We start from the raw sequence: 56,021 nt of genomic DNA, 5'->3' as shown, positions 1-56,021 counted from the left end.
ATCGATGCGGTGTGGCTCGAACCGGCCGCGAGCGAGGCTGGCGGCAGGCTGGTGTCACCCATCGCGACGTCGACTTTCCCGACCTCGACGCCGAGCCGGTCCGCAACCGTCATCGCCGCGACCGTGTAGGCGCCGGTGCCGATGTCGTGCCCGGCGATCTCCACTCGCGCATGGCCGTCCGCCCGAAGATGCACTCGCGCCGCGGTCGCCGCGATGTTGGACGGATAGGCGGCGCTGGCGCAGCCGAGGCCGACCCGCCAGTCGCCGTCCCAACGGGTACCGGGGGCCGGACGTGGCGACGGCCAGCCGAAGCGCTTCGCGCCTTCCTCGAAGCAGGCCATCAGGTTGCGGCTCGACCAAGCGTTGCCGTTCACCGGGTCGCGGCCCGGCTCGTTCAAGCGTCGAAGCTCGATCGGATCGATCTCCAGCTTCCAGGCAAGCTCGTCCATCGCCGATTCCAGCGGAAACATGTAGGGCGTGTCGGGCGGCGCCCGCATAAAACCCGGCGTGTTGCGGTCGGCATGGACGATGTTGACGCGTGTCAGGATGTTCGGGCAGGCGTAGACGCGCGCCGTCGTCTCGGTGCCGGAGACATTGTACTGGCTCGGCCGGCTCGTCAGTTCCCAGCCCTCGTGCCGAAGGGCGACGAGCCTGCCCTCGCGCGTCGCGCCGAGCTGAAGATGGTGGCGCGTTTCGGCGCGATACGTGACAATGGTGAAGCCCTGGTCGCGCGTCGCGACAAGCTTCACCGGACGGTTGATCCGGCGGGCGGCGATCGCGATCCAGGCCGTGCGGGCGGTGAGTCCGCCCTTCGATCCGAAGGCGCCACCGACATATTTCGAAACGCCCCGAACCTTCCCGGGATCGAGGCCGAACTGCCCGGCGATGTTGCCGCGCATGCCATAGACGAACTGGCTGGGCTCCAGCACCGTCAGGCGATCGTTCTCCCAGATGCAGGTCGTGGTGAAAAGCTCGATCGGGTTGTGGTGCTGCGTCGGCGTCTCATACCACTCGTCGACGGTCGCCTCGGCCTCACCCAGAGCGCCTTCCGCGTTGCCGACCTCGTAATCCTCGTGCTCGCCAGGTTCGCGCCGCTCCTCCTCGACGCCGGGAGAGTCGAAGGTGGCTGAGGGCGCTTCCGACTCGTAATGGACGAAGATGCGATAGGCCGCATCGCGCGCGATCTCGTAGGTTTCGGCGACGACGACGCCGATGATCTGGCCGTCGTGCCAGATCCGGTCGTTTTCCATCGTCGTGGTCGTCTCGCCGCCGGCCTGCTGCTCGGGCGGGCGCGCCTCGCCGCCGACATTCTCGTGAGTCAGGATATCGATGACGCCATCCAGCGACCGCGCTTCGTCCAAATCGAAGCCGGCGATCCGCCCGCGCGCGATCGCGCTGGTGACGAGAAAGGCATAGGCCGGGGCGGCGACGGGCTCGTCGGACGGATAAAGCGCGCGGCCCGTCACCTTGGCGCGGCCGTCGATGCGCGGGTGCGATGTGCCGAAGACGCGGTGGGCGGAGTCGAGCGGCAGGAGATCGTCCATCTAAATCTCCATCGCCTGCGCGGCGAGCAGAGCGCGGACCAGCGTGCGGCGGCCGAGATCGAGCTTGAAGGCCGCATCACCATGCGGCACGGCGGAAGCGAAGGCAGCCTCCGCGGCCTCCTGCGCCGACGTCTCGTCGAGGCTCCGGCCTGCGAGCGCGTCTTCCGCCTCGTGCGATCGCCAGGGCTTCGCCGCAAGGCCGCCGAGTCCGATGCGGGCGGATCGAACCGTGCCGTCGGGGCCGAGGTCGAGCGCGACGGCGGCTGAAGCCAGCGCGAAGTCGTAGGACTCGCGGTCGCGGATTTTTAGGTAGAGCGAGCGGCGGGTCCAGTCGCCGATCGGTACGCGGAAGCCGGTGATCAGTTCGCCCGGTTCCAGCTCCGTTTCGATATGCGGCGTGTCGCCGGGCAGGCGGTGCAGTGCCTCGAACGGCAGGCTGCGCCGTCCGCCGTCATTGCCGAGGATGTCGACTTCGGCGCCGAGCCCCGCGAGGGCGACAGCGAAGTCGCCGGGATAGTTGGCGATGCATTGCTCGCTCGTGCCGAGAACGGCGAGGCGCCGGTTGACGCCGTCCTTCGCCGCGCAGCCGGAGCCGGGATCGCGCTTGTTGCAGCCGGCCCACTGCCTGCCGCGGAAGTAATTGCAGCGAGTGCGCTGGAGGACGTTGCCGGCAAGCGTCGCCATGTTGCGAAGCTGCGGGCTCGCGGCCTTCCATAAAGCCTCCGACAGGATGGGAAAGTCGCGCCGGACCACGGGGTGATCCGCGACCGCCGCCATGCGCGCGAGGCCGCCGAGATGCAGCATGCCGTCCCGGATCGCGATGCCGCCATGCTCCGCTTCGAGGTCGTTGATGTCGACCAGGACGCTCGCGCGCATCACGTCGAGCTTCATCAGGTCGAGAAGGTTCGTGCCGCCGGCGAGGAAACGCGGCACCGCGGCGAGGTCGTCTTGGGCTCCCGCCTCGATCCGCCCGAGCCGGAGCGCCTCGGCCGTGCCGGCAGCCCGTTCGATTGCGAAGGCACGCATCAGGCGCGTGCCTCAATCGCGGGCTTCGCCTTCAGGACCGCCTCGACGATCTTCGGATAGGCGGCGCAGCGGCAGAGATTGCCGCTCATGTATTCTCGAACCTCCGTCTCGTCGCCCGCATGGCCTTCGCGGATGCAGGCAATGGCGCTCATGATCTGCCCCGGCGTGCAGTAGCCGCACTGGAAGGCGTCGCATTCGATGAAGGCCGCCTGCATCGGGTGCAGTGGGTCACCTTCGCTAGCCAGACCCTCGACGGTCTCGACTTTCCCGCGCACGGTTGCGGCGAGGACGAAGCATGACAGGACGCGCTGGCCGTCGACGAGCACCGTGCAGGCACCGCACTGGCCCTGGTCACACCCCTTCTTCGTGCCCGTCAGGCCGAGCCGCTCGCGGAGCGCGTCGAGCAGCGTGACGCGCGGATCGAGATCGAGCCGGTGGCTCGTGCCGTTCACCGTCAGCCGGACATCCATGGCCGCGGCCTCCCTTCCGTTCCGACGTCGTCAGGCGGGTTCGGCGACCGGCTTCAGCTCGACCTTGATCCAGCCGGGCTCGCGCCGGTCGAAGGCCTCGTAGGCCTCGATCGCGCCGTGCATGGGCTCGACCTCGGTCAGGACCTTCAACGGGTCGATTGCGCCGGACACGACGAGGTCGATCAGGGCTGAATAGTAGCGGCGGTGATTGCAGTTCCCCATCTTTACGGTGAGGTTCTTGTTCATCGCCTTGCCGATCGGGAAGACGCGGTCGGTCGGCGGATAGACGCCGATGATCGAGAGTTGCCCGGCCTTGGCGAGCGCCTCGACCGCCCAGTCGAGAGCCTGCGTTGGGGCGTCGCCCGCGACCCATTGGTCGCCGGTCTTCCGCGCGTCCGGCTCGATCTCCGCCTGTTCCTTTCCGAATTGGTCGAACTGCTCCTGCGCGGTCTCGCCCGCCGGCCCATGGTCGGCGTGCTGGGCGTCGACGCCTACCGCATCGATCGCCCGATCTACGCCGATCCCGCCCGTGAGCTGGACGATCGTCTCGACCGGATCCTCCTTGTCGAAGTTCACGATTTCCGCGCCTTGGCGCCGCGCCATGGCGAGCCGGTCCTCGTGGCGATCGACGGCGATCACCCGTGCGCCCATGACAAGGGCTGCGGCGATGGCGAACTGGCCGACCGGCCCGCAACCGAAGACCGCGACCGTATGCCCTTCCTCGATGTCGGCGATATCGGCGCCGAACCAGCCGGTCGGCAAGATGTCGCTCATCAGGATCGCCTGGTCGTCGGAGATCGCGTCCGGAAGCTTCACAAGATTGATGTGGGCGCAGGGGACGCGGGCCTTCTCCGCTTGCAGCCCGTCGAGCCCGCCCGCCGCCTCCGGCCCGCCGAAGAACACGGTGCCGGCGCGCTTGCCGCCGGGGTTCATGTTGTCGCACTGTGCGTAGTAGCCCTTGCGGCAGTAGGAGCAGGAGCCGCAGCCGACGGTGGATGGGATGATGACCCGATCGCCCGGCTGGAAGTTGCGCACCATCGGCCCGACGCTCTCGACGACGCCGACGCCCTCGTGGCCGAGGATCGTTCCGGGTTTCATCCCCGAAAAGGTGCCGCGCACGAAGTGCAGGTCCGTGCCGCAGATGGCAGAAGCGGTCAGTCGAACGATCGCGTCGGTCGGCTCTTGGATGGTCGGTTCCGAAACGTCTTCGAGACGGATGTCGCCGATCGCGTGAAAGACGATGGCTTTCATGAAACAGCTCCGATCCGCGACAGCAGGACCTGTCAGATGCATCGGCGGCAGGTGGCGGCAAGCCGAAACATGAATAGGCGCACAAGCGCCACGCATGGCGGCTCGGGACATTCGCCATCGGCAAGCCATGCCGTTCGCGTCGCAGCCGATCATCCGATCGAACGGTTCGGGTCGCATGGCTGCAGCGGATAATAGGAAGCAACGCTCAGTGCCGCCCGTTGTTGCCCGCCGCCTCAGTCGTCATGCGGCGTAGTTGCGCGCTTTCGTTCCGCAGCGTTTCGAGTTGCGAAGTCAACTGCTTGCTGCGCCTCGGATGAAGACAAGGCGGTCTAAATTCGGCGTCGGCCTGCCGGCAGTACCCCGCCACAGCGCGCAATGCGTCCGCCAAGTCGGCAGGCACACCGCCACTCTCGATCGCGTCGGCCAGATCCTCGCCGAACAGGATCGTCATTGGCCCGATCCGCGTCGCCTTCCGGCGCCAGCGCTCGGCTTTGCTCAGGAGCCGGCGGCGGTTCAGAAGTCCGCGGATCGTCCAGCGCGCGACCCCTTCCGCGAAGTCGATCGCTTCCGTCAGGCCGCCGCCTTGGCGCCGTACCGCTTCTCCACCGGCGCGCAAAGGGCGGACGTCGCCGCTGCGGACGGCCTCCGCGCCCGCTTCGAGGGACAGGGCGACTGTGTCGAGGAGGCGGTCGGCCGCCTTCGCGATGATTCGGACAGGATCGGGCGGAAACAACACCTGCGATACGAAGAGCCCGACGATGCCGCCGATCGCGGCATCGAAGATACGCTGGAAGCCTGCGCCCGATTGGGCGCTGCCGACGACGATGATCGCCGACGCACCGGCCTGGATGATCACGGTGGCGTTGAAGCCGAAGCTCGCCGCCACCAGCATCGCGGCGAGCGTGACCGCCCCGACCCGCAGAACCGGATACGCGTCGCCGAACGCCAAGCCGGCGGTTCCGACGAGGATCCCGAGGGCGACGCCGGCAAGCATGCGAATCGCCTGCCGGCCGCGGTCGGATACGCCTGGCGACAAGCACGTCACGGCGGCGATGCCGGCGAAGGTCGGTTGCGTGCTTCCCGGCAGGTACGAGGCGAGCCACCACGCGAGCGACGCCGCGGCGGCCGACAGGAGAACGCCTCGCAAGGCTCGCCGCCAGTTGCGCACCGCATGGCGGACGAAACTGCTGAACGTCACTGCGTTGTCGATCTCGCGGAGCGTTCGGCCTCCGTCGTGTCCGGCACCCGACCCTTCGCCTCGACGTGGCGGGCGAAGTCGTCGGCCCATGCGTCGAACGCGGCGAGCGCGTCGGGCTCGCTCGTCATGTCTCCGGCCTGGTCGTCGGCGTAGAGCCGGCCGACGCCGATGTCGGCGTGCCGCCACAGCCGATCCGGCACCTCGATGCCGGAATAGCGGCACTGCCAGACGAGGCCCTGATAGGCGTCGCGCTCGTTGCGGAACGGTTCGTCCGCCGGATCGAACCAGTCCTTGTGCCGGAGGATCTTCGGGCGGCCGGTCTCGTCGAGATCGGCCCCGCCCTGGTCGCCGTAGCAGAAGAAGGCGGCCGTGCGCCCTTCGAGATGGTTGCGCGTCAGATCCTGCCACTGCGGCGAGCGCTCCAGCGCCTGCGCGAGCAGCGTCGACTTCTTCTCGATGAGGTCGGGACGCGGGTTGCCGCCGTTCATGCAGACGAGGCGGTCGAACAGGAGCTTCAAGGTGGAGGACGGACCGTACCAGTTGATCGGACCGATGAACGCCCAGGCGTCCGCCCGAGCCAAGCGCTCGTAGAGGTGCAGGTCCCAGAATAGGTCCGGCTGGTGGTCGCTGCCGGGACCGTAACAGTTGCAGGGCCAGACGCAGAGCGCCATTGACGACGAGACGCAGGCGTTGCAGGGCTGGATCTTCGGCTTGCCATGCTCGTTGCCGATGTCCTCGTGATCGATCTGCCAGCCCATTGGCAGGCGGCCGAGCATCCGATGCATCAGCGCCCGCGCCTTCGAGTTGAGACCGGGGCACGAGTTCAGCCGCCGCTGCGAGCCGGCGATCACCAGGACCTTGAACGGCCGCTCCTCGGCGGGAACGGGCTTGGCAATCTCAGGAGCTTCCGCTTCAGTCACGACGCGAGGCGATACCGAAACCGATCGAGCGGCGCGGCTCCTGTTGCTTCAGCGTCTGCAGCATGCGCTCGTAGTCCCCTTCCATTTCCGGCGTGACGGAGGGCCGGGTTTCCTTCAGCGCCTTCTCGAAGCAGGCCGCCGAGACTTCGCCCGCTTCCGGGTCGGAGCGCAGCGCCAGAAGGCCGGCGCGGCGCACGAGGTCGGAAAGGTCGGCGCCCGTGTAGCGCTCCGTCCGGCCCGCCAGATCGTCGAGGTCGACGTCGCCCGCCAGCGGCATGGCCTTGGTCTGGATGCCGAGAATGTGCCGGCGCGAGGTCTGGTCGGGGACGGGCACGTAGACGAGCTCGTCGAAGCGGCCGGGCCTGAGCAGCGCCGGGTCCACGAGGTTCGGGCGGTTGGTGGCGCCGATCACCACGACGCCCTGCAACTCCTCCAGCCCGTCCATCTCCGACAGGATCGTGTTAACGACGCGCTCCGTCACGGCCGGCTCGCCGAGGCCTCCACCGCGCGCCGGCACCAAGCTGTCGATCTCGTCGATGAAGATCACTGACGGGGCGACCTGACGGGCTCGGGCAAACAGGCGCGATACCTGCTGCTCGGACTCGCCGTACCATTTCGACAGGAGATCGGAGGACTTGGTGGCGAGGAAGTTCGCTTCCGCCTCGCGAGCGACCGCTTTCGCCATCAGCGTCTTGCCGGTGCCCGGCGGGCCGAACAGGAGGAAGCCCTTCGCCGGCCAGATGCCGAGGCGCGCGAACGCTGCCGGGTTGCGCAGCGGCAGCTCGATCCCCTCCCGCAGGGTGGTGCGCACCGCCTCCAGGCCGCCGACGTCGTCCCAGGTTACGTCCGGCACCTGGATCATGATCTCGCGTAGCGCCGAGGGCTGGACGCGCTTCAGGGCGTTCAGGAAGTCGCCGCGCTCGACGCGCAGGCGGTCCACCACTTCGGTCGGGATTCCTTCGCGTAAGTTTATCTCCGGCAGCATGCGCCGCACCGCGTCCATCGCCGCCTCGCGGGCGAGGGCCGCGACATCGGCGCCGACGAAGCCGTAGGTGGTGCGGGCGAGCTCGTCGAGGTCGACGTCCTCGCCGAGCGGCATGCCGCGCGTGTGAATGCCGAGCGTCTCGCGCCGCCCCGCCTGGTCGGGCACGCCGATGACGATCTCGCGGTCGAACCGGCCCGGCCGGCGCAGCGCCTCGTCGATCGCGTCGCGCCGGTTGGTGGCGCCGATCACCACGACATTCTGGCGCGGCTCGAGGCCGTCCATCAGGGTGAGGAGCTGCGCGACGAGCCGCCGCTCCACCTCGCCCGTCACCTGCTCGCGCTTCGGCGCGATCGAATCGATCTCGTCGATGAAGACGATCGACGGCGCGTTCTGGCGCGCCTCGCCGAACACCTCGCGCAGGCGCTCCTCGCTTTCGCCGTAGCGGCTGCCCATGATCTCCGGGCCGTTGACGAGGAAGAAGTTCGCCTCCGCCTCGTTGGCGACTGCGCGCGCGAGCAAGGTCTTGCCGGTGCCGGGCGGGCCGTAGAGCAGGACGCCCTTCGGCGGGTCGATGCCGAGTCGCTGGAAGAGCTCGGGATGGCGCAGCGGCAGTTCCACCATCTCGCGCACCTGGTCGACGGTGTTCCCGAGGCCGCCGATGTCGTCGTAGGTGACGTCGGCGCGCCGCTCGCCTTTCGGCTCCTCGTATTGCGGCCGAAGTTCGATCTCGGTCGCCTCCGTCACCTGAACGAGGCCGCGCGGGCTCGTGGCGACCACCACGAGCCGGATTTCCTGCAGACCGTAGGCCGGTCCCTGGAACATGCGCTGGAGCTCGGGCGGCATCCGCGGGTCGAGCGCGGCCGGGCGCTGGGCGGCGGGGGTCGAGATCACGTCGCCCCCGACGAGCGGGCGGCGGAAGAGGGTGCGCTTCAAGGCGTCGCCCGAGCCCTGTAGGCGCAGGTTCTTCTGCGCCGGCGCCAGCACGATGCGCGCGGCAGGCCGCACCTCGGCGCGCCGGATCTCGACGGCGTCGCCGCTCGTCGCCCCGGCGTTCGCCCGCTGCAGGCCGTCGAGCCGGACGAGACTCAGCCCTTCGTCCTCCGAGTAAGGCGGAACGGCAAGCGCCACGGTGTGGCGCTTGCCGACGATTTCGATCGGATCGCCGGGCTGAAGGCCGAGCTCGGCGAAAGCGTTCATGCCGAGCCTGGCGATGCCGCGGCCGGCGTCCTCGGGGCGGCTGTTGGCGACCTGCAGCTTGACGACCGACGTTTCTGGGGAAGCCATGAACCGTTCCGTTCGAACCTTCGGGTCGGACTGAACGGCACCTTGTTCCGACCGTTCCGGACTGGTGGGCCCTGCTTTCGATAGGGGGCTGATGAGCGATCGGAGCACAGCTCCTGAGCGTGCTTACCGCGGCACGTTGCGGTGCTGATCCGTCGGCAGCCCGTCGACGACGGCCGTGTCGCGCTTCACGTGCGCGGCGACAGGCCGCCGCGGTGCCAACGCCAGCCATCGGTCAAGCGAGACCTTCCGGCAGGTGGGCTGCGGAACAGCTCAAGATAGCGCAGCTTCGTCGACTCACCGCGACGAGGGGCGGATTGGGGCGCGAGGCTGTGCGTCTGCGGAGGCGCCCTTCTCGCTCGAAGTTGCGTTCTGCCATCTCGGCGGCTCGGCGAGTCGGATCACGCTCGAATTGGCCCGCGAGCCGTTCGAACGATTGAAACGTCGAGATTGCCGACGCCAAACGATGGCTCTCCGGTTGCTGTCCAGCGGCACCGCCGTCTCCAGCGGTGTTTCCGGTTGCGGCGATCGGCTTAGCCAGTTGATGAATTGAGGGAAACCGGCTCGGAACGGAGGTTGATGTCGAGAGCTTACGATCGGGCAGCTTGCGAAAGGCGGCGTGATGGCTCTCCACGAAAACCGCATCGAGCGGGCCGAGCGGCGGGTGCGCGAAGCCGAAGCGAACGTCGAGCGCCAGCAGGCGAAACTCCGCGCAATCCACGCGGCCGGCGATCAGCCCAGCATGCGGAGCGGCCGACAAGTGCTTCAGTCGTTCAAGGATGTCGTCATTGCCATGAAACTCCGGCTGCGCGAGGCGCGCCGCAGCCGGTCGACCTGAGAAAGCACAGTTCGACGCGAACTGGTGCCAGCGCTTTCTTTCACCTGGAGGTTGGAAATCGACTTGCCGTCGGTCTCATCCTCGTCGCCGTCGCTGAGCTCATTGTCCGGGGCGTCCGCGACAGCGGCGGGGAGCCGGGGCCCTGCCGACCCGCAAGCCAACAAGGAGATCGACAATGTCGGTGAGGCTGCTCGTTCCGGAGGATCGGCGCAATGAACTTTGAGGTTGGGCAGCATGTCGTATGCATCGACGACAAAACGCCGACGAACTCGCGCACGCGGTCGCTCTTCTTCGGTCTTTTCGAGCGCTGTTCCAGCGCCGGGACCGACTTGGCGGAAGGGCGCGTCTACACGGTCCTGGAAGTATGCATCGGCGTCAGCCGACTGACGCGAAAGGAGGAGCCGTGCCTTGTCGTGGCCGAAGTCGATGCTCGCCATCCGGGCGGCTGCTGGCCGGCGAGGCTGTTTCGTCCGCTTTCGGAACGCCGGCTGGATCAGTTCCGCGCGCATCTCGCGCCCGAGCCGAAGCCGCAAATCAAGACCGACGCATGACTCCGGCAGCTACAGCCTCCTGCGTTGGATCGAGCTGGAAGCAGCGCCGCCGCGGACGGCAGGCAGAGCCTCTATGATCGATGCTGGTAGCGCCGGAAGAGGATTTGAGCCGACCTTCACGATCGCAATCAGCCTGCGGCCGCTTGCTTGCGGCCGAGGGCGCTGCTCGCCGTCGAGGGACCCTTGGGGTCAACGTGAAGATCGGCTGTTGCCTGGCAGCCGAGCGCTACGACAGTTGAGGGGCGCGAAGCGTCCGTACTGATGGGAGGCCCGAACTAATTCAGAAACTTCGTCGTCGCAGACAGCGGCTCCGTGTCGCGAGGCACATCGCCTGCACTGTCCAACGCGCTCTCGGCAAGCAGTCGCCACGCTCGTTCCGATCGCAAGAACAAGTCTCGAACATTTGGCAAAAGCGCGAATTGCGCGTTCCTGCGAGCTTCGTTTGCAAGTCTGTCGCACAGACTTCTTGGCGGCGATCGCAGGGACATCGATATGCTCCGCAAGCAGGTTCCCGCAGGGGAGATGCAGCGGCTCGCGGAACTGTCCATAAGCTCAAATCATTGATAGCTAACGATCTTTTAGCTATGACTGATGAAGCTATTGGTCGCTTCCAGACGATGACCTGTTTGCGACGTTCGTCTGTTCAAACCGTCAGCGCGTCGATGACTGTCTCCGCCGATGCGGGTTTCAAAATGGTTCGGATATTCGCAAAGCGAACTGGTAGGACGCGTCGATCGTAACCGGTGACGAACACCAGCGGCACGCCGCGGCGCAGCAGTTCGTCGGCGACCGGGAAGATCATCCTGCCGTCGAGGTTGACGTCGAGAACGGCGACAGCCAATTCCGGAGTGCAGTCGATCAAGGCGAAGGCATCTCCGATGCTCGCCACCGGCCCGGCAACCACGGCGCCGCGTCGAAGCAGTTCCAGTCGGAGTTCGTCCGCCTGCAAGTACTCGTCCTCCACGACCAGCACATATCGACGCAAGAGGGAGATGGGCAGAGCGGGCACTGTATTCGTTTCAGGTGGCAGCCGAGGCCAGCGCTGAAAACAGCGCGTCAGCAAGCAGGATCAGCGGCGGCCGCCGGGGTGTGAGCCGAGAAAGAGCGTCCGGCAGCACGTGCCTTCAGCCGATCGACAGCGGCGGTCGCGCTCATGCCAATCCGGCCGTACCGTTCAGGTCGGCCGCTCCGATCGCTGCGATCCTGCCGAATGGGGACGGCGTCCGGCTGTCGGTTTCGACAGCGGCGTCGAGATCCTTAAGATCGACGCTGAAAACATGTCGAAATCCGGAAGTGCCGATTGCCGGCACATGGAACAGCGTTGCAACCTGATTGAAGGAGAGAAAGGAGACGCCGCGGATCTCGTTCTCCTCGACGACGACGCGATAAGTGCCAGCTGGCCTGATCCCGGTCGACCGGTCGATCGCAAAGGCGTTCGCGAAGGTGACGGTAGTCTCGATGGCGCGGTCCGACATAGCCCTCAGCCTTCATTCGTATCGTAAGTTGAACGGAGCCGTCCTGCGGAGGCATGAGATTTCCAACGCCGTTCGCGAAAGCAAAGGTTCGCTAAGGTTGAAGCGTTCCGGAAGCGCCAAGGCGTATTGATTTGCTCGGCAATCAACGCCAATGACGGGCAGTGGATACGTCAGACCTGTCGCGAGCCGACAGCGCGCCGCACGTCAACCCACCGCTGTTCGTTCAAACTCATGCTTCGGCTAAGGCTGCTTCTTCGCCAACCTCGGCCGGACACTTGGCGCATCGCCGTTCATGATTTCCATGCTGGCGGCGCGGTAACCAGCGTGGATGCCGAAAGCTGAAGTCGTTCGGGTGGCGAGAGCGCGGCGACCAGCGGTCGTGATGCTCCATGCGGCCGGTAGGCGCTGTGGCGACCGGTTGGCCAAAACCTTCGACGTCGCCTGCTCGAGGGCACGCCTGATGCGCGGTGTATAGGGACCGGGGTACTCGAAACCGAGGCCGAGAACGATGCTTCGGATGTCCGCAAATTCGGGCGACAGTCCGCTGAGGGCCAGCTGTTCGACGGCGCCGTTCGTCAGCCATTCCATCGGCGTCGCGACCGTCCTTCCACGGCCCCCGTTCAGCCGCCGCGGTGCGCCGCAACGAGCGCGACATCCAGCACTCGCCGCGGCGTCGATTGGAAGTTTCGCTCCTCAACCGACCTTGATTTCACCGGCAGACGTCTTTCCGGAACGGCGATCGGTGACGAGCTCGTAGGAAATCTTCTGACCGTCGCTGAGACTGTTGAGCCCGGCGCGCTGAACGGCGGAAACATGGACGAAAACGTCCTGACCGCCAGCGTCGGGTTGGATGAAGCCGTAACCCTTGTCGGCGTTGAACCACTTCACTGTTCCGGTCGGCATCGATGCACTTCCGCATGGCTTTGAGGGTGCCGCTCGCTGCGCGGCGACCGGACGTTAGTTGACCTGGCCGTTGTTGGCGAGATCGTCGCCGGCTTATTCCATAAGCCAAACACCAGCTCCTCCCCCGTTCGCCGCGATGAACCCGATGTCGTTGGGAACGAGGTTTCCCAGCGCCTCCGCGCGGCCCAGTTGCGCGCTCATTTCGGCACGTCTGGATAGTTCTCCGCCGGCAGGGCGTCGATGACCGACCGGTCGACCTTCAGGTGGGCCGCGACGAGCGGGTGCGGGGTCAGCGCCAGCCATTGGTTGAGCGAGACGTCCGAGTAGAGCGGGCTGCGGAACATCTCGAGGTAGCGCAGCTTCGTCGAGCCGGTGTTCTCGATGTAGTGGCCCATGGCGAAGGGCACGTAGCCCACATCCCCGCCCTGATAGTCGAAGGTGCGGGCCTTGCCCTCCGAGCCGAACACCGTCATCCGCCCCTGGCCCTCGATCCAGTACTGCCATTCGTCGCCGCTCGGATGCCAGTGCAGTTCCCGCAAGGCTCCGGGCTCGAGCTCGACGAGCGAGGCGGCGAGCGTCTTCGACGCCTTGAACACGGTCGAGTCGGTGATGCGGATCGTGCCGCCTTTCGTTTGGATCGGCGCCTGCGCGGTCATCCGATGGCTGAAGGGTTCGGGCACCGGGCCTTCGCCGCGCAACCGGTCGCCCTCGAGCGGCCCCGGCTTCGGGGCGGGAAAGATGTAGAGCTCGCTCTTCGGCAGGTTCGCGAGCGCGCTCGGCTCGACACCAAGGTTCTTGGCGAGGACATCCGGCGGCGTGTGCGCCAGCCAGTCGGTGAGGAGGAAGGTCGAGTCTTCCGAGAACGCGCCGTCGTCGAAGACCAAGAGGAACTCGCAGCCGTCGGCATCCTCGTTCTCCAGCGCCTGGATCGAGTGCGGGATGCCGGACGGAAAGTACCAGAGGTCGCCCTCGGAGATGTCGTCGGCGAAGGTGCGACCCTCACCGTCGACAGCCGTGACGCGTGCCCGGCCTTTCAGCATGTAGGACCACTCAGCCTCTTTATGCCAGTGCATCTCCCGCGCCGCGTTTGCCTTCAGCCGCATGTTGACGCCGGCCATGGCGGTGGAGATCGGCAGCTCGCGGATCGTCGTCTGGCGCGCCCAGCCGCCCTCCTCGAGCCGCATGTGGCTGTCGGCGAAGGACCATTTGAGGTTCGGCATCGTGCCGTGATCGGTGGCCGGCGGCGACAGCGTGAACGGATCCTCGGCCTCGCGGGCAGGGTTGCGCGGCCCGATGATGTCGGCGCCCTCGTTCCCGCGCATCGGGATCGGTCCGTCGGCTGCGCTGGCGGCTTCCGCCATGAGCATGGCTCCTGTTGTTCCGGCGACGAAGCCGCGACGAGTCATGCGGGTCATGGGCGTTCCTCCCGAACGGCTGCCGCTTCAAGTCGCTTCGACATCGAATCTGCGTCTATCCGCAGCCGGTGTTCGAGCCACATGTGCGGGACGGTGAGAGCGCTGAGCAGCAGGAAGACGGCGCGCAGCACGGCGGGCGTCGCGGCGCCGGCGGGCTGGAACAGGAACAGGATGGCGCCGATCGCGATCGCGGCGATCGACAGGGGAACCGCATCCCGCATCGCGCGCCCGATCGCCGTGCGCGGGTCCGTCCCTTCGCCCGCCGTCGCCTGCAAGAGCGCCCGGGAAGCATGGAACAGCGAGAAGTAGAGCGCGAAGGCGAGAAGCGGCGGCACGGTCGCGAACAGCAGCGCCAGAGCACCGGCGACACTGAGCGCCGTCAGCGCGTCGCCCGGTCGGCGACGCTGCGGCTCCAGAAGCGCCTGCGCCACTTCCACGGCGACCGCTGCAAGCCAGACCACCGCCACCGGGCCGACGAGAAGGGCGAGGACTACCGCGGCGTTCCTTTCCCCGGCAAGCCAAGCGAACAGGCGCCCGACCTCGTCTGGAAAGGCCAGCGTCGGCAGGACGATCGGGATGCCACCCCGCGCGAGAACGGAGGCTCGAGGGAAGCTGCTCGCCGTCTCACGATCGCACTGACCAAAATGAACCAGCGAGATCAGCAGGAAGCCGGAGAGAGCAAGGAAGGGTGAGAACCACCACAGCAGCAGGGTGGCCATGGACAGCGCTGCGTAGCTCCCGAGAAACGGCACGAACCACAACCGGCCGTGCTGTGGGACGAACAGCCGCTTGCCGTCTCGTCCGTCGAGAGCACCGTGCGGCAGCGCGACCGCGACGGCGGGAACCAGCAAGGCGAGCTGGGTTCCGGCATTCGGCGGTCCGGCCACCGCGACAGCGCCGCAAACCGCCCGGAACGCGAGCGAGGCGAGAAGCGCTTGGCCGCTTCGCAGGTCGTGAAGGCTGCGCGGCCGCAGGGATCGCGCCGCCTCGACCGGCTCCCGTTCGGAAATGCTCACGTTCGGCGCCGAGTCCCGAAGGGTCGCTCGTTCGTCTCGATCGCCTCATCGCCGACCGCTTCGTTGCGGGCCGGCGCGCGGATCTCGTGGAAGGCGGCCGGCGCCGGCCGAAGGTCCGGGTCGGGGATCAGGCCGGCGGCGAGTTCGCGGGCCGCCTTACGCTTGGTCTCGATCAGCGAGAAGGTGCCGTAGCCGACCTTCGCGACGATATCGAGGAGCGTGTAGGCGGCGGCCGTCGGCACGTCGCCCATGAACAGGGTGCCCTCGGTGCCGAGGAGAAACACGACCGGATAGAGGAACCAGACGGCGGAGAGGATCGTGGCGTTCGTCCGGAAGAGGCTGGCGGCCTCTTCGCTGGTCTTCTTCGCCTCGCTTCGGAAGATGCCCCAGATGCCGATGTAGACGAAGGCGAACGCGGCGCAGCTGACGATGTACCAGAGCCATTTCTGGCCGGAGCCGACCGGGCTGAGTCCCGCGAACAGGCCGGTGATGATCATGTAGCTGTCGGCGAAGAGGACGCCGAGCAGCGCCGCCCAGCGGCGGAACGGGGAGTGCATCGCCGTCAGCCCGAGCCCGAGGAGGAGCATTGGCGTGGTGATCGACCAGTCGACGTAGCGGGCGAAGTAGAAGTCGCGGCCTACCGGTCCGCCGTCCGCCAGATGGATCGCGCCGTCGCCGGTCGCCATCACCAAGTAGGATGCCATCGCCGCCAGGCAGACGAAGAGATGCAGGAGATAGTGGTTCTCGACGTCGCGGGTTCGCGGCCCCCAGCCGATCACGAGTTGAACCGCGGCGCCGATCGCCATCGCGATCGCGCCAATCCAAAGCCAGGCGTTGACGGTCATGTTTGTTCTTCGCTGCGGATGACCGCAAGCCAACATGTAGGATAAAGCGGGCGTTCCATGCGATCGTCTGAATGAACTGAGCCGACTATACGTAGCCGGCGGCGCATAAATGCTTCGAAAAATGCTTGCCGAGCTGCCGAATATTGAACTGTGCTGGCTAACCATTTCGCATTGGCGGCTCCACGGTCATTGCCGATATTGCGCCTGAAGAACGGTTTGCGGCGATCGAGTCGTGGCGGCGTCGGCGGCGGATGTCGCACTTGGCGGAAAAGGCCCAGACGTTCCGGGTATCCGCCTCGGCAGTCCGGCGCAGCGGAATAAGCAAAAGGTTTGGAGGCGCCCGTCACGCTCGCGCGACAAGGGATGGCAGAACGCATGGAGAGCAGGCCGAACGTGGAGCAATCCGAAGCGCTCGCCGGTCGAAGCCAGCGGCCCCCGAACCTTTTCGTCCGTCTCGTCGGTCTTCTTCTCGCGATCGTCGGACTCGGGCTTCTCGTCGCCGGCGGCTGGCTCGCGGCGCTCGGCGGCAACTGGTACTACGTGCTGGCCGGGGTCGGAATGCTGGCCACCGGCGTGCTTCTCTTCCGCGGCTCGCCGCTGGCGCTCTGGGTCTACGCCGCCGTGGTGCTCGGAACGGTCGGCTGGGCGGTCGCCGAGATCGGCTTCGATTGGTGGCAGCTCGTGCCACGCGGCGATATCGTGTTCCTCGTTGGCCTCCTACTGCTTACCCCGTGGATCACGCGCTCGCTTTCCCGCCACCCCGGCGAGCGGGCCCCGCTGCCCTGGCGCGGGGCCGGCGTGCCGCTCGCGCTTTCGCTCGTTGTCGCGGCCGGCGTCGGCGCCGCGGCGCTGCTTTCGGACTATCATACCCAACCCGGCACCTTGCCGGATAAGCGCGCCTCGGTCGCGGCGAACTACGGCGGCGTCCCGGACGGCGACTGGAGCGCCTACGGCCGTTCCTGGCACGGCAACAAATGGTCGCCGCTCGATCAGGTCAACCCGGAGAACGTCAGTAGCCTAGAGGTTGCATGGTCGATCCGCACCGGCGATATGATGCGGCCCGGCGACCCGCACGAGACGACCTACGAGGTGACGCCGCTGAAGGTCGGCGACACCGTCTATCTTTGCACCCCGCACGACATCGTCCTGGCGCTGGAGGCCGAGACCGGGCAGGAGCGCTGGCGGTTCGATCCGAAGATCACGGTCTCGCCGCACCTCCAGCACCTGACCTGCCGTGGCGTGTCCTACCACGACTCCCGCGTCCCCGGCGCGGTCAAGGCCCCCAACGGCGAATGCGCCGAGCGTCTGTTCCTCGGCACCAACGACACGCGGCTCTTCGCGCTGGACGCGCGCACCGGCCAGCCGTGCCCGACGTTCGGGGAGGGCGGCCAAGTGAACATGTGGCGCGGCATGCCGAGCCGGCAGGACGGCTGGTACCAGTTCACCTCCGCGCCGCTGGTGATGAAGGGGCTCGTGATCCTCGCCGGCGCCGTCTACGACAACGCGGCGGTGAAGATGCCCTCCGGCGTGATCCGCGCCTTCGACGTCGCCACGGGAAGGCTGGTCTGGAACTTCGATCCCGGCAACCCGGACCAGACGGCGCCGATCGGTCCTGACCAACACTACGCCTGGTCCTCGCCGAATAGTTGGAGCACCTCGTCGGCCGACGAGGATCTCGGCCTCCTCTACGTGCCGATGGGCATGGGGGCCGTAGACCAGTGGGGTGGCGAGCGGCCGGAGACCACCGAGCGCTTCGCGACCTCGGTGCTGGCGCTGGAGATCGCGACAGGCCGGGTGCGCTGGGTGCACCAGACCGTCCACCACGATCTCTGGGACATGGACGTGCCCTCGCAGCCGGTGCTGGTCGACCTCGACATCGAGGGGAAGGGCAGGGTGCCGGCGCTCGCCCAGTCCACCAAGACCGGCGACATCTTCGTGCTCGACCGGCGCACCGGGGAACCCGTGCATCCCATCGAGGAGCGCCCCGTGCCGGGCGGCGCCGCGCCCGGCGACCACACGTCTCCGACGCAGCCCTTCTCGTCGGTCTCGCTCCGGCCGGAGCCGATGATGCGCGAAGCCGACATGTGGGGTGCGACCCTGTTCGACCAGCTCGCCTGCCGCATCCGCTTCCGCCAGCTCCGCTACGAGGGGCCGTTCACGCCGCCGTCTACGCAGGGCACGATCGTCTATCCCGGCAACTTCGGCGTCACCGACTGGGGCGGGATCGCCGTCGACCCGGAACGCCAGGTCGCCTTCGTCAACCCGGACTACTTCGCCTTCGTCGATCGGCTCGTGCCGCAGCGGGTGGAGCCGCAGGGCAACGACAGCCCGGCTGGCACGTCCGGCCAGACGGGTCCCGCCGGCGGCTCCGACCTCCAGGCCTCGGACGAGCACGGGCTGAACCCCAACAAGGGCGCGCCCTTCGCGGTGGAGCTGAACCCGTTCCTGTCGCCGCTGGGGCTCCCCTGCCAAGCGCCGCCCTGGGGCTACGTCGCGGGCGTCGATCTCGCCTCCGGCAAGATCGTCTACAAGCACCGAAACGGCACGATCCGCGACGAGAGCCCGATCCCGGTTCCCTTCAAGCTCGGTGTGCCCTCGCTCGGCGGCCCGATCGTGACGGCCGGCAACCTCGCCTTCCTCACCTCGACGCTCGACTACTACATCCGCGGCTACGAGCTGACGAGCGGGCGCGAGCTCTGGCAGGCGCGCCTGCCGGCCGGGGCGCAGGCGACGCCGATGACCTACTGGTCGGAGGCATCGGAGCGGCAGTTCGTGGTGGCGGTCGCCGGCGGCCACGGCTCGCTCGGCACGGAACTCGGCGACCACGTCGTCGCCTACGCCCTGCCGAGGGAGGAAACCGGGCGGAGCGCACCGTCCGGTCGCTGACGAATCACAAACGTGCGAAAGGATCAGCAATGTCCATCGAGAAGATGATCGGCCTTCATCCCGACGTGGCTGGCGACCTCAACGAAGCGCTGGCGACGGCGGCGCGTCACGCGATGCTGTGCTCGCTGTTCTGCACGTCCTGCGCCGACGCCGCTTCAGCCGCTGGTGCCATGCTGGCGTCTGGGAACGGGTCTTCGAAACGCTGGCTGCCGACCGGGCCAACCAGTACCTGATGATCGACAGCACGATCGTGCGGGCGCACCAGCAGGCGGCGAGCGGAAAAGGGGGGCCAAGGATCAGGCGCTGGGGCGTTCCCGAGGCGGACTGACCACAAAGGTCCACATGCTGGCCGACGCACTCGGCCGCCCGCTTCGCTTCATCATCACGCCCGGACAAACCGGCGACATCACCCAGGCGCCCGCCTTGCTTCAGGGGCAGAGCGGTGAGGCCGTGCTCGCCGACAAAGCCTATGACAGCAATGCTCTACGGGCCACCATCGCCGATATGGGCGCCACGATCGTCATCCCTTCGAACCGATCCCGCAAGGTTGCCATCCCCCATGACGCGACCGCTTATAAACAGCGCAACCGCATCGAACGATGCTTCGGACGCCTCAAGCACTTCCGCCGCTTCGCGACCCGTTATGATCGCCGAACCATCCACTTCGCCGGCTTCGTCCATCTCGCCGCCACTATGATCTGGCTCCGCTGAATGTCGATCCGCGCTAGGCTGGGGCGTCTCTTCGAACAGCGTTGCGCCGACGACGCTCGGCCGGATCGGCTTCTCGTACATCGTGACGTCGCTGAACTTGGCGGGGACGTGGGAACGATCGTAGCCGGTGGCGAACACGAACGGCACGCCACGCTCCTTGAGGGCGTCCACGACGGGGTAGACCGTGTCGCCCTGGAGGTTGACGTCGAGCACCGCGCCGTCGATCGGCTCCGCGGCCTCGATCAGGTCGAGCGCGTCGTCGGGGTCGGCGACCGGACCGACGATCGTCGCGCCGAAGGCTTCGAACGCCTGCTTCATCTCCTGGGCGATGAAGTACTCGTCCTCGACGAGGAGAACCCGTTTGCCCGCCAGCGATGTCGTCGTGTCGCTCATGCTCGGCTCCTTCGGGGCTTGGTGAGCGGCAGGTCGATCATGCAGGCGAGGCCGTCCGGTCCGAGTTCGTAGGTCGTCTTCGCCTTCAACGAGTAGGGCAGCGACTCCTCGATGAGCCTGCGGCCGTAGCCGCCGCCCTGCGTGACGGCGGCGCCGTCCGCGAACTTCACTGCCACACCGCGCTCGATCCATTCGAAGAAGAGGTGGCGGTCGTTCTCTTCCGCCGGGCTCGTCGTCCAGCGCACGGCCAGCTCGCCCGAACCGTTCGACAACGCGCCGTACTTCCGGGCGTTGGTCGCCAGCTCGTGGATCGCCAGCGCCATGGTCTGTACGATCGACTTGCGCAGCGGCACGTCCGGCCCCTCGACCCTGACGCGCTCGCCGAACGACAGCGCGCCGAGCGCCTTCAGCTCCATCGCGACGACCTCGCCGATCGTGATGCGGTCCTCGCCCGCCTGCGACAGGAGTCCCTGCACCCGCGACAGCGCCTCCAGGCGGTCTTTGAACTCCGCCTGGAAGGTCGTTGTCGGTCCGGTCTGCGCCATTGTCTGTCGGGCGATCGAGCCGACGACGGCGATCAGGTTGCGCGTCCGGTGTTGGAGTTCGGCGACCATCACGGCCTGGCTCTCCTGCATGGCGCGCATGTCGTCGACGTCGGTGGATGTCCCGAGCCATTCGAGGATCCGACCGGTGTCCTCGTCGCGAACGGGGAGCGCCCGCGTCTGGAACCAGCGGTAACCTTCACCACCGGCCTGTCGGATGCGGTACTCGACCTCGAGCGGCTCCTCCGTCGCCTCGGCCTGTTGCCACGCGTCCATCGCCCGCTCCCGGTCGTCCGGATGCACCGCGGCCAGCCAGCCGCGGCCGGTGCTGGCCGCTTCCGACAGTCCGGTGAAGCTCGTCCATTGCGGGCTCGACCACGTCCACTCGCCGCCTTCGACGCCGCGCCACACGAGTTGCGGCACGCCCTCGATGAGGGTGCGCATCTGCCGGCGGCTGGCCCGGATGATCCGGTCGGCTTCCTTCTTGTGGCTGGCGTCGTGGCCGACGCCGCCGATCGCCGTCACGCGTCCTTCGGCGTTTCGGATCGGGAAGTCGGTGTTCCTCAGCCAGCGGATCTGGCCGTCGCTTGGCCGGCGGATGCGGTACTCGAAGGTGACGGGCTCGCCGAGGCGGACGCGACGGATGGTGTCGACCGCCTGGTCCCGGTCTTCCGGCAGGATGAGTTCGACCCAGTTGCGGAAGTTGTTGCCGCTGAGCGCCTCATCCCGCGGCATGCCGTAGATCGCCTCGAAGGCCGGCGTCAGGTAGGTCCAGTTCAGCGTCTCGGCATCGCGGATCCACAGGACGTCCGTCGACGCCTCGCCGAAGCCCCGCAGTCGTTCCTCGCTGGCCCTCAAGGCGGCTTCCGCCTGCGAGCGCTCCAAGAGATCCGCGACCTGCCGCGCCAGAATGTCGAACAGGCCAAAGTCGCGCTCGGCCAACGCACACGGCTTGTGCCAGTGCGTGGAGATCATGCCGATCGGCCGCCCGGAACGGGACACCAGCGGCGTGGATTGCGCCGCCCGGGTGCCGGACCGGCGGAACGCTTCCAAGTCATCCGTCCCGGCCAGCTCGGCGCTCGTTTCGACATCTTCCACGACCATACGGGTGTTCATGCGAAGCGCCTGCCCGCAAGTGCTGGCGTGGCTTGCGTCCACCCATGTCCAGTACTCGGTCGAGTCGGGATGAAGGTTCCGGGTCGCCAGGCGGCGCAGCCGCTGGCCGCTGTCTTCCAGCAACTGGATGCTGACCGCGTCGGCCTCCATCAGCTCCTGGGCCGCGTCGAGGATCTGCTCGTGCAGCACGTCGGGCGACTGTTCCGGAATGAGACGGGTGCTCAGCCGCTGAAGCAGTTGAGTGCCGGACAATTCCGCCGCCAGCCGCCGCTCGCTCTGGTGCAACGCGTTCTCGGCACGGGCGCGTTCCACCGCCGCCCAGGTGCGCTCGGCCACGTCTTCCACCAACGCGATCTCGGACGGCTGGAAGTCGTGCGCGACCGGATAGTTGACACCGAGGAACGCAACGAGTTGACCGTTCTTCACGAGCGGCACGTTCAGCGACGCGCCGACGTCCGCGGCGGCCAACCCTTGCTTCTGGTGGTCGCTCAGCCGGCCGTCGTTCCGGATGTCCGGCTGGACGCGGTTTTGTCCGGCCTGGAGTTCGGCGAGGATGTCGGGCCCAAAGTCGACATAGTTCTGGCGCCCGACGATCTCCTGCGTGTCGTCGACGTAGTTGCGCGCCACCATGAAGTGGTCGCCGCCGTTCTCGGCATAGGCGACCCGGTTCGCGCCGAGATGCCGGCCCAGCACCTGCGCCGCCGTCAGCCGAATGTCCTCGGCATCGTCGAGCGGCCGCAAGGCATCGCTGAGCTTCAGCAGGAATGCCTGCCGCTCCTCGCTCTCGCGAAGGATAGCTTCGGCACGTTTGCGGCTCGTGACGTCGTCGAAGACAATGGCGATGCGATCGTGGCCGCGAACAGGCGAGGCCTGGACGTTATACCATCGGGAGGTCGGCGCATTGTACATCTCGGCGCGCTCGGCGACGCCCGACGTCGAGACTCGATGGAAGAGCTCCAGCCAGTACGGTTCGACATTCGGCATGAACTCGCTGCCGAGCTTGCCGATGGTGTCTCGTGGCAACCCCGTGGCGCGTTGGTGCGCCGGGTTGGCCTCGAGCAATCGGTAATCGACGACTTGGCCCGACTTGTCTCGGATCATTTCATGGATGAGGAACCCCTCGTCGATCGACTCGAATACGGTGCGGTACTTCTCCTCGCTCTCGCGGAGAGCATCCTCAGCCCGTCGTCGCTCCTCGATGTCCCTGAACGCGACGGACAAGCCGCCCTGCGGCGTCGGGGCGAAGTCGATTTCGATCCAACGGTGAACGACAGGGGAGATCGTCTCCAGGCGCTCCGCCACGCGCGTCTCCATGACGCGGCGATGCGCTTCAAAGGCTGCGCTGCCGGCCGCCTGCGGAAAGGCCTCAAGAAACGGGCGCCCGAGGACCTCGCCCGCATCCTTGCCCCAGAGCCGGAGCGCGGACTGGCTGGCAAACAGAAACCGCCAGTCGCTGTCCAGCGCATAGAAGGGCTCGCTGATGCCGTCGAGCACGGTGCGCAGACGGGCCTCGTTCTCGGCGGCCGCCTCGCGGGCCGAATGTTCCGTCGTCATGTCGCGGCAGATGACCATGACGCCGCCGACACCGTTCGGCTCCATCTCGTCGTTGATCGGGCTGAAGCTGTAGGTCCACCAGACGTCCTCGCGCCGTCCGTGGCGCGTCACCGGGACGAGCTGATCCTCGTGCCAGGTCGCCGGACCACCGGCCATGACCTGCGAGATCTGCGGGCCGATGGTGTCCCAGATCTCCGCCCACGTCTCGCGTCCTGTCCGCCCCAGGGCGTCCGGGTGCTTTTCCGGCCCCATCGTCTCACGATATGCGTCGTTGTAGATCTGGATGTGGTCCGGGCCCCACCAGATGAACATCGGGTGGCGACTGTTCAGAGCCAAGCGAGTGGCGACCTTCAGGCTCGGGGGCCACGCCTCGGTCGGTCCGAGCGGCGTCTGCGACCAGTCGAAGGCGCGAACGCGCTCGGCCATCTCGCCGCTGCCCTGCGGCCATATGGATGCCAGATTGTCCGGCACGAAACCTCCGTTTTCCGACGAAGATGCACGATTGCCGAAACGCCGCGTTCGCGAAGTGCTTAGCTAGCGGATAGATGACTGCCGGCTTCCGGACGCCACGGAAATCGCTCCATACGATCGTGGAAGATCGGGAGCGACCGCGTCGGCGGATGGCATGGTTGGGTGGGGTTAATCGCGGTTTATCGGCAGGGGCAGCAAGCAACGGACATGGCGGTGATCTTGCCGACCGCGCTCGCTCCGGCACCTGCGTCAGACGGCAGAGTCCTTAGGGCAGCTTGGCCCGAACAGCGCCCTCACGACATCGCTGGTCTCGAAGGGTTTGTCGATGTGAGGAACGTCGGCATAGGCCTTCGGGATCTCCCGACGCTCGAAGCCGGTCGCGAACGCGAACGGAACGCCACGTTCGCGGAGGACATCGGCGACCGTGTAGGTGAGTTCGTCGTGCAGCGAGACGTTGAGGATGGCGCCGTCCAGCGGTTCGGCCTTGGCAGCCAGCCCGAGCGCGCCTGCTAGATCGGAAGCGGGAGCGACGACGATCGCTCCGGCCGTCTCCAGATGCTGCACGATCTCCTCGACGATGAACCAATCGTCCTCGACGATGAGGATATGCCGACCGACAAGCGCGTCCGTCTTGCGTTGCATGCGGCGGACCCACCCGTTCCGACGACAACTATTCCAGCAAGGGCACGACGATCTTGTGAAGACCGAAGTCGTTGCGTGGCGATGAAGACAGACGCATCCTCGATTCAGCCGAACAGGGCCTTCGCTGCGTCCCTGACGTCGAACGGTTTTCCAAGGTTGGGGACGTCGGCATAGGCGTTGGGGAACGCCCGCCGACCGAAAGCGCTCGCGAAGACGAAGGGCACCCGGCGCGCCTTCAGGACGTCGGCCACTGGAAACGAGCGCATCTCGTCGAGCCCAACGTCGAGAAGAGCACCGTCGATGCGCTCGGTTCGCACCGTTTCCATCGCCTCCTCGAGATCGGGCGCCGGACCGACGACTGTCGCGCCGGCGTCCTCAAGCTGCTGCGCCATCGCCATCGCGAGGAACCAGTCGTCCTCGACGACCAGGATGCGTTTGCCGGACAGACATCGTTCAGCTGTGTCGATCATGGCAGGCTCCAGCCGTTCGCCGTTACGATATGCGACGCTTTGTCTCGCGGGGAACAGAAGGGGCCTGGAATTACAATTAGTTGGCCATCCTGTCCGGCCGCGAGGTGCACGCGGTCGGAGCGAGCCGGCGCAACGATCCGGACAGAGGCACGCATCTCCTGTCGCACGAGCGCGAGCAGCGCGCATGCGCCGATCCTTCAGCGGTCGAGCGGCATGTCGATGGTGCAGTCGAAACGATCCGTGCCCAGCGCGTAGCTAGTGCTCGCTTTCAGCGTGTAGGGCAGGGCCTCCTCGACGAGCTTGCGCCCGTAGCCGCCCTTGTGCAGCGGCCCTTCGGTTTCCCCGGCGCGGGCGTTGATGCCGGTTTCGGTCCACTCGAAGCGCAGTCGCCGGCCGCCTGCGTCCGTGCGATACTCCTCCCATCGAACGGCCAGCCGCCCATCGCGCCGTCGTCGCGGAGATGCGCGGGCGGGAAGAAGCTGAGAACCAAGTCCGGCAGCTGCAGAAGATGGAAGCGGTCGGTCAGCTCACCGGCGGCATCGCGCACGACTTCAACAACATGCTCTCGATCGTCATCGGCGGGCTGAACGTCACGGCGCGGGGCCTGAAGAAGGGTGACCACGACGTCGGCAAGTTCATCGACGCCGCTATCGAAGGAGCAACCCGCGCCGCGACGTTGATGCAGCGGCTTCTCGCCTTCTCGCGCCAGCAAGCCTTGGCGCCCGAACCGGTGGATGCCAACAAGCCGGTCAGCGGCCTGTCCGACTTGCTGCGCCGGACGCTCGAAGCACCAGCCAGTCCCAGACGAGGTGCTGCCCGGGCGGCAAACGGTCCGTCGCATGCCGCACCGCGTCGCCGGTCAGGAACCTGCCCTCGCTCGCCTAGCGGCGCTTCGTCCGGATGAGCTTCGAGGGCTCGAAAGGTGTTTCGTCCGTCATGCCGATCTCTGGTGCTTCCAATGCAGGCGCCGAGCCAGGGCGCTCGTCGCCGGGTACGGCACCGTGGCGTCGATGTCGCTGAAGCAGCGCGCCGCCGTCTCAGCACCGTTCACCTCCGTAACCATTCGTCAAGCTTCGTCCATCGTTTGCCGGCGTTCGAGGTTCTGACGGCGATTGCAAGCGCCCGTCGCTGGCCGACGATGACGACGAGGCGTTTGCCGCGGGTGACGGCGGTGTAGAGTAGGTTGCGGGCGAGCATAGTGTAGTGCTGGGTCGCGAGGGTCACGACCACCGCCGGGTACTCCGAGCCCTGCGACTTGTGGATCGTCGTGGCGTAGGCAGGGACGAGCGCGTCGAGGTCGGCGAACGGATACTCGACCTCGCGGCCTTCGAAGCTGGCGGTGAGGACGCCTTCCTCCTCGTCGATCTTCGTGACGATACCGAGGTCGCCGTTGAATACCTCGCGGTCGTAGTCGTTCTCGGTCTGCATGACCTTGTCGCTCGGCTGAAACGTCTGCCCGAACTTCTCGACGCGCGCCGTCGGGTTCGGGTTCAGCACCCGCTGCAGGTCGGCGTTGAGGGCGCGGGCGCCGAGCGCGCCGCGCTGCATCGGGCAGAGCACCTGCACGTCGCGCACCGGGTCGAGCCCGAAGCGCTCCGGCAGGCGGCGCCCGACGATCTCGGCGACCTTGGCAGCGCCGTTTTCGGGATCATGGCATTCCACGAAGAAGAAATCCGACGCCTCGCCCCGCTTCGGCCAGTCCGGCATCTCGCCGCTGTTAATCCGGTGCGCGTTGGTGACGATGCGGCTCGTCGCGGCTTGGCGGAACACCTCCGTCAGGCGCGCCACAGGCACCGCCCCGGAGTCGATCACGTCGGCGAGCACCCGGCCGGGACCGACGGACGGCAACTGGTCGACGTCGCCGACGAGAAGCAGCCCCGCGTGCCCCGGCACCGCCTTCAGGATGGCGTTTGTCAGCGGCACGTCGAGCATGCTCGCCTCGTCGAGCACGAGCAGGTCGCAGGCGAGCGCGTCCTCCGCTCCTTTCTTGAAGTCACCGTTCGCCGGATCGATCTCGAGCAGGCGGTGGACGGTCTTCGCTTCCATCCCCGTCTGCTCACTCATCCGCTTCGCGGCCCGCCCGGTCGGGGCGGCGAGCAGGATGCGGACGCCCTTGGCGGCGAGGATGCGCAGCACCGTGTCGAGCAGCGTCGTCTTGCCGACACCGGGGCCGCCGGTGATCACCGCCACCTTGGCGCCGAGAACCTTGGCGACCGCTTCCCGCTGCGAGGGCGACAGCTCCTTGCCCGTCTTGCCCTCGACCCAGCCGACCGCGGCCGCGGCGTCGATCGCCGGCCAGGGCAGGGGACCCGCCGCCAGCAGCAGGAGCCGCTCGGCGATGGCCCGCTCGCTGGCATGCAGGCCGCGCAGGAACAGGCACTCGGTGCCCGCCACCGCGTCGAGCACGACCGCGCCCTCGGCGAGTTCAACCTGCATCGCCTCCCGGATCGGTTCAGCAGGGACCTCGAGGAGCTTGACCGCGAGCGCCACGAGCTCTTCGACCGGCAGGCCGCAGTGCCCCTCGTCGGTGGCGTTCTGCAGCGCGTAGGAGACGCCGGCCCGCAGCCGCTTCTGATGCTCCCTCGTCAGCCCCAGCCGCATGGCGATGGCGTCGGCGCTCTTGAAACCGATGCCGCGGATGTCGCGGGCGAGCCGGTAGGGGTCCTCGGTCATCACCGCGATGGCATCATAGCCGTAGGTGCGGAAGATGCGCACGGCCCGGGACGTCGAGACGCCGTGGCCATGCAGGAACACCATGATGTCGCGCACCGCCTTCTGCTCGGCCCAGCCCGCCGCGATGCGCTTGGCGCGCATCTCGCCGATGCCCGAGACCTCCCGCAGCCGATCGGGCTCGGCCTCGATCAGTTCGAAGGTCTGAAGACCGAACAGGGCGACGATGCGCTCGGCGAGCTTCTCGCCGATGCCGCGCACCATGCCGGAGCCGAGATAGCGCGCCATGCCTTCCGCCGTGGTCGGGGCAGTGGTCTTCAGGACGTCGGCGCGGAACTGTAGGCCGTGCGTGCGGTCCGTCGCCCAGGCGCCGAGCGCGTGCACGAACTCGCCGGCCGAGATCGATGCGGCATGGCCGACGACCGTCGCGAGATCCCGCCGTCCCCGCGCCTTCACCCTGAGCACCGCGAAGCCGTTCGCCTCGTTGTGGTACGTCACGCGCTCCACCGACCCGACCAGCGTCTCGCGGGCGGGAGCGGTGCGATCAGTCGTGGCGACGGCGTGGGACAGGACGGGGCTCGGCGGTGAACGGAAAAGCCATAGGTAGATAGGTTCGCCGGATCGGCATCGCCCGCCGATGGTCCGCGACGGAGGGACGTGAACCGATGGATCGCTGGACGCGGCTCGCCCTGTCGACGCTGGTAACGGGGAGCGTCGCCAGCGTGGTCTCGGCAGCGGCGCTGGCCCTGCTCTCGCGCGCCGAAGGGCGGGGCGCCGCCCGTCCTCTCAACGCCACGAGCCATTGGCTCTACGGCGAGGCCGCCGCGACGCGCGACGAGCCGGACAGGGCCCACACTCTGGTCGGCACCGGGACGCACCACGCGTCCAGCCTGTTCTGGGCCCTGCCGTTCCAGCTCTGGCTGAACCGCCAGCCGCGTCGCCCGTTCGCGGCCCTGCTGCGCGACGCTACCGTGATGTCGGCGATCGCGGCGGCCGTGGACTACGGCGCGACGCCGCGGCGCTTCACGCCCGGCTGGGAACTGGCACTCTCGAAGCGTTCCATGCTCGCCGCCTACGCCGCGCTGGCGATCGGGCTGGCCGTCGGGGTCAACATGTCGGAGACGATGTTTGGAACGGGACGGAGCGGCGAAGCATGAGGCCGGTGCCGCATCCAGCCCTTCCAGGCCAGGAAAGCGTCTGGGACTACCCGCGCCCGGCCGTGGCCGAGCCGACCTCGAAGCGCGTCCGGATCGTGCATCGCGGCGTCGTGCTCGCCGACAGTTCCCAAGCCGTGCGGACGCTCGAGACCAGCCATCCGCCGAGCTACTACATCCCCCGCCAGGACATCGACATGGCGCGGCTGCGACGGACGGAACGCCGCTCGCTTTGTGAATGGGAGGGCAGCGCCGTCTACTTCGACGTCGCGATCGACGGCGATACGCTCTCGGATGTCGGCTGGAGCTACCCGGACCCGACCGCGCCGTTCGCATGCTTGCGCGACCACGTCGCCTTCTACGCCGCGCCGTTCGAAGAGTGCACGGTCGACGGCGAGCGGGTCGTGCCGCAGCCGGGCGACTTCTACGGCGGCTGGATCACGAGCGACCTCGCCGGCCCGTTCAAGGGCATGCCCGGCAGCCGCTTATGGTGACGGCGCGACATCGACGGTCGGGAGGCGAACTGCAGCGGGACACGCATGAGGATTGCCATCGTCGGTGCGGGGATCGCTGGCCTGTCCGGCGCTGATGTTCTCGTGAGATGAGGCCAGGGCGTTGCCTTGTGCGATAGGGGCTGGGGGCCGGGCGGCCGCATGTCGATGCGGAAGTGCACTTCATCTTCGCTATCTACACCGCACCGTCGCCATCCCGGCCAGAACGCTCGATCGACCCTCGAGAAGCTGCGGGGCGAATTGATCCGAACCGCAGGCGGAAACATCGACCCTCGACACCGTGGGCGCGTTCCCGTCTTTGCCTGGAGTAGCGCGGAAGGCACGCCGGGTTCGATCGCGATGGACGGAGCCCATCCTTCGAACTACGCAGCGACCGCGGAGGCGATGGGCAAGCCGCGTCGGACGGGATATTGCATGGCCAATCGGGCAGACAGGCGGGCGTCGGCGAAGATCGCTCGGCAGGCGGTAAAGCGGGCGAAGTCGCCGACGGAAGCGGCGATCCTGCGCGCCGCTTCGTTTGCGGGCGACGGTCCCCCGGGCCAGCTCGGGTCGTGCCTGGCGCGCTCCGACTTCGACGATGCTTGGACCCGGCTGGCCGACGAGCTGCAGGACATCCTTGAGGAGCGGTATCCCGAGTTCCGGGCGCAAGCCTACGCTGCAGCCGGACTCGGGACGTTGCGCGTCGCGGGCGCAGCCGGTGCCGACGTCGAAATGGGCACGCGGCTGTTCTTGTGCCCTGTTGCCGGATCGCCGGGCAGGGTGTCTGCGTTCGCGGACGACACAGAAGAGATCGCGCGGCTGGAGGGTTCGTTGCGTGAGGCCGGTGTCGTTCCCGAGGACGGCCGATGCCTCGTGCTCCCTCTTGTACTGCCGATCGCCGCGTTCGCGCCGGACGCGATCCCGCCCGGGCGGGTGCGTTTGCTCCATGGATACCTCTCCGACCGTCTGGTCGAGAGGCTGGCGGGGAAGAAGTCGCTGTCGCCCGACGACATTCGGGACGCCTTGGCCGAATTCAGTGGGATCGATCCCGGCGCTTCCGGAACCGGCACGACATTCGGGGCGCTGGTCGGGGTCGAGCTGGTGCCGAACACGTCCGCGGAAAGAACGGATGTCTCGGAGGACGAGCTCGATGCCGAGGACATGGCGAGGGTCGCTGCGGTCGACTCTTGGTACGACTGTTATGCCGCCGACGTCGCCGATCTGGCGGTCGGCGCGCCGCTCGACTGGCCGGCCTGCGCCGCGGCGCTCGCCTGGGAGACGATCCGGGTCCCGATGGAGGCGGCGCTGCGTCGCCATGGCGTGCCGGAGGGGCGTCCCGCGACCATCCATTGCGCCGCGACCGACGATGGCGGGCGCGTCGTCGTGTCGGCGGTCGCGGGAGCCGTCGCGGTCGGGCCGTTCTCGGCGCCGGCGGACCTCGTCTGGTTCGACGCCGACGAGTTCTTCGGCCGGGCGGAGGCGAGCGGCGAAACTCTCATGGAGCACGACGACGAAGGGGACGTCGTCGCCCCGCTGCTCGGCGCCGTTTGAACCACCGAACGTTCGCCGGCGCGTTGCCCCGATGGTTCGTCGAATGGATTGTCCGAAGGCACACGCTCGGTCGGCAGCTTGGACCGGGCGCCGTACCTCCACCTCCCGGTTGGGGAACATAATGGTGCCCGCTGGTCTTCGTCGTTCGATTAAGGTCCACGCGTCCAGCACACGGAAGCCACCATGTTCGGAAGCCGCAAGAAGGTCCGCTACGCCGTCGTTGCGGGCGGCCAGATCTCCCAGCAGGCGTTCATGCCGGGCATCGCTCGCACTAACAATTCCGAGTTGGCGGCCCTCGTCACCGGCGACCCGGTGAAGGCGCACAAGCTCGCCAAGCTCTACGGCATCAAGGCATGGACCTACGAACAGTATGGCGACCTCCTCAAGTCGGGCGAGATCGACGCGGCCTACGTCGCGACGCCGAACTTCCTGCATCGGGAATATACCGTCCCAGCGCTGGAGGCAGGGATCCACGTGCTGCTGGAGAAGCCGATGGCATCAAGCGTCGAGGAGGCCGAGGCGATCATCGCGGCGAAGGCGAAGGGCGGCGCCAAACTGATGATCGCCTACCGCCTCCACCACGAGCCTGGCACGGTCGAGATGATCACCCGCGCCCGCAACGGCGATTTCGGCGAGCTGCGGTACTTTTCCTCGACCTTCTCGCAGAACATCAGCGAGAAGAACTCTCGCGGCCACAACGGCTACTGGGGTGGCCCGGTGCCGGACATGGGCGCCTATCCGCTGAACGCCGTGCGCAACCTTTTTGGCCAGGAGCCGACCGAGGTGCACGCGGTCGGCACCAAGACGCCGGGCCGGGGCTTCAACTTCCATGACACGGTGGCGGTGACGCTGCGTTTCGAGGGCGAGCGCGTGGCGCAGTTCACGGTGAGCTACGCCACCGCGCCCTCGGAGTCGTTCGCCCTCGTCGGCGATAAGGCCAGCATCCACGCCTCGCCCTGCTTCGGTTTCGGCCCGAAGGTCGGGATCAGCTATGTCGAGAAGACGGGCGACGCCGAGAAGGAGCACAGCTTCTATCCGGTCGAGCAGTTCGGCGCCGAGACGCAGTACTTCTCCGACTGCATCCTCGACGACCGCGAGCCGGAGGCCGACGGCGAGGAGGGGCTGTTCGACATGCGCGTGCTGGCGGCGGTGGAGCGCTCGCTGGAGACGGGCGAGCGGGTGGCGCTGGAGCCGAGGTCGCGCAAGCGCCGTGTCGAGCCGGACCAGGCGCTGCAGCTGAAGCCGGCCAAGCAGCCGAGCGAGGACGAGATGATCAACATCGTCCCCCAATCGGCATAGGCATAAACCGGGTTCACGACGCTTGAGTTGGCGAAACTGTTAGCGGCTCTGCAGCCCGCGCACCAAACGATCTAAAATGGCGGATTGAACTGCGCGTCCGCGTTCGCGGCAGTGTCGACGAAGAACGAAGAGACCGTCAGCACGAGGAGGCGGACGCCTTTCGGCACCGGCAGGAGCCGTCTGCAGCTCGAATGGGTCAAGACAGGCATCGACACGCGCATCGAGGCGACGGAAGGGCCGATGCATCGCGGCGGCTACGGGCGCACGCTGATCGAGCAGGTGCTGCCCTACACGTTGAAAGCCATGACCTCATACGCGCTCGGCACCGCTCGACTCGACTGCGCTGAAGGCCTTGAAAAATAATAGCCGTCTGCCTTTCCGTCGTGCAGCCGGCAAACTAGTTTCCGCTCTCCCGGCGGGGGACGCCGTCCGCCGGAACGGAGAGCATGGAGACCGCAGGCATGCCCCTTCGCGTCGTGATCGTCGAGGACGAACCCCTGATCGCGCTCGACCTCGAGACGATCCTGGAGGACGAGGGGCACATCGTGGTCGGAACCGCCGCGACCACGGAGGCGGCGCTCGGACTGGCCAGAGCCAACCCGGACATCGACATGGCGTTCGTGAACGTCGAACTCGCCTGCGAGCCCGATGGCGTCGAGGCCGCCCGCCGCCTGCGCGAGGAACACGACGTCGGCTCGCTGTTCGTCAGCGCCAAGCTGACCGACGAAGTCCGCGCCCGCGCTCGCGAATGGAAGCCGGTCGGCTTCGTCTCGAAGCCGTTCGTCCGCCGCGAGATCCTGCGAGCCGTCGACGGCCTCGAGCCGCGTCCCGCCGCCTGACGACACGCGGCGAAACGAAACCTTTTCGCCGCCACGGCCGTCGCTTAGAAGGCTGTGTGCGCCGCGAGGGCCGGGCGCGGAAGATTCCAGCGGACGGGGCGAAGGGTTGATCGCGACGAACGTCGAGGGGCGGACGTGAGCCGCTACGAGCAGATCCTGCAGAGCGCGACGGAGTTCGCGGTGATCGTCACCGACCGGAACGGCACGGTCACCGATTGGAACACCGGGGCCGAGCGCATCCTCGGCTGGACGGCCGCCGAGATGGTCGGCCGGGACGCGTCGCGGATCTTCACGCCCGAGGACCGGGCCGCCGGCCAGATCCGGAAGGAGATGGAGGCGGCGCTCGGCGAGGGCTTCGGCGTCGACGAGCGCTGGCACATGAAGAAGGGCGACGAGCGCTTCTGGGCGTCGGGCGAGATGATGCCGCTGCGCGAGGACGATGGCCGCCAGGTCGGCTTCGTGAAAATCTTGCGCGACCGGACCGACCAGCACTTGGCCGGCGTCCGGCTCGAGGAGTTGCAGGGGCAGCTCGCGCAGGCGCAGGAGGCGGGCGGGGTCGGCCTGTGCACCGTCGAGATCGCCACCGGCACGCTGACCGCGACGCCCGGCTTCTCGCGCCTCTACGGTCTGCCGCATCTCGACACCCGGCCGGCGGACGACTTCGGCGCGCTGGTGATCCCGGAGGACCGGCACCTGGTTTCGAGCGACGCGACACGCCGAACGGGCGAGGCGCCGACCGACGTCACCTACCGCATCCGCCGCGCCGACACCGGCGAGGTCCGCTGGATCGAGCGCAAAGGCGACTTTCAGCGCGGCGGCGACGGCCGTCCCGTCCGGTTCGTCGGCACGGCCCGAGACGTCACCGACCAAGTCGCGTCGCGGCGGCGACAGGACATGCTCCTGGCGACGGGCGACCGGCTGCGGGACCTCACCGAGCCGGCCGAGATCGCCTTCGTCGCCTGCGAGGCGCTGGCGAGCGCCCTCGGCGCCGGGCTCGTCGGCTACGGCGACGTCGATCCGTTGGCCGAGACGATCACGGTGGAACGGGACTGGACCGCTCCCGGGGTCGCCAGCCTCGCCGGGACGCTCCGGTTCCGGGACTTCGGCTCCTACGTCGAAGACCTGCAGCGCGGCGAGACGGTGATCGTCCGCGATTGCGAGACGGACCCGCGCACCCGCGACTTCGCCGAGGCGCTGAAGGAGCGGCACGCCCGCGCCTTCGTCAACATGCCGGTGATCGAGCGCGGCGTGTTCGTCGCCCTTCTCTACGTCAGCACCGACCGGCCGCGGGACTGGACGGCGGAGGAACTGGCGTTCGTCCACGACGTCGCGGACCGCGTCCGCGTCGCGACGGAGAAAGTGCGCGGCGACCGGGCGCTCCGGGAAAGCGACGAGCGACAGCGGTTGGCCCTCTCGATCGGCGAGGTCGGCACCTTCGATCTCGATCTGTCGACCGGCTTCGTCATTCTCGACGAGCGGGCGAGGGCCGCCTTCGGCGTCCTCGATGGTCGTCTCGTGACGCAAGGAGAGAAGCTCGGCGCCGTGCATCCCGACGACCGGGCGGCCTTCGACGCGGTATTCCGGGCGGCGGCCGCCGGCGGCACCTTCGACCTGCAGTTCCGCACGGTCGGCGTCGACGATGCGAAGGTCCGCTGGGTGGCGCTGAAGGGGCGCGTCATCGGCGGCGCCCGGTTCATCGGCGCGGTCCTCGACGTCACCGAGCGGGTCGAGGCGGACGAGCGCCGGGCGGTGCTGAACGCGGAACTCGCGCACCGGCTGAAGAACAACCTCGCCCTCGTTCAGTCGATCGCGACCCAGACGCTGCGCTCGGCGCCCGACATGGCGACGGCGCGCACGGCCCTGACGGAGCGCATCGGTGCCCTCGCCAAGGCTCACGACATCCTCGTCGTCGGCCGACGCGACGCCGGCGACCTCCGGGCGATCGTCGCGTCCGCGGTGGCGCTGCACGACGAAGGCGGCCGGGTGCGTCTCGAGGGTCCGGCCGTCCTCGTCGGGCCGAAGGCGGCGCTGACGCTGTCGCTGATCGTGCACGAGCTGTCGACCAACGCCGTGAAGTACGGCTCTCTGTCGGTGGAGGCCGGGCATGTCGAGGTCGACTGGTCGATCGCCGACGACCTTGCAACGCGCCGCCCGACGCTGACCTTCGAGTGGCGCGAGGTCGGTGGTCCGCCGGTGACGCCGCCGACGAAGACCAGCTTCGGGATGCGGCTGATCGGCATCGGCGTGTCGGGCGCAGCGGAGGGGACGTCGGAAATTACCTACGCGCCCGAGGGGCTCCGGTGCCGGATCGTCGCCTCGCTGACCGAGCTGCAGGCCGACGACGAGGCGCCTGGCGGACGCTGACATGCCGAGACGACGCGACACGATCCGCCGCTTCGTCGCGGTCGACGCGGGGCACGCCGTGGACGAGACGGCCGTCGTCGTCGCCAGGAGGCGCTGCTGGTCCTGCGGGCTTTGAGGGTTCGTCCGCCTAAGCCGGCACCTCGTCGATCGAGACCGGCTCGCGGACCGCAACGCCGTTGGTTTCCCGACGCAGCCGGGCCATCTCGGGATAGGCGCGCAAACGTGCGCGCTGCACGGACCCGAGCGGGCGATGATCCGCGAGGCAGTGCGATACGCTGAACGAGAGATTGTCGACGAATTCCCGCCGCGCCTCGCTGTAGGCCTCCTGCCTGGGCAGGCGCAACCGCGCCACGGTGCGGTAGGGGCTCTGTTCTTCGGGCCATTCGACGCTGGCGTCCTCGACTGGCATCGTGTCGAGATCGGTGCAAAGCTGCACCCGGATCTCGAACTCGGCGTCGTTGTCCCGAAGGTACGAGACCGTCGCTGTCCGCAGCGCATCCGGGTCGTCGTGATCGATCGCCTTGCGGGCAAGCCCTCGCTGCGTCGGTGCTACGGGTACGACCGCGATCTTGGCGACGTAACTGCCGTAGCGCATCGGCGCCTGCGTGAAGTAGGCCTCTGCCATCGGATGCACTCTGGAGTGCCCGAAGAAGTCCAGTGTCGAGCTGTCGGCGCCGACGCGATGTAGCACCTTGTTGCCGGCCCGCGATACCGACGAAACCATCGCCTTGAGTGCGTCCGGGATCTGCGGCGCGTGTTCCAGCATGCGATGGTTCATGAGAAACTGGGCGGCGGTTCCGACCGCGAAGCGGTTGCCGGAATCGAGCACGAAGTCCTGCGTCGCTTCGGTATGCCCCTGAAGCTTCTCGCCCTCGACGTCGAGGACCTTCAGCGCTAGGCCGCGCTGCGTTCCGACCGCATCGCTGTCCAGTTCGCCCGGAACGTTGGCGAGCCGGGCGATCACAGGATAGCGCTTGCCCGGCTTGAACAGTCCCTGCGCCAGCGGCTCCGGCAGGTCGTCCGCGACGGTCAGCTCGCCGACCGCGATGCCATGCGCCTTGGCGTGCGACACCCGCACCGCCTCGCCGTACTTCGCGTGCGTGCGCTCGTGCAGACGGTGCAGCGAGGCGAGGATCGCATCGACCGTCTCGGCTTCGTCCGCCGGGATGCTCTCGACGGTGTCGCTGTATCGGACGAAGGCCCGAGGAGACGGTAGAGGAAGGTAGGTCGACGTCGGCGTGTATTCGGCCTTCTCGGGTCCGAGCGAGCGTTGCGCATAGAGAAGGTCGAGCGCGACCACTGGCGCGACTGCCGCAGCAGCCAGCATGGTGCGATGCCGCTCAGGATTGTCTGTCCGCATCCCCTCCGCCAGGAGAAGGCCGTCGAGGGCATCGCCCGCGACACGCGTCCACAGCCACGCCTCCGGGTTCTCGGCCGCCAGGATGAGAACGCCGGACGCGATCTCGCGCAGCCCGAAGACTTGCAGCAGCGTCTCGCGTCCCTCAAGCCCGGTTGCCCGTGCGACGGAACGGGGCGCCAGCAACTCCGCAACCCCGAGCCCGATGCCGAACCAGGCAAGTCCGCGAGCGACGTCGCGAGAGTTCATCGCTATGGTTCCTCGGGTTCCGGTGATCGTGTCGCTGCGTCGTGAGAACCCTGACCGGGCGGTGCTCGATCCCGCTGTCTTTCGTAGCCGGCAACCGCTGACCAAAGCTAAATCAGGACGTTCGTCGTCGCGGACAGCGGTTCAGCGTCGCGAGACGCATCGCCTGCACCGTCCAATGCGCTATCGGCGAGCAGTCGCCACGCTCGTTCCGATCGCAGGAACCTGTCCCGAACGTTCGGCAGGGGCGCGAATTGCGCCTTCCTGCGGGCTTCGTTGGCGAGCTTGTCACACAGGCCGCGTGGCGGTGATCGCAGGGACATCGACATGCTCCGCAAGCGGGTTGCCGCAAACGACATGCAGCGGATCGCAGAACTGTCCAGAAGCTCAAACCATTGCGAGCTAATGGCCTTCCAGCTCCAAAATGGCGGGGCTGTTGATCGCTCCAGACAGTAACGTGCTCGCCGCGTTCGTCTGTTCAAGCCGTCAGTGCATCGACGCTTGCTTCCGCCGATACGGGTTTCAGAATGGTGGGGATATTCGAAACGCGAACCGGTAGAATGCGTCGATGTTCGCCTCGGGCCGTAGGCGATCTGTTTGCCGGACCAGCATTCTCTGCGACTTGGTACGAATGCGCACCGCAACGCGCAGACGTCGCGGTCATTTGGCTGCGGACGGCACCGAAGTTCATCCCGGCCGTCAGAGTTGACACCAATGAAAGAGCTGGTTCGTCGGTCGATCGCCTACGCAGCGGGACTGCAGATTGCCGATCGCCGCGCTCAAATCGTGCTGAGCCGCCAGGGCCGTGACCGATCGCGGATGTCCGAGGATCTCGACGAGCGGACGGGCTGTCGCCTCTCGGCCATGCGGACCCGAAGGTTACTGGTTCACGATCCCGACACCCGCATCCTTTTCGACCATCACGGCTCGCGCTTCTCCGGGTGGGTGGAGCAATCCGGCCAGCGTTATTCCGGCAAGGTGTCCGGCGATGTCGTGACGATCTACGACAATGCTGTCGGAGCGCATTTTCGATATCAGCTGGAGTAGGGCGACGGTGGCCTGAGCGACTTTGACCACCGCTTCACCTGATATTGTGCTGCCATCGCCGTGCCTGGCAAGCCGTCCGACTCCGAGTAGCGTCTGGAAAGGGCGGCGCCGAGTTCCGGCTGAGACAACCCAACCTACTCCAGTTCGAGCCCGTTCAGTCGTTCCAGCGTTTCGATGGGATCGCTCGAGCGGGCCATTTCGGCCGCCTCGACGTCGATCCGGGAGGGCAACATCGGGCTGTCCCGCCGCTGCTCCTCCAGTAGCGCAATGACTTTCGCGATCTTGCGCTCGTTGAGCAACGATATTTGCAGCGTCAGCTGCGAGCGCTTCTCCGCCAACTTATCCTGATGGCGCTGCGTGGTCAGGATCAAAAGGCGACCATGAACGCCGCGACGGTCGCGAAGAAAGCGAGGTCCGGAAACGGAAAGCCTTCGAGCGGATGGTAGCCGAGCCGGCTCGCGACATAGTTCCCAACCATCCAGACGATCACTACGGCGAGGATCGATGCCACCGAGGACGGACGACCGAGAAAGTTCGTCAGACGGTTCGCGGCCTTCTGGATGCGGGGCGTGGCACGATCGTGTTCGTCGTAAAGCTGCACCAGTCGCTCAACGGTTTCTTCAACCTGATCCGAGCTGCGTCGTTCGGCGTCCATGGAAGCGTCACGCAGCCCGATGAACTGAGGTCGACGAACCCGGCGCTGTGGATGTCGCGGCCTTCAGGCAGGTTTCCACCGCCTCCCGGAGCGACGTCGTATAGTAGTCCGATCCGATCGCCTTTCGCATCTGCTCGTCCCGCAAGACTTCGGCTTCCGCCGGCCAAAGTCCGACCAGGATCGCAATCTTTGGAAAGCGTTTGCGCAGACGTCCGATCAAATACCTTAAATGCGCAGGATTGCCGCTGATCTCCAGGTAGCTAATGCAGATCAACACGATGCCGGCCGGATCGAGCGTCGCGATCCCCTCGCGCGACGCAGCCTCGTGCGGGATCACCCTCGCTCCGAGGCCATGTTTGTCGAGCAGCTGAGCGAGGATGGTCGAGGCCGCCTCGTCGAGCGGACCGCGACCTGCCAGGCACATGATCGGCGTGGCGCCGTCCCAGCCAGGCGCCCGCGCCGCTCTTTCCGGCGGATGTTCGGGCGGGCTGTTCGCTTCGACATCCTTCTCGGATTTTGAACTGCCCGCCGCGGCTTCCGCCCTCTCGTCAGGCGCCGGCTCGACGTCGTCGTAGTCGGCGAGTTCGTGCACGAGGCTGCGGATGCTGCGCTTGATCCGCTCCAGCTTCTCTTGCCCCAGCACACCGCGCTGGGCGTCGTTCGCGGCGAGTTGCAAGCCTTTCAACGCGACTTCGTCGTAGTAGCCGGTCAGCGAGCGCTGCTTCAGCAGCAGCTCGGCCTGCTCCTGTGCCTCGTCGGGATCGTCGGCCAGCATGCGCTGGTAGAAGTTCTCGACCGGCGTCAGCGCGGGCCGGTCGCCGAGCAGCACGTCGAGGAACTCCAGCCGATCGACGTAGCGGCCGAGAATCACGAGGCAGAGCGTCAGGGGCGTCGACAGGATCAGCCCGATCGGTCCCCAAAGCCACGTCCAGAAGATCGCCGCGACCACGACGGCGACCGGCGACAGACCGGTGGAATGGCCGTAGACGAGCGGCTCGACCACCTGACCCGTGAGGGCCTCGCAAACGACGAACAGCCCGGCTGTCCAGATCACCAAGGACCAGTTCGGATCGACGGCCGCGGCCAGCGCGACGGGCAGCGCGGCGGCGATGATCGCGCCGACATAGGGCACGAAGCGCAGCAGCGCACCGAGGATGCCCCAGAGGATCGGCGAGGGTATGCCGATAATGGTCAAGCCGATCGCCACTACGACGCCAAAGGCAGCGTTGATGCCAAGCTGCGCGAGAAAGTAGCGGCTCAGCCGGCGGGCGGCTTCGTCGAGCGCGATCGTCGTTCGATGCAGATCGCCCGATCCAAACAGTCGGATGAGCCGATCGCGCAGATCCTCCCGCTGCAGGAGGATGAAGACGGCGACGATGAAGATGATCAGCGTCGTCTCGACCGGGGCCAGGACCGGTTCGGCGATCCGCCGGAGGAGTTCGACCTGGTTGTTGTCTTCCTCCTGAATGGTCACGGGAACGGGTTGGTCGCTCGCGCGTCCCAGCCTGCCTGAGGACGCCGCGTCCGGGTTGGCGGGCGTTGGCGCGGGCTCGACGTGGCGACCGACCCGCTCGGCAAGGCTTGTCAGGCGCCCGACGGTTGCCGCCTGGACGGTCTGGACCTTTCCCTCGATCGTCGCGACGTAGCCGGGCAGGTTCGGCGCGAGGCTCGCAACCTGAATGCCGATGACGCCCCCGAGGGCGCCGAGAACCCCGAGGCCGACGACGACCGCCATGAGGACGGCGAGGACGTTCGGGAACCGCATCCGACGCAGGAGACTGACGAGCGGCGCGAGGACGAAAGACAGAAGTACCGCCAGAGTGATCGGAACGAGCACCTCACGGGCGAGATACAGCGCCGCGACCACCACGACGCCCACCGCCAACGATAGCAGTCCGCTGGTGCTCGGCGTGCCGGCCGGCGCCACGGAAGCGGGGGCAGATGGTGTCGGCCGAAGTTCCTCGGGCATCCGTTCTCCTTCTATGGTTCAGCCATGGTCGACGGACCGTCCGCAACCTCATGGATGCCGGTCGACAGCGAAGGTTGCGGCGGCGCCCGGTTCGTCGAGAGGCTTTCAACGTTGCCGAACATGGTTTGCAACGTTGTCGCCTGCATCGCGGCACAGTGATCAACAGGACGCAGGTCGTCCTCCAGCCGCAGGGCTGAATGATCTTCATCCTCCGAACGGCCCGTCTGGGGCAACGCCGGCCTCGTTTTGCCGGCACTCGGGTTTCGCGTCGCGCCGCGGGGAACGACATCCGCTCGTCGGGCTTCATCAACGGCTTCGGACCGATCTGTCCGACACGCGGAGGACCACGATGGCGAAGACGTTGAAGAGCGGCGACAAGGTGTCCTGGGACTCCTCCGGCGGACACTCCACGGGGCACGTCGTCAAGAAGGACGCGGCGAAGGGCAAGGGCTTGCAGGACGACCCGAAATACGTCGTCGAGAGCGACAAGTCCGGCAAGAGGGCGTCCCACAAGGCAAGCGCACTGAAGAAGGGCTGAAATGCCGGAGGCGGCTGGCGAAGGCCGCAGGGTGAGAGATCGCGCCGGCAAATCGCAACTCGTCATCTACGGCGCGCTCGCCGCCAATGTCGGCATCGCGATCGCCAAGTTCGTCGCGGCGGGGCTCACCGGCTCGTCGTCGATGCTGTCGGAGGGCTTCCATTCCACGGTCGACAGCACGAACGAACTGCTGCTCCTCTACGGCGAGCACCGGGGGCGCCGGCCGCCGGACCGCGCGCACCCGTTCGGCTACGGCCGCGAGATCTACTTCTGGAGCTTCGTCGTCTCGATCCTGATCTTCGCGATCGGGGCGGGCCTGTCGGTGTTCGAGGGCTACGCGCACATCCGCGCGCCCGAGCAGCTTTCCGACCCGTTCGTGAACTATGTCGTGCTCGCCGTCGCGTTCGTGCTCGAAGGCACGTCCTGGATCATCGCGGTGCGGAACCTTGGCCGCACCAAGGGCGATCGGGGCTGGTGGGAGGCGATCCGCCGGTCGAAGGACCCCTCGACGCTCGTCGTGGCGTTCGAGGACGCCGCCGCGCTCGTCGGCATCGCCCTGGCGGCGGCGGGCGTCTACGCCAGCCACCGCCTCGACGAGCCGCGGATCGACGGAGCGGCCTCGATCGCCATCGGCATCGTGCTGGCGGTCGTCGCGATGCTGCTCGCCCGCGAGGCGAAGAGCCTTTTGATCGGCGAGCCGGCGGACGAGGCGCTGGTCGCGCGGGTGACGGCCGTCCTCGACGGGCACGCCCGGATCACGGCGGTCAACCACGTGCGCACCATCCACACCGCGCCAGACGAGGTGTTCGTCGCGGCCAGCGTCGATTTCGACGACAGCTTAAGGATGGGCGAGGGCGAGACGCTGATCGAGGCGCTGGAGGCGCGGCTGCGCGCCGAGATGCCGGAGCTCACCACGATCTACATTCGGCCCGAAAAGCGCGAAAACGACGACGTCGAACTGCACGATCCCGCCTGACCAGAGGTGGCGCACTTGGCAGATCGCCATGCTTCTCGGCTCCGCGCGTTTGTTCTCACTTGACGTTGAAGTCGTTGCAGCGAACGCGACTTGCCCATGGACGTCGTACTCGGCGGGAGAGGCAATGTGACCGACCATTCCGCCGCCTCGCTTCGATCGACCAGCGCGAACGTCCTGCGCGAGATCGTCGTCGGCTTGACGGAGGGCGTCATCCTGATCGATCCCGACCAGACGCTGCTCTGGGCGAACGCCGCGGCGCTCGACATGCACGGCGTCCTGTCGACTGACGAACTCGGTCCGACCGTCTCGGACTACCGCGAGCGCTTCCAGCTGCGCTACCGCAACAACCACCCGGTCGAGCCGGGCGGCGATCCGATCGAGCGCGTGGTCGGCGGCGAGGCCTTCTCGGAGGTCATCGTCGAGGTCGCCAGAGCCGGCGCAGCCGAGCCGGAATGGGTTCACAAGATCCGCAGCCTCGTGATCCGCGACGAGAACGGCGCGCCGGAATGCCTCGCGCTCATCCTGCAGGACGCGTCGCTGCGTTTCGAGGCCGAAGAGCGGTTCGAGCGGGCCTTCGGCGCCAACCCAGCCCCGGCGCTGATCTGCCGCCTGTCGGACCAGCGCTTCGTCAAGGTCAACCAGGGCTTCCTCGACATGACGGGCTTCGAGCGCGAGGCGATCGTCGGACGTTCGGTGTTCGACTTCGACATCTTCGCCAACGCGACGGATCGCAAGCTCGCCAAGGAGCGGATCGTCGAAGGGCGTCCCGTGCCGCAGATGGAGTCCGAACTCGATCTGCCGGACGGGACGTCGAAGCTGGTGATCGTCGCCGGCCAGCCGATCGAGGTGAACGACGAGGACTACATGCTGTTCACCTTTGCCGACCTCGAGCCGCGGCGGAAGGCGGAACGGCTGGCGCGACAGAGCGAACAGCGCTTTGCGCACGCCTTCCGCATGGCGCCCGTTGCGATGGTCGTCACGTCGCTGAAGGGTCACGAGATCATCGATGCGAACCGAGCCTTCAACAGCATGACCGGCCATGACGACGAGGCGACCGTCGGTCTGCGGCCCGGCGAGCTGGCCTTCTGGGACACGCCGGCAACATGCCGGCGTTTCGAGCAGGTAATCGAGGCGTCAGGCGGCCTGCACAACGCGGACGCCAAGGTTCGCACCAAGGCGGGGGACGTACTCGATTGCTTGGTATCGGCGGCGGCGATTACCGTGGAGGACGATCCGCGCGTGCTGTGGGTGATCCAGGACATTACCGAGCGGCGTCATTCCGAGCTGGAGCTCGTCACCGCGATCGAGACGGTGATGAAGGATGCCAGTTGGTTCAGCCACAGCATCGTTGCGACGCTCGCCAACCTGCGGGTCCAACCGCTCGGAACGCCGCCGAGGGAAGTTGCTGCGTTGACGAAACGCGAGATCGAAGTCCTTCGCGTCATCTGCGAAGGTCTCGGCGACGCGCAGATCGCCGATCGGTTGTCGATGTCGCCGAACACGGTTCGCAATCACGTGGCCCGCATCTACGCCAAGATCGGGGTCAACCGGCGCGGTGCTGTAGTGGTCTGGGCTCACGAACATGGCTTGGCGTCGAACTCGCCATCCAGCCAAATAAACAAACCGTTAAAATAGTAGTATTCTACCTTATCAGCTGAGCATTCCTGCTCTGTTGGTGGCCGGCGCGCTGCCCATCTCTCGCCGCATCGAACCAACCGCCGCCGTGCGGTCCGGTTCCGGCAGGAGGAAGCAGCAGCGATGGACAAGAACCGCATTGAAGGCGCGGGCAAGCAGGCCGCCGGCTCGATCAAGGAAGCCGTCGGCAAGATCACCGGCAACCGGGCGACGGAGGCTGAGGGCGCGGCCGAGAAGGCCGCCGGCAAGGTCCAGTCCGGCGTCGGCCGAGCCAAGGACGGCGTTCGCAGCGTTCTGAAGCGCTGACGCCATGTCGGTTGACCGGGACGGCTCGATGTCGCCGGCTCGACCGCTCGAGGCCGCGGTCGGCGAGCGGTCCGACACCGTGATCGACGTCGTCGAGGAGACGGCGCGGATCGACAAGGTCGAGCATGTCACCGGAACGGTTCGCGTCCAGCTTGTCACCGACACGGTCGAGGAGACGTTGCGCGACGCCGTGTCGAAGCGGAGCGTCAGCATCGAGCGTGTTCCCGTCGACCGGATGATCGACGCGGTTCCCGAGCCTCGCCTCGAGAACGGCGTGACGATCCTGCCGGTCGTCGAAGAAAGACTGGTGGTGGAGAAGCGGCTGTTCCTCGTCGAGGAAGTCCACATCCGCCACGAGACGACGTCCGAGAACGTCGCGATCCCCGTCACCCTTCGCCAGCAGCGCGTCGTCGTCGAGCGATCGAGCGACGAGACAAACCCAACCGAGGAGGAATGAGCTTATGTCTCTCAACACCACGTCCACTACCAGCCGCCAGACCCTGACGGCCTTCTTCGACAGCCGCAGCGACGCGGAAGCTGCGATCGAGCGCGTCGTCGATGCCGGCGTGTCGCGCGACGAGATCCGGCTGGTCGAAGGCACCGATTCGTCGGCCACCGCAACGACCACGACGACGACCACCGAGCCGGTCCACGAGCGCGGCTTCTTCGAGGCGCTCGGCGACTTCTTCCTGCCGGACGAGGACCGACACTCCTATGCCGAGGGCCTCAGCCGCGGCGGCTACCTCGTCAGCGTCTCGACCACTGATCACAACCGCGATGCGATCCTCGACATCCTGGATGACGAAGGCACGGTCGACATGGACGAGCGCGAGTCGACTTGGCGCTCGGAAGGCTGGTCCGGCCAGTCCGCCGGCTACGATGCGGCGGCGGTCGGCACGTCGAGCGCGGTCGGCTATGGATCCAGCGACAGCCTCGTTTCGCGGGACGACGTCGAGACGCGTCCGGTCGGCACGACGGGGACGGGTGCGGCGCAGCTGTCCGGTTCGGCTGCGGAGACGACGAACCTGCGCGGCGACGCCGGGGTCCGGGACCGCGACGGCACGATCGAGGTCGTCGAGGAGAACCTCAAGGTCGGCAAGCGCGACGTCGCCGGCGGTCGCGTTCGGGTGCGCTCCTACGTTCGCGAGGAGCCGGTCAGTGAGAACGTGTCGCTGCATTCGGAGCACGTCGAGATCGAGCGGCGCCCTGTGGACCGGCCTGTCGAAGCCGGCGACGCGGCCTTCCGTGACCAGACGCTCGAGCTGGAAGAGCGGGCCGAAGAGGCTGTCGTGTCGAAGGAAGCGCGGGTGAAGGAGGAGATCGACCTGCGGAAGGTCGGCACCGAGCGTACCGAGACCGTCTCCGACACGGTGCGGCGCACGGAAGTCGACATCGAGGACGAGCGCCGCAACCAGTCGCTGAGCGAAGACGAGGTTCGGCAGCAGTCGGCGCGCCGGACCGGCACGCTCGGCCTGCCGTCCGGGGGCACCGACAAGAAGCTCTGAGCATCGAAGTGGCCGGCGGGACGATCCGCCGGCCGCCTTCCTCCTTCGAAGGATACGAACGATGGGACTTCTCGATCAGGTCATCGGCAACGTCATCAACTCGCGCATGGGCGGCCAACAGGGCGGCATGGGCGGCGGTCTTGGCGGCATGCTCGGCGGCGCCTTGGGCGGGGGTGGCCTCGGCGGTGGCGGCATGGGCGGGATGGGCGGCGGTTCGTCGCCGCTCGTCATGGCGCTGATGGCGCTGCTCGGCTCCGGTGCGCTCGGCGGCGGAGGCGGTGGCCTTGGTGGGCTGCTCGGCGGCATGACCGGCGGCGGCATAGCCGGCGGCCTCGGCGGCTTGCTCGAACGCTTCCAGCAGAATGGCCACGGCAGCATCGCCGACTCGTGGGTCGGCGACGGCGAGAACCAGCCGATCGCGCCGCATCAGCTGAACCAGGCACTCGGCCAAGACACGGTCGACCAGCTGTCGCAGCAGACCGGCCTGCCGCAGGGCGACCTCCTGCAGCAGCTATCCCAAGTCTTGCCCGACGTCGTGCACGGCGTCACCCCGAACGGCCGTTTGCCGACCGAGGCCGAAGCCTCGCAGTGGTAGGCGCGCGTCGCGCCTTCCATTCATTCGATCACCGACGCTGGACGTCGTCCTCGCGGACGGCCAGCCGCACAACGAAAGACCATCGACCATGAGCGACTTCACCAGCGTATCCGGGACGCTGCCGCGCGATGCCTTTCGAACGGATGCCGTGCGCACCGCGGCGCCACTCGACGCGAACCTGCTGACCGGCCCGACGCTCGAGGACGACAGGCGCGTCGAGCTGATGAATAGAGTGTCGTGGGGTGCAATCTTCGCCGGCGTCGTGGTCGGGCTGATCACGCAGGTGCTCCTGACCATGCTCGGCGTCGGGATCGGCATCGCGACGCTCGATCCCGGCACCGGCGACAACCCGGCCGCCTCGACCTTCTCGATCGGCGCCGGCATCTGGTACGTCCTCAGCGGCATCGTCGCGGCTTACGTCGGCGGCTACGTCTCCAGCCGCATGTCCGGCAAGACCGTCGCGACCACCGGGGCGCTGCACGGCCTGACGACGTGGGCGTTCACGACGCTCCTTGTTCTCTACCTTCTGACCAGCGCGGTCGGTGGCATCGTCGGCGGCGTGTTCTCGGGCGTCACCTCGACGCTCGGTGGCCTCGGAAAGACCGCGGCCCACACCGCGGCCCCGGCGCTCGCCAACTCGAACCCGCTCGACGCGATCACGAGCCAGATCCAATCCACCGGCACCGATCCGCAGGCGCTGCAGGTCAACGCGGTCAACGCGGTCAACGCGGTCCGCGGTCTTCTGACCGGCGACGAAGCCGGCAAGGACCAGGCCCGTACCCAGGCGGCGCAAGCGCTCGCTAAGGCCCGTGGCATCCCAGAGGATCAGGCGCGGACGCAGGTCGCCGACATCGAGAAGCGCTATAACGACACCGTTGCCTCAGCGAAGCAGAAGGCGACCGACGCCGCCGATACGGCTGCTTCGGTGGTCTCGAAGGGTTCGCTTCTCGCCTTCGTCGCGCTCGTGCTCGGCGCCATCGCCGGCTGGCTCGGCGGACGCTCCGGCGTCGTCCACCCGGTCTACGCCGACCGCATCGTCCCGACGCGGCGGGCGACGGTCTCCACGCGGAACGACTGAAGGCTGCTCGCGCCGCAACCTTCCTGCCGCTCGACCAATTCCTTGGTCGAGCGGCGCTGGTCGGAACACTTCACTTCGCCGCCTCCGGCAACCGCAATGGATGAACCGACGCCATGACCGACCGAGCCGTTCCCGAACTGCAGCCGAGCAACATCGACGAGGCCGAAGCGCAGTCCGAGCGGATCCGCGCCGACCTCGCCGGCACGGTTGGCGAACTGCGCCGCCGGCTTTCGCCGAGCAGCATCCGGGACGACGTCACGAGCCGCGTCGTCCATTCCGGACAGGACAGGTTGGCCAAACTCCAGAAACTGGCGCAGGACCATCCGTTGCAGACCGCTGCGATCGGAGTCGGCGCTGCCTATCCGCTGCTCGGCATGTTGCGCCGCCTTCCGGCTCCCTTCCTCTTGATCGGCGCCGGCGTAGCCCTCGCAAGCCGCGGCGTTGGCCGAACCTCGGGGGACGGCACCGCCGCTCCCGCGTCCGCTCGCACTTCCGCTGCCGGTTCTGCCGGCAGCGTTTCGTCCGCAGCTGGCACAGTGGCGGATCGAGCCAACGCAGTCGTATCGGACGCGGCGCAATCGGTGAGCGACGCCGCCGTGTCCGTGTCGGATCGGGTATCTGCTTTCGGGAAAGGGACGGGAGACGCCGCGAGCGATCTCGCGAACGCCGCCACCGAGTTCGCCGGTGAGACCTACGAGAGCGGCGTGCGAGCGGCATCCGCCGCCGGCGATCGCATGGCGGCGTCCGGGCGTCAGGCCCGCAACGGTGTGCTGGAAGCCGTCGACAAGAACCCGTTCGTCGTCGCTGGGCTGGCGGCTCTCGCCGGTGCGGCCGTCGCCGCGCTGTTGCCGTCCAGCCGAACCGAAGCGCGCCTGTTCGGGGAAACCAGCGACAATCTTAAACAACAGGTCAAGGCGACGGTCGATCACGGTATCGACGCCGTCGCGGAAGCCGGCGGGCGCGTGCTCGACGATACGCTAGAGGCGGCCAGCGAGCAGGGCATCGGCCCTGACGAGGCGAGGCACGCCGTCCGGGACGTCGCCGAAAAGGTCGGCGCCGTCGTGGACAAGGCCGTCGCCAGCGCGACGTCGAGCGAACCGGAACCACCCAAGTCGCAGTCCGGCGCCTCCAACCCCAGCTGAAGCTCGAGGTATCGAAACCATGTCAAACCCGACCGACAACCCCGACACCGGCGTCAAGCTGACGACGACGCCGCCAGAAGCCAATAAGAGCGCCGATCTGAAGGCTGACGCCGGCAAGCCGGGCGAGCCGAAAGCCGATACGAGGAAGCCTGCCGCCGCGAAGGCGAAAGCGGAGGCCGCCGACATCGGCAGGACCGCGTCGGCCGCCGCAGACGAAGCGAAAGCCTCGGTGGCCGATCTCGCCGAGAAGGCCAAGCAAGGGTTCTCGGAGGCGACCGAGCAGGCCCGCGGCATGGCCGAGGACCAGAAGGCCGCCGGTGCGGACCGGGTCAAGGGGATCGCCGGTGCGATCAACCGGGCGGCGGACGAACTGGAAGACGAGATCCCGCAGGTCGCGCGCCTGGTGCGCTTGGCGGCGGGCGAAGCCGAGCACTTGGCCGACGAGATCCGCCGGCGCGACCTGACCGACCTCGTCGGCGTCGTCCACGACTACGCTCGTCGGCAGCCAGCGGTGTTCCTCGGGGTCAGCGCGCTCGCGAGCTTCGCGGCGGTGCGCTTCCTGATGACCTCGGCCGAGAAGCGGGCGACGGCGGCGCGGACGGCGGACGGCGGGGCGGCCTATCCGACGCGGTCGCAACCCGCCGGCACGCCGGGCACTCGCGACTTCCGCGCCGGCTGACGACGGAGCACGAGATGACGATGCCCGCCGACGACCGGTCCTTCTCGGACCTCGTTTCTGATGCCTTGGCGCAGGTGAAGGCGCTGTTTCGCAGCGAGGTCCAGCTCGCCAAGCTCGAACTGTCGAACAAGGCCGTCAGGGCGTCCATGGCCGTCGCCTTCCTGGCGGCCGCTGCGGTGTTCGGCATCGCGACCGCCGTCATGCTGCTGATCACCATCGCGGCCTTGCTGACGGCGGCGGGCGTCAACGCCGCCGCGTCCTCGGTCATCGCGACTCTGGTCGGCGCCGCAGCGGCTGGCCTCCTGGCGTGGCTCGGCCTTCAGCGACTGAAGGCCGACACCCTCGTGCCCGAACGAACCCTGCGCCAGGTCGGGAAAGACCCGATGGCTGCGAAAGGACAGGCAAGATGAGCGATGCGCGCACCCAGAGAACGCCTGTGAGCACCGGCAGGGTGAGGGTCAACGACATTCCCGTCGAGCCTCGGACCTCACGGCCTGAGACGAGTACCCCGGCTTCGCGCGGTTTCGTGGAAGGGCTGACGGAGGCGGTTCGGGCCAACCCCGCCTCGGCAGCCCTCATCGGCATCGGCGCAGCTTGGCTGTTGACTGGGGGAGCGAACGTCTCGCTCCTTGGTGGGAGCAAAAGGGCGAACCCGTTCCGGTTCGGTCGGTCGGCGCGGTACAACGCGGATCATCATTTTGCGGACGAAAGCGCTGCGTCGGGGATGTCGTTCAAGTCAGCCTCGGCCGGCGGCTCCGGGACCTCGCCGGTTGACACCGTCGGATCACCGGCCGAACGCGTCGGGAGCGCCGCGTCGGCGGCGGCGACGCACGGATCGAGCGGGTTGTCCGCAGCCTACGAAGGTTTGGGATCCGCCGCCGGCCGCGTCGGCGAAGCGGCGTCCAATGCCGGTTCGTCCGCCTACGACGCTTCGAGATCCGTCGCACGTGGTGCACGCGCGCAGACCGAGAACCTGCAGCAGACGCTCGGCGAGTTCTTCGAGGACAAGCCGCTGGCGCTCGGCATCCTCGGCCTGGCGATCGGTGCCGGTCTCGCGGCGGCCTTGCCCCGAACCGAGATCGAGCGGCAGTTCATGGGCGAGGCCAGCGACGCGGCGAAGGAACACGCAAGCTCCATCGTCGCGGCGAAACTCGACGATGCGAAAGCTGTGGCGGGCCAGATCTTCGATCAGGTTTCCGGCGAGGTCGAAGCGCAGGGACTAAGCAAGGACGGACTAACTGCCACGGCTCAGACGTTGGGCGACAAGCTCTCGACGGTTGCCGATGCAGCTGCAAAGAGCGCCAAGAGCGAGGTCGAAGGCAAGGGCGGCTCCGGAGGTACGGCGGCGTAGGCTGAGGTTGGAGATCAGATATTCATCAAACTGATCGTCGAAACTTTCATGCGTTGGTCCGTAAGACTGCATGGCACCATTGCTTTCGACAGGTAAGTCAACGTCGGCGCTGAATGCATCTGCTACGTCGGCTCCCGAACATCACAACCTCGCCTACCTCGACATGAACGGGTCGTGTTCGGACTTGATCGAACCTCGGACTGAGGCGCGATGGGGCGGTTTCCGCCGATCACAGCCGCGGCAACTCTCCGCGTGGTTCGCGCCCGGCCGCCTGGGTATGGTGATCAGCGGCCGGGCGCAGACCCATGCCGCTACCCTGCGAGGGCGGCGGCGACGGTCTCGCGCATCGGCGTCGTGGGTCGGTCGATCAGGCGGCTGAGGGTTCGGCCGTCGTCGAACAGCGTGTCGTTCCGCGCCACGTTGTCCTCGTCGGCGAGCGCGTCGGCGAGCGCCTCCGGCAGGCCAGCGCCCGCGAGGACGCCCTTGTAGTCCGCTTCGGGCAGATCCCGGTAGGCGATCTCCTTGCCCGTCTGCCGCGACAGTTCGGCGGCGAACTCGGCGAGCGTGTAGCCGTCGTCGCCGGCCAGCTCGTACACTTGTCCCGCTTGGCTCTCCGCCGACAGGAGCACGGCCGCCGCGGCCGCCGCGTAGTCGGCCCGGACCGCCGACGAGAACCGACCCTCGCCAGCGGAGCCGACCATGGCGCCGTGCTCCAGCGCTGGCTGGAGGCCCATCAGGTGGTTCTCGGTGTACCAGCCGTTGCGCAGGATCGCGGCCGGCACGCCGGACGCCGCGATCGCGTCCTCGGTCGCCTTGTGCTCGCGGGCGAGCTTCGCCGGCGTCGTGTCGGCGTGGAGGATACTCGTGTAGGCGAGAAGCTCGACGCCCGCCGCCTTCGCCGCATCGATCGCGGCTCGGTGCTGCTTCTCGCGGACGCCGACGGCGCTCGACGAGATCAGCAGCACCTTGCCGATGCCCTCGAAGGCGGTGCGCAGCGTGTCCGGGCGGTCGTAGTCCGCCTCCCGCACCTCGACGCCCTTCGCCGCGAGGTCGGACGCCTTAGCCGGATCGCGGACGGCGGCGACGACGTCGGCTGCCGGAACGGTTTCGAGAAGCGCGTCGATGACGAGGCGGCCGAGCTGGCCGGTAGCTCCGGTGATGGCGTACCGCATGAAGAGGCTCCGGTTGGAAGGGTTGTCTTGCCCGATCCCGGATAACCGAGTAGCTTACGTTAAGGAAGTACGCACGCCGAGGTAAGCGTCAGGTGTCGATCGCGGACATATCGAAGCCGGAGTCGATGTTCGAGCGGGTGGCCCGTGGCGACCTCTTCGAGCCCGGCTGCCCGTCGCGATCGGTCATGCTGCACATGACCAGCCGTTGGGGCGTTCTGGTTCTGATTGCCCTGCAGGGCGGCACCCATCGCTTCAGCGAACTCCGTCGCAAAGTCACCGGCATCAGCGAGCGCATGCTGTCGCAGACCCTGCAATGGCTGGAAGGCGACGGGCTGGTCGTCCGCCGGTCCTATCCGGTCGTGCCGCCGCATACGGACTACACGCTGACGCCGCTCGGTGAAGGGGCGGCGGAGAAGGTCGCCGCGCTCGCCGACTGGATCGAGGCGAACATTCACCAGATGAAGCAAGCCAAGACCTCAAAGTGAAACTGAGGAGCTGGGCGTCTTGAGCACCGAAGGAACAGAATGTAGCGGCGCGACTGCGACGTCCTTTCAGGTAACCTGAGCAGCTGCGTCACACGACGAGGCGCAACCATCCGAACCGCCGCGATGGGTGGAAGAACGAATCCGCTTCCGCGGGAAGGGCGGTGGCTTGGTCGTTTGCGGACTGATACAAGCGCGGTGCGCTGATTGAGCGTCATCCGGGTACGGATGGACGATCCCGGCTCCTTCAACTGGCCGCCTTCCCGACTTTTTGCCACGGCCAGCGTCCCTCGATCTCGACCTCCAGCGAGAAGCTGAGGAAGGTGCGGATCAGGACGATGCCGGCCAAGACGAGAAGGCTCTGGATCGTTGGCTCGACGGCCACCGTGTTGATGATGTCGGCCGCGACCAGGAACTCTAAACCGAGCAGGATGGACCGACCGAGGTTCGAGCGCACGCTCGCGAACAGCACGTCGCGAGGTGCAGCGTTGCTCAACAGCCGAAGCAGGAACAGCCCCAGCGCGCCGAACGAGCCGACGACGATGATCGCGGTGCCGACGATCTCGACGGCCCGCGTGACGAGGTGGATGGCGTCGGCCTCGGTCATCGGTATGGGCTCCGTCGCGTCACGGTCGCTCCTCCATATCGCGCCGATCCGCCTCCTCGTCGGTGCCGCGGGCATGTTCACGGATGCGGCGCTCGATCGGACCGCCGACAAGAAGCACGAACAGTCCCAGCGTCACGCCGCCCGCGATCAGCGGCCAGACCGCGAGCGCCGCCGCCGTTCCCATCGCCGCCGACACCCAGATGCTGGCCGCCGTCGCGAGGCCGTGGACCTGTTGGCCGCTCGACCCATGCAGCAGCGCCCCGGCCCCGATGAAGCCGACGCCGGACAGAACGCCCTGCACGACGCGGCCGGCAGCGTCGGCGTTCATCTGCGGCAGGCCGCTGTTCGTGATCGCCAGCACCGCGATGCAGCTCGCCAAGCCGACGAGGCTCAGCGTCCGGAAGCCCATGATGGCGCGGTTCTGCCGCGAGCGCTCGAAGCCAAGCACCGCGCCGCCGGCGGTGGCCACGATCAGGCGCAGGAGCATGTCCAGCCCGTCAGGCATGTTGGAGCGCGATCGCGAACAAGCCCATGGTCCCGACGGCGTAGAGGACGAGCACGGCCAGCGAGTCGATGCCCATGCCGAGAATGCGGCGCTTCGGGCGGAAGATCAGGCCGGCGAGGTAGGCGCTGGTGAAGAGCACCGCGAGACCGGCGAGGTAGATGTCGGTGTCCTGCGCCTCCGGCAGCACAGCCTTGCCCGAGATTAGCGTCGCGAGCAGGAAAAGGACGGGCAGGAAGGCGTTGCCGCCGAAGATGTCGCTGATCGCGAGCTGGTAGTCGCCGGCCCGCGCCGAGGTCAGCCCGGTGGAGAGCTCGGGCAACGATGTCGCCGCGGCCAGGACGGTCGCGCCGAACAGGACGCCGCTCATGCCGATGTGGTCGGCGATGCCGTCGCCGGCGCGCTCCAGCACGACGCCCGCCACCAGTGTCACGACCGCCGCGACGAGGAAGACGATCGCCGTCCGGACGGTGCTCGTGCCTTTGCTGGTCGCGTCCTGCTCGGCTTTCGCTTGCGAATGGCCCTTCGGCTCGCTTTGCGTGTCCGGCGCGTCGCCGGCGCTGTCGTGCCAGGGCAGGCCGCGGTTCGCCCGCCCGATCAGCCAGACGCCGAGGATCCAGATCAGCGCGATCGCGAGCGCGTCCCGCCCGACGCGGGCGTAGACGAGCGAGGCGGGCAGTTGCGTTCCCATGATCGCGACGATGAGGACGGCGACGACCAGCAGACCCTCGATGACCAGCGTCAGGCTGGCGGCCTTGTAGGTCAGCGGCATCTTCTCCCGGACGCCGAACGCGTCGAGCGCGACGAGCACCACGGTTTGGATGCCGATGCCGCCGAGGATGTTGCCGACCGCGACGCCGATGTTGCCGCTCGCAGCCGCGCTGGCGGTGATCGCGAGCTCGGGCAGGTTGGTGGCGATGGCGAGCAGGATGACGCCGCCGAGCGCCTGTCCGAGGCCGAACCGCTGCGACAGGACGTCGGTCGTGTTCGAGAGCTGGACGCCGGCAACCCAGATCGCGACGGCCGCCGCCGCGAAGATGGCGAGAAGTGGAAGGAGTGACAGGGACTGCATCAGTTGCCCGGCTGTCTCCGGACCAGGTTGGACGTGCACAAGCTAGCGGCGCGTTGCGCGTTGAGACGATATTCGAGCCACATGTGCGGGACGGTGAGCGCACTGAGGAGCAGGAAGACGGAGCGCAGGACGGCGGGCGTCCAGTCGTCGGCCTGCTGGAAGACGAACAAGGCGACGCCGATCGCCATAGCGGCGATCGACAGGGGCATGGCGGCCTTCAGCTCGCGCCCGATCGCAGCGCGTGGGTCCGGCGCCTCGCCCTCTGTGGCCTCCAGGAGCGCTCGCGGCGCGTGGAACAGCGCGAAGTAGAAGGCAAAGGCGAGGAGCGGCGGCACGGTCGCGAACAGCAGCACCAGCGCAGCCGTTGCGCTGAAGGTGCGTCGCGCCTCACCCAGTCGGGCGCCCTGCGGCTCGAGAAGGGCTTGCACGCACTCGACGCAGAGCGCCGCTACCCAGGTGACCGCAACCGGTCCGGTCAGAAGAGCTAGGATCGTCGCCGCGTCCCGCTCGCCGACGAGCCAAGCGAACAGCTGCGCGACTTCGTTCGGAAAGGCGAGCGCCGGCAGGACGATCGGGATGCCCCCATGCGCGAAGATCGACAAGCGCGGAAAGCGGCTCGCCGGGTCGCGGTCGCACTGGCCGAAGTGAACCAGCGAGATCAGCAAGAAGCCGGACAGGGCGAGGAAGGGCGCGAGCCACCACAGCAGCAGAGTGGCCGTGAACAGCGCGGCGTAGCAGCCGAGAAACGGCACGAACCACAACCGGCCGTACCGGGGCGCGAACAGCCGCTTGCCGTCTCGCCCATCGAGCGCGCCGTGCGGCAGTCCGACGGCGACAGCGGGAACGAGCAGGACCAGCTGAGTTTCCCGGCTCGGCAGCCCCGTCAGCCCGACCGCGACGCAAACCGCCAGGAACACAAGCGAGGCGAGAAGGGCGTGGCCGTCCCGGAGGTCTTGAAGGTCGTGCGGCCGGACGGACCGCGCTTGCTCAACCTGCTCTCTTTCCGAGATGCTCACGTCCGGCGCCTGGTGCCGACGGGTCGCTCGTTCGGCTCGATCGCCTCGCCGCCGACGATCTCGTTGCGGTCTGGAGCGCGGACCTCGTGGAAGGCTCCCGGGGCCGGACGAAGGTCCGGCTCGGGGATGAGCCCGGCGGCGAGCTCGCGGGCGGCCTTGCGCTTGGTCTCCAGCAGCGAGAAGATGCCGTAGCCGACCTTCGCGACGATATCGAGGATCGTATAGGCGGCGGCGGTCGGGACGTCGCCCATGAACAGCGTGCCTTCCGTGCCGAGCAGGAACACGACCGGGTAGAGAAGCCAGACGATCGACAGGATCGTCGCGTTGGTCCGGAAGATGCTGGCGGCCTCGTCGCTGGTCTTCCGCGCTTCCTCCCGGAACAGCCCCCAGATGCCGATGTAGACGAAGGCGAAGGCGGCGCAGCTCACGAGATACCACAGCCACTTCTGGCTGGAGCCGACCGGGCTGAGGCCGGCAAAGAGGCCGGTGATGATCATGTAGCTGTCGGCGAACAGGACGCCGAGCAACGCCGCCCAGCGCCGGAAGGGCGAATGCATGGCCGTGAGACCTAGCCCAAGCAGCAGCATCGGCGTCGTCACCGACCAGTCGATGTAGCGGGCGAAGTAGAAGTCGCGCCCGTTGGGACCGCCGTCGGCCAGGTGGATCGCGCCGTCGCCCGTCGCCATCACCAGGTAGGAGGCCATCGCCGCCAGGCAGACGAAGAGGTGCAGGAGGTAGTGGTTCTCGACGTCGCGGGTGCGCGGCCCCCAGCCGATGACGAGCTGAACCGCGGCGCCGATCGCCATCGCGATCGCGCCGATCCAAAGCCAGGCGTTGACGGTCATGAATGTCCCCTCGCTGTGAATGCCAGAGGCGAACAGCGCAAGTTACGCTGCGTTCCTGCGGCAAACTGCCAAGATGAGAAGCTGGCTATCCTCGAAAGGACAGTCTCGCCGCAGGTGTCAGCGAAGCATATCACCAGACTATTCGAACATGACGATTCGTATCCATGCTCGATGAACGCCGCTCAGTCAGCGAATGATTTTCGATTAGCTGAGTATAGATCGCCAGCAAAGTACTCGTCGTGGAACGCATCTTTCGTGCGCTGCCTTCGGCGTATGGGCTCGTCGATCGGCCCATGCCATTCCAGAGGAGCCGACCCCCGTGTTTCACCACCAGAAGGAGACGGCCTACCACTGCAAGCCGGAGCGTCCGGATCC

The 56,021-nt window shown here is 67.4% G+C and carries 56 protein-coding genes and 2 pseudogenes (1 of these 58 running past the window's edge); 26 read left to right on the top strand and 32 right to left on the bottom strand.

Annotated features, from left to right (window positions below):
• The 16 genes from F6X38_RS22015 to F6X38_RS21940 form a co-directional block, all read right to left on the bottom strand.
• Positions 1–1,544, bottom strand: partial view of a xanthine dehydrogenase family protein molybdopterin-binding subunit gene (locus tag F6X38_RS22015; protein WP_150973659.1) — the 5' portion only. Its footprint begins 733 nt before the window's first position; the window shows 1,544 of its 2,277 coding nt (coding positions 1–1,544); the start codon lies at positions 1,542–1,544; its stop codon lies off the left edge, out of view.
• Positions 1,545–2,570 carry an FAD binding domain-containing protein gene (locus tag F6X38_RS22010; protein WP_150973657.1) on the bottom strand — a complete coding sequence of 342 codons (1,026 nt, stop codon included), beginning with the start codon at positions 2,568–2,570 and terminating at the stop codon, positions 1,545–1,547. It abuts the gene before it with no gap.
• Positions 2,570–3,040 (bottom strand): (2Fe-2S)-binding protein, encoded by a 471-nt coding sequence (locus F6X38_RS22005; RefSeq protein ID WP_150973654.1) that lies wholly within the window; start codon positions 3,038–3,040, stop codon positions 2,570–2,572. Before F6X38_RS22005 ends, F6X38_RS22010 begins: the two co-directional genes overlap by 1 nt.
• Positions 3,041–3,070: 30 nt before the next feature.
• Positions 3,071–4,291: a zinc-dependent alcohol dehydrogenase gene (locus F6X38_RS22000; RefSeq protein ID WP_150973652.1), complete on the bottom strand. Its 1,221-nt coding sequence runs from the start codon at positions 4,289–4,291 to the stop codon at positions 3,071–3,073.
• A gap of 205 nt (positions 4,292–4,496) precedes the next feature.
• The gene (locus F6X38_RS21995; RefSeq protein WP_161992883.1) at positions 4,497–5,489 is read right to left on the bottom strand and encodes an FUSC family protein; all 993 of its coding nucleotides are present in this window, start codon (positions 5,487–5,489) and stop codon (positions 4,497–4,499) included.
• On the bottom strand, positions 5,486–6,409 hold the full coding sequence (locus F6X38_RS21990; protein ID WP_246191494.1) for an NAD(P)H-dependent oxidoreductase: 924 nt from the start codon (positions 6,407–6,409) through the stop codon (positions 5,486–5,488). The genes F6X38_RS21995 and F6X38_RS21990 overlap by 4 nt, the downstream gene beginning before the upstream one ends.
• Entirely contained in the window at positions 6,402–8,678 is a 2,277-nt protein-coding gene (locus F6X38_RS21985) for a CDC48 family AAA ATPase (protein WP_150973649.1), read from the bottom strand. The genes F6X38_RS21990 and F6X38_RS21985 overlap by 8 nt, the downstream gene beginning before the upstream one ends.
• Positions 8,679–8,910: 232 nt before the next feature.
• Positions 8,911–9,435, bottom strand: a complete 525-nt coding sequence (locus F6X38_RS21980) for a hypothetical protein (RefSeq protein ID WP_150973647.1) — start codon at positions 9,433–9,435, stop codon at positions 8,911–8,913.
• Between the two features lie 5 nt (positions 9,436–9,440).
• Entirely contained in the window at positions 9,441–9,950 is a 510-nt protein-coding gene (locus tag F6X38_RS21975; protein WP_150973644.1) for a hypothetical protein, read from the bottom strand.
• Between the two features lie 757 nt (positions 9,951–10,707).
• Complete coding sequence (locus F6X38_RS21970) at positions 10,708–11,073, bottom strand: response regulator (protein WP_246191493.1); 366 nt, start codon at positions 11,071–11,073, stop codon at positions 10,708–10,710.
• A 142-nt stretch (positions 11,074–11,215) separates the two neighbouring features.
• Positions 11,216–11,539 carry a hypothetical protein gene (locus tag F6X38_RS21965; protein ID WP_202618056.1) on the bottom strand — a complete coding sequence of 108 codons (324 nt, stop codon included), beginning with the start codon at positions 11,537–11,539 and terminating at the stop codon, positions 11,216–11,218.
• 240 nt (positions 11,540–11,779) lie between these two features.
• Positions 11,780–12,127, bottom strand: coding sequence for a hypothetical protein (locus F6X38_RS21960; RefSeq protein ID WP_150973642.1), 348 nt, complete (start codon positions 12,125–12,127; stop codon positions 11,780–11,782).
• A gap of 105 nt (positions 12,128–12,232) precedes the next feature.
• On the bottom strand, positions 12,233–12,442 hold the full coding sequence (locus F6X38_RS21955) for a cold-shock protein (protein WP_150973639.1): 210 nt from the start codon (positions 12,440–12,442) through the stop codon (positions 12,233–12,235).
• Between the two features lie 197 nt (positions 12,443–12,639).
• Complete coding sequence (locus F6X38_RS21950) at positions 12,640–13,857, bottom strand: oxalate decarboxylase family bicupin (RefSeq protein ID WP_150973637.1); 1,218 nt, start codon at positions 13,855–13,857, stop codon at positions 12,640–12,642.
• Complete coding sequence (locus tag F6X38_RS21945; RefSeq protein WP_150973635.1) at positions 13,854–14,873, bottom strand: Brp/Blh family beta-carotene 15,15'-dioxygenase; 1,020 nt, start codon at positions 14,871–14,873, stop codon at positions 13,854–13,856. The genes F6X38_RS21950 and F6X38_RS21945 overlap by 4 nt, the downstream gene beginning before the upstream one ends.
• Entirely contained in the window at positions 14,870–15,718 is an 849-nt protein-coding gene (locus F6X38_RS21940; RefSeq protein WP_161992882.1) for a bacteriorhodopsin, read from the bottom strand. Before F6X38_RS21940 ends, F6X38_RS21945 begins: the two co-directional genes overlap by 4 nt.
• A gap of 375 nt (positions 15,719–16,093) precedes the next feature.
• Between F6X38_RS21940 and F6X38_RS21935 the strand changes: the two genes are divergently transcribed.
• Genes F6X38_RS21935 through F6X38_RS24335 form a run of 4 tightly spaced genes read left to right on the top strand, consistent with a single transcriptional unit; the run spans position 16,094 to position 19,780 of the window.
• Positions 16,094–18,604 carry a membrane-bound PQQ-dependent dehydrogenase, glucose/quinate/shikimate family gene (locus F6X38_RS21935; RefSeq protein ID WP_150973631.1) on the top strand — a complete coding sequence of 837 codons (2,511 nt, stop codon included), beginning with the start codon at positions 16,094–16,096 and terminating at the stop codon, positions 18,602–18,604.
• A gap of 29 nt (positions 18,605–18,633) precedes the next feature.
• Complete coding sequence (locus F6X38_RS23765; protein ID WP_202618055.1) at positions 18,634–18,837, top strand: hypothetical protein; 204 nt, start codon at positions 18,634–18,636, stop codon at positions 18,835–18,837.
• Positions 18,770–19,315: an IS5 family transposase gene (locus F6X38_RS24340; protein WP_161992881.1), complete on the top strand. Its 546-nt coding sequence runs from the start codon at positions 18,770–18,772 to the stop codon at positions 19,313–19,315. The genes F6X38_RS23765 and F6X38_RS24340 overlap by 68 nt, the downstream gene beginning before the upstream one ends.
• A complete protein-coding gene (locus tag F6X38_RS24335) occupies positions 19,316–19,780 on the top strand; it encodes a hypothetical protein (protein ID WP_425482907.1) in 465 nt (154 codons plus the stop codon).
• Here F6X38_RS24335 and F6X38_RS21920 read toward each other — a convergent pair.
• From F6X38_RS21920 to F6X38_RS21910, 3 genes are all read right to left on the bottom strand, one after another.
• Positions 19,705–23,391, bottom strand: a complete 3,687-nt coding sequence (locus F6X38_RS21920) for a PAS domain S-box protein (RefSeq protein WP_150973629.1) — start codon at positions 23,389–23,391, stop codon at positions 19,705–19,707. The genes F6X38_RS24335 and F6X38_RS21920 overlap by 76 nt on opposite strands.
• A 249-nt stretch (positions 23,392–23,640) precedes the next feature.
• Complete coding sequence (locus F6X38_RS21915; RefSeq protein WP_150973627.1) at positions 23,641–24,033, bottom strand: response regulator; 393 nt, start codon at positions 24,031–24,033, stop codon at positions 23,641–23,643.
• Positions 24,034–24,137: 104 nt separating this feature from the next.
• Entirely contained in the window at positions 24,138–24,503 is a 366-nt protein-coding gene (locus tag F6X38_RS21910; protein WP_161992880.1) for a response regulator, read from the bottom strand.
• Between the two features lie 448 nt (positions 24,504–24,951).
• Here F6X38_RS21910 and F6X38_RS21905 point away from each other — a divergent pair.
• A pseudogene (locus tag F6X38_RS21905) lies at positions 24,952–25,287 on the top strand (histidine kinase dimerization/phospho-acceptor domain-containing protein); the annotation flags it as partial.
• A 1-nt stretch (position 25,288) separates the two neighbouring features.
• On the opposite strand, the pseudogene F6X38_RS24035 reads toward F6X38_RS21905, so the two are convergent.
• Positions 25,289–25,441: pseudogene (locus tag F6X38_RS24035) on the bottom strand (sulfite oxidase-like oxidoreductase); the annotation flags it as partial.
• A 109-nt stretch (positions 25,442–25,550) separates the two neighbouring features.
• Positions 25,551–27,743 (bottom strand): SF1B family DNA helicase RecD2, encoded by a 2,193-nt coding sequence (gene recD2 / locus F6X38_RS21900; protein ID WP_150973621.1) that lies wholly within the window; start codon positions 27,741–27,743, stop codon positions 25,551–25,553.
• 95 nt (positions 27,744–27,838) lie between these two features.
• Between recD2 and F6X38_RS21895 the strand changes: the two genes are divergently transcribed.
• The 7 genes from F6X38_RS21895 (at position 27,839) to F6X38_RS21865 (ending at position 34,871) form a co-directional block, all read left to right on the top strand.
• Positions 27,839–28,330, top strand: coding sequence for a hypothetical protein (locus F6X38_RS21895; protein ID WP_150973620.1), 492 nt, complete (start codon positions 27,839–27,841; stop codon positions 28,328–28,330).
• Entirely contained in the window at positions 28,327–28,821 is a 495-nt protein-coding gene (locus F6X38_RS21890; RefSeq protein WP_150973618.1) for a DUF427 domain-containing protein, read from the top strand. Before F6X38_RS21895 ends, F6X38_RS21890 begins: the two co-directional genes overlap by 4 nt.
• A 432-nt stretch (positions 28,822–29,253) precedes the next feature.
• Positions 29,254–30,369, top strand: a complete 1,116-nt coding sequence (locus tag F6X38_RS21885) for a hypothetical protein (protein ID WP_150973616.1) — start codon at positions 29,254–29,256, stop codon at positions 30,367–30,369.
• Between the two features lie 183 nt (positions 30,370–30,552).
• Complete coding sequence (locus F6X38_RS21880; protein ID WP_150973614.1) at positions 30,553–31,668, top strand: Gfo/Idh/MocA family protein; 1,116 nt, start codon at positions 30,553–30,555, stop codon at positions 31,666–31,668.
• Between the two features lie 111 nt (positions 31,669–31,779).
• A complete protein-coding gene (locus F6X38_RS23760) occupies positions 31,780–32,031 on the top strand; it encodes a hypothetical protein (RefSeq protein WP_150973611.1) in 252 nt (83 codons plus the stop codon).
• A gap of 98 nt (positions 32,032–32,129) precedes the next feature.
• A complete protein-coding gene (locus tag F6X38_RS21870; RefSeq protein WP_161992879.1) occupies positions 32,130–32,507 on the top strand; it encodes a response regulator in 378 nt (125 codons plus the stop codon).
• 135 nt (positions 32,508–32,642) lie between these two features.
• On the top strand, positions 32,643–34,871 hold the full coding sequence (locus F6X38_RS21865) for a PAS domain-containing sensor histidine kinase (RefSeq protein WP_246191491.1): 2,229 nt from the start codon (positions 32,643–32,645) through the stop codon (positions 34,869–34,871).
• A 127-nt stretch (positions 34,872–34,998) separates the two neighbouring features.
• On the opposite strand, the gene F6X38_RS21860 is transcribed toward F6X38_RS21865, so the two are convergent.
• A complete protein-coding gene (locus F6X38_RS21860) occupies positions 34,999–36,477 on the bottom strand; it encodes a catalase (protein WP_246191490.1) in 1,479 nt (492 codons plus the stop codon).
• Positions 36,478–37,188: 711 nt separating this feature from the next.
• Here F6X38_RS21860 and F6X38_RS21855 point away from each other — a divergent pair.
• On the top strand, positions 37,189–37,521 hold the full coding sequence (locus F6X38_RS21855; protein WP_150973605.1) for a hypothetical protein: 333 nt from the start codon (positions 37,189–37,191) through the stop codon (positions 37,519–37,521).
• Positions 37,522–37,655: 134 nt separating this feature from the next.
• On the opposite strand, the gene F6X38_RS23755 is transcribed toward F6X38_RS21855, so the two are convergent.
• The 4 genes from F6X38_RS23755 to F6X38_RS21840 all read right to left on the bottom strand — a co-directional run bounded on the left by F6X38_RS23755 (position 37,656) and on the right by F6X38_RS21840 (position 40,378).
• Entirely contained in the window at positions 37,656–37,892 is a 237-nt protein-coding gene (locus tag F6X38_RS23755) for a DUF1003 domain-containing protein (protein ID WP_202618054.1), read from the bottom strand.
• Entirely contained in the window at positions 37,889–38,122 is a 234-nt protein-coding gene (locus F6X38_RS23750; protein WP_202618053.1) for a hypothetical protein, read from the bottom strand. Before F6X38_RS23750 ends, F6X38_RS23755 begins: the two co-directional genes overlap by 4 nt.
• Positions 38,123–38,183: 61 nt before the next feature.
• Positions 38,184–40,145: an AI-2E family transporter gene (locus F6X38_RS21845; protein ID WP_150973604.1), complete on the bottom strand. Its 1,962-nt coding sequence runs from the start codon at positions 40,143–40,145 to the stop codon at positions 38,184–38,186.
• Between the two features lie 11 nt (positions 40,146–40,156).
• Positions 40,157–40,378, bottom strand: coding sequence for a hypothetical protein (locus tag F6X38_RS21840; protein WP_150973602.1), 222 nt, complete (start codon positions 40,376–40,378; stop codon positions 40,157–40,159).
• A 116-nt stretch (positions 40,379–40,494) separates the two neighbouring features.
• Between F6X38_RS21840 and F6X38_RS21835 the strand changes: the two genes are divergently transcribed.
• From F6X38_RS21835 to F6X38_RS21780, 12 genes are all read left to right on the top strand, one after another.
• Positions 40,495–40,683, top strand: a complete 189-nt coding sequence (locus tag F6X38_RS21835; protein WP_150973600.1) for a hypervirulence associated TUDOR domain-containing protein — start codon at positions 40,495–40,497, stop codon at positions 40,681–40,683.
• Positions 40,684–40,714: 31 nt separating this feature from the next.
• Complete coding sequence (locus F6X38_RS21830; RefSeq protein WP_246191489.1) at positions 40,715–41,659, top strand: cation diffusion facilitator family transporter; 945 nt, start codon at positions 40,715–40,717, stop codon at positions 41,657–41,659.
• Between the two features lie 126 nt (positions 41,660–41,785).
• The gene (locus F6X38_RS21825) at positions 41,786–43,294 is read left to right on the top strand and encodes a helix-turn-helix transcriptional regulator (protein ID WP_246191488.1); all 1,509 of its coding nucleotides are present in this window, start codon (positions 41,786–41,788) and stop codon (positions 43,292–43,294) included.
• Positions 43,295–43,417: 123 nt separating this feature from the next.
• Complete coding sequence (locus F6X38_RS21820) at positions 43,418–43,600, top strand: CsbD family protein (RefSeq protein WP_150973594.1); 183 nt, start codon at positions 43,418–43,420, stop codon at positions 43,598–43,600.
• Between the two features lie 4 nt (positions 43,601–43,604).
• The gene (locus F6X38_RS21815) at positions 43,605–44,057 is read left to right on the top strand and encodes a YsnF/AvaK domain-containing protein (RefSeq protein WP_150973592.1); all 453 of its coding nucleotides are present in this window, start codon (positions 43,605–43,607) and stop codon (positions 44,055–44,057) included.
• Positions 44,058–44,061: 4 nt separating this feature from the next.
• Positions 44,062–45,105 (top strand): YsnF/AvaK domain-containing protein, encoded by a 1,044-nt coding sequence (locus tag F6X38_RS21810; protein WP_150973590.1) that lies wholly within the window; start codon positions 44,062–44,064, stop codon positions 45,103–45,105.
• Positions 45,106–45,166: 61 nt separating this feature from the next.
• Entirely contained in the window at positions 45,167–45,700 is a 534-nt protein-coding gene (locus F6X38_RS21805) for a YidB family protein (RefSeq protein ID WP_150973588.1), read from the top strand.
• 88 nt (positions 45,701–45,788) lie between these two features.
• Positions 45,789–46,778: a PhnA-like protein gene (locus F6X38_RS21800; RefSeq protein WP_246191487.1), complete on the top strand. Its 990-nt coding sequence runs from the start codon at positions 45,789–45,791 to the stop codon at positions 46,776–46,778.
• A gap of 113 nt (positions 46,779–46,891) precedes the next feature.
• Positions 46,892–47,920: a DUF3618 domain-containing protein gene (locus F6X38_RS21795; protein WP_150973586.1), complete on the top strand. Its 1,029-nt coding sequence runs from the start codon at positions 46,892–46,894 to the stop codon at positions 47,918–47,920.
• A gap of 19 nt (positions 47,921–47,939) precedes the next feature.
• Complete coding sequence (locus F6X38_RS21790) at positions 47,940–48,599, top strand: hypothetical protein (protein WP_150973584.1); 660 nt, start codon at positions 47,940–47,942, stop codon at positions 48,597–48,599.
• A gap of 14 nt (positions 48,600–48,613) precedes the next feature.
• Positions 48,614–49,009, top strand: a complete 396-nt coding sequence (locus tag F6X38_RS21785; RefSeq protein WP_150973582.1) for a phage holin family protein — start codon at positions 48,614–48,616, stop codon at positions 49,007–49,009.
• Positions 49,006–49,950: a hypothetical protein gene (locus F6X38_RS21780; protein ID WP_150973580.1), complete on the top strand. Its 945-nt coding sequence runs from the start codon at positions 49,006–49,008 to the stop codon at positions 49,948–49,950. The genes F6X38_RS21785 and F6X38_RS21780 overlap by 4 nt, the downstream gene beginning before the upstream one ends.
• Positions 49,951–50,261: 311 nt before the next feature.
• On the opposite strand, the gene F6X38_RS21775 is transcribed toward F6X38_RS21780, so the two are convergent.
• Entirely contained in the window at positions 50,262–51,122 is an 861-nt protein-coding gene (locus tag F6X38_RS21775) for an NmrA family NAD(P)-binding protein (protein ID WP_150973578.1), read from the bottom strand.
• A gap of 92 nt (positions 51,123–51,214) precedes the next feature.
• On the opposite strand from F6X38_RS21775, the gene F6X38_RS21770 reads away from it, so the two are divergent.
• A complete protein-coding gene (locus F6X38_RS21770) occupies positions 51,215–51,607 on the top strand; it encodes a winged helix-turn-helix transcriptional regulator (RefSeq protein WP_425482906.1) in 393 nt (130 codons plus the stop codon).
• Between the two features lie 244 nt (positions 51,608–51,851).
• Here the strand turns inward: F6X38_RS21770 and F6X38_RS21765 are convergent, their stop codons facing one another.
• From F6X38_RS21765 to F6X38_RS21745, 5 genes are read right to left on the bottom strand one after another with little or no spacing between them, the layout of a single operon-like run.
• A complete protein-coding gene (locus tag F6X38_RS21765) occupies positions 51,852–52,211 on the bottom strand; it encodes a DUF1622 domain-containing protein (RefSeq protein WP_150973576.1) in 360 nt (119 codons plus the stop codon).
• Between the two features lie 19 nt (positions 52,212–52,230).
• Entirely contained in the window at positions 52,231–52,716 is a 486-nt protein-coding gene (locus tag F6X38_RS21760; protein WP_150973574.1) for an MgtC/SapB family protein, read from the bottom strand.
• On the bottom strand, positions 52,709–53,785 hold the full coding sequence (locus tag F6X38_RS21755) for a sodium:calcium antiporter (protein ID WP_150973572.1): 1,077 nt from the start codon (positions 53,783–53,785) through the stop codon (positions 52,709–52,711). The genes F6X38_RS21760 and F6X38_RS21755 overlap by 8 nt, the downstream gene beginning before the upstream one ends.
• A complete protein-coding gene (locus F6X38_RS21750; protein ID WP_150973570.1) occupies positions 53,785–54,801 on the bottom strand; it encodes a Brp/Blh family beta-carotene 15,15'-dioxygenase in 1,017 nt (338 codons plus the stop codon). The genes F6X38_RS21755 and F6X38_RS21750 overlap by 1 nt, the downstream gene beginning before the upstream one ends.
• Positions 54,798–55,646, bottom strand: a complete 849-nt coding sequence (locus F6X38_RS21745) for a bacteriorhodopsin (RefSeq protein WP_150973568.1) — start codon at positions 55,644–55,646, stop codon at positions 54,798–54,800. The genes F6X38_RS21750 and F6X38_RS21745 overlap by 4 nt, the downstream gene beginning before the upstream one ends.
• Positions 55,647–56,021: the final 375 nt, after the last annotated feature.

This window comes from Plantimonas leprariae (assembly GCF_008802405.1).
Taxonomy (GTDB): domain Bacteria; phylum Pseudomonadota; class Alphaproteobacteria; order Rhizobiales; family Rhizobiaceae; genus Plantimonas; species Plantimonas leprariae.
This window is presented reverse-complemented; position numbering and strand designations above follow the sequence as displayed.

Excerpts from the sequence above, each read along its gene's own strand:
- F6X38_RS21915 (WP_150973627.1), bottom strand. The coding sequence starts at position 24,033 with ATGCAACGCAAGACGGACGCGCTTGTCGGTCGGCATATCCTCATCGTC.
- F6X38_RS21855 (WP_150973605.1), top strand. The coding sequence starts at position 37,189 with ATGAAAGAGCTGGTTCGTCGGTCGATCGCCTACGCAGCGGGACTGCAG.
- F6X38_RS21795 (WP_150973586.1), top strand. The coding sequence starts at position 46,892 with ATGACCGACCGAGCCGTTCCCGAACTGCAGCCGAGCAACATCGACGAG.
- F6X38_RS21940 (WP_161992882.1), bottom strand. The coding sequence starts at position 15,718 with ATGACCGTCAACGCCTGGCTTTGGATTGGCGCGATCGCGATGGCGATC.
- F6X38_RS21845 (WP_150973604.1), bottom strand. The coding sequence starts at position 40,145 with ATGCCCGAGGAACTTCGGCCGACACCATCTGCCCCCGCTTCCGTGGCG.
- F6X38_RS21810 (WP_150973590.1), top strand. The coding sequence starts at position 44,062 with ATGTCTCTCAACACCACGTCCACTACCAGCCGCCAGACCCTGACGGCC.
- F6X38_RS23765 (WP_202618055.1), top strand. The coding sequence starts at position 18,634 with ATGTCCATCGAGAAGATGATCGGCCTTCATCCCGACGTGGCTGGCGAC.
- F6X38_RS21885 (WP_150973616.1), top strand. The coding sequence starts at position 29,254 with ATGGCCAATCGGGCAGACAGGCGGGCGTCGGCGAAGATCGCTCGGCAG.
- F6X38_RS21800 (WP_246191487.1), top strand. The coding sequence starts at position 45,789 with ATGAGCGACTTCACCAGCGTATCCGGGACGCTGCCGCGCGATGCCTTT.
- F6X38_RS21745 (WP_150973568.1), bottom strand. The coding sequence starts at position 55,646 with ATGACCGTCAACGCCTGGCTTTGGATCGGCGCGATCGCGATGGCGATC.
- F6X38_RS21760 (WP_150973574.1), bottom strand. The coding sequence starts at position 52,716 with ATGCCTGACGGGCTGGACATGCTCCTGCGCCTGATCGTGGCCACCGCC.
- F6X38_RS24335 (WP_425482907.1), top strand. The coding sequence starts at position 19,316 with ATGTCGATCCGCGCTAGGCTGGGGCGTCTCTTCGAACAGCGTTGCGCC.
- F6X38_RS21895 (WP_150973620.1), top strand. The coding sequence starts at position 27,839 with ATGGATCGCTGGACGCGGCTCGCCCTGTCGACGCTGGTAACGGGGAGC.
- F6X38_RS21780 (WP_150973580.1), top strand. The coding sequence starts at position 49,006 with ATGAGCGATGCGCGCACCCAGAGAACGCCTGTGAGCACCGGCAGGGTG.
- F6X38_RS22000 (WP_150973652.1), bottom strand. The coding sequence starts at position 4,291 with ATGAAAGCCATCGTCTTTCACGCGATCGGCGACATCCGTCTCGAAGAC.
- F6X38_RS21910 (WP_161992880.1), bottom strand. The coding sequence starts at position 24,503 with ATGATCGACACAGCTGAACGATGTCTGTCCGGCAAACGCATCCTGGTC.
- F6X38_RS21765 (WP_150973576.1), bottom strand. The coding sequence starts at position 52,211 with ATGACCGAGGCCGACGCCATCCACCTCGTCACGCGGGCCGTCGAGATC.
- F6X38_RS21785 (WP_150973582.1), top strand. The coding sequence starts at position 48,614 with ATGACGATGCCCGCCGACGACCGGTCCTTCTCGGACCTCGTTTCTGAT.
- F6X38_RS21860 (WP_246191490.1), bottom strand. The coding sequence starts at position 36,477 with ATGAACTCTCGCGACGTCGCTCGCGGACTTGCCTGGTTCGGCATCGGG.
- F6X38_RS21890 (WP_150973618.1), top strand. The coding sequence starts at position 28,327 with ATGAGGCCGGTGCCGCATCCAGCCCTTCCAGGCCAGGAAAGCGTCTGG.
- F6X38_RS21955 (WP_150973639.1), bottom strand. The coding sequence starts at position 12,442 with ATGCCGACCGGAACAGTGAAGTGGTTCAACGCCGACAAGGGTTACGGC.
- F6X38_RS21815 (WP_150973592.1), top strand. The coding sequence starts at position 43,605 with ATGTCGGTTGACCGGGACGGCTCGATGTCGCCGGCTCGACCGCTCGAG.
- F6X38_RS21790 (WP_150973584.1), top strand. The coding sequence starts at position 47,940 with ATGTCAAACCCGACCGACAACCCCGACACCGGCGTCAAGCTGACGACG.
- F6X38_RS21950 (WP_150973637.1), bottom strand. The coding sequence starts at position 13,857 with ATGACCCGCATGACTCGTCGCGGCTTCGTCGCCGGAACAACAGGAGCC.
- F6X38_RS22010 (WP_150973657.1), bottom strand. The coding sequence starts at position 2,570 with ATGCGTGCCTTCGCAATCGAACGGGCTGCCGGCACGGCCGAGGCGCTC.
- F6X38_RS21820 (WP_150973594.1), top strand. The coding sequence starts at position 43,418 with ATGGACAAGAACCGCATTGAAGGCGCGGGCAAGCAGGCCGCCGGCTCG.
- F6X38_RS21935 (WP_150973631.1), top strand. The coding sequence starts at position 16,094 with ATGGAGAGCAGGCCGAACGTGGAGCAATCCGAAGCGCTCGCCGGTCGA.
- F6X38_RS21805 (WP_150973588.1), top strand. The coding sequence starts at position 45,167 with ATGGGACTTCTCGATCAGGTCATCGGCAACGTCATCAACTCGCGCATG.
- F6X38_RS21880 (WP_150973614.1), top strand. The coding sequence starts at position 30,553 with ATGTTCGGAAGCCGCAAGAAGGTCCGCTACGCCGTCGTTGCGGGCGGC.
- F6X38_RS21870 (WP_161992879.1), top strand. The coding sequence starts at position 32,130 with ATGCCCCTTCGCGTCGTGATCGTCGAGGACGAACCCCTGATCGCGCTC.
- F6X38_RS22005 (WP_150973654.1), bottom strand. The coding sequence starts at position 3,040 with ATGGATGTCCGGCTGACGGTGAACGGCACGAGCCACCGGCTCGATCTC.
- F6X38_RS21775 (WP_150973578.1), bottom strand. The coding sequence starts at position 51,122 with ATGCGGTACGCCATCACCGGAGCTACCGGCCAGCTCGGCCGCCTCGTC.
- F6X38_RS21975 (WP_150973644.1), bottom strand. The coding sequence starts at position 9,950 with ATGGCGAGCATCGACTTCGGCCACGACAAGGCACGGCTCCTCCTTTCG.
- F6X38_RS21985 (WP_150973649.1), bottom strand. The coding sequence starts at position 8,678 with ATGGCTTCCCCAGAAACGTCGGTCGTCAAGCTGCAGGTCGCCAACAGC.
- F6X38_RS21835 (WP_150973600.1), top strand. The coding sequence starts at position 40,495 with ATGGCGAAGACGTTGAAGAGCGGCGACAAGGTGTCCTGGGACTCCTCC.
- F6X38_RS21965 (WP_202618056.1), bottom strand. The coding sequence starts at position 11,539 with ATGTCGGACCGCGCCATCGAGACTACCGTCACCTTCGCGAACGCCTTT.
- F6X38_RS21755 (WP_150973572.1), bottom strand. The coding sequence starts at position 53,785 with ATGCAGTCCCTGTCACTCCTTCCACTTCTCGCCATCTTCGCGGCGGCG.
- F6X38_RS21960 (WP_150973642.1), bottom strand. The coding sequence starts at position 12,127 with ATGGAATGGCTGACGAACGGCGCCGTCGAACAGCTGGCCCTCAGCGGA.